The organism is Thauera sp. 28 (assembly GCF_000310145.2).
Lineage (GTDB): Bacteria > Pseudomonadota > Gammaproteobacteria > Burkholderiales > Rhodocyclaceae > Thauera > Thauera mechernichensis.
Genome location: NZ_AMXA01000012.1, coordinates 1 through 55,666, shown reverse-complemented (window position 1 = coordinate 55,666; position 55,666 = coordinate 1). Strand labels below are relative to the sequence as shown.

At 67.2% G+C, this 55,666-nt stretch carries 60 protein-coding genes and 1 tRNA gene (1 of these 61 cut by a window edge); 14 read left to right on the top strand and 47 right to left on the bottom strand.

Annotated features, from left to right (window positions below; genetic code table 11):
* Positions 1-1,207, bottom strand: partial view of a histidinol dehydrogenase gene (gene hisD / locus C662_RS10540; RefSeq protein ID WP_002928535.1) — the 5' portion only. 101 nt of this gene lie to the left of the window's left edge; 1,207 of the gene's 1,308 nt are visible here — the first part of the coding sequence; its start codon is at positions 1,205-1,207; its stop codon lies beyond the left edge, outside the window.
* A gap of 10 nt (positions 1,208-1,217) precedes the next feature.
* Positions 1,218-1,862, bottom strand: a complete 645-nt coding sequence (gene hisG / locus C662_RS10535) for an ATP phosphoribosyltransferase (protein ID WP_002928533.1) — start codon at positions 1,860-1,862, stop codon at positions 1,218-1,220.
* Between the two features lie 164 nt (positions 1,863-2,026).
* Here hisG and rnk point away from each other — a divergent pair, with 164 nt between their 5' ends.
* Complete coding sequence (gene rnk, locus C662_RS10530) at positions 2,027-2,434, top strand: nucleoside diphosphate kinase regulator (protein ID WP_002928531.1); 408 nt, start codon at positions 2,027-2,029, stop codon at positions 2,432-2,434.
* Positions 2,435-2,561: 127 nt separating this feature from the next.
* On the opposite strand, the gene murA is transcribed toward rnk, so the two are convergent.
* From murA to C662_RS10480, 10 genes are read right to left on the bottom strand one after another with little or no spacing between them, the layout of a single operon-like run.
* The gene (gene murA / locus C662_RS10525) at positions 2,562-3,812 is read right to left on the bottom strand and encodes a UDP-N-acetylglucosamine 1-carboxyvinyltransferase (RefSeq protein WP_002928528.1); all 1,251 of its coding nucleotides are present in this window, start codon (positions 3,810-3,812) and stop codon (positions 2,562-2,564) included.
* Positions 3,813-3,819: 7 nt separating this feature from the next.
* A complete protein-coding gene (locus tag C662_RS10520) occupies positions 3,820-4,077 on the bottom strand; it encodes a BolA family protein (protein WP_002928523.1) in 258 nt (85 codons plus the stop codon).
* Positions 4,078-4,089: 12 nt separating this feature from the next.
* Positions 4,090-4,863, bottom strand: a complete 774-nt coding sequence (locus C662_RS10515) for an ABC transporter permease (protein ID WP_198291802.1) — start codon at positions 4,861-4,863, stop codon at positions 4,090-4,092.
* Between the two features lie 37 nt (positions 4,864-4,900).
* Entirely contained in the window at positions 4,901-5,797 is an 897-nt protein-coding gene (locus tag C662_RS10510) for an ABC transporter ATP-binding protein (protein ID WP_002928516.1), read from the bottom strand.
* A complete protein-coding gene (locus C662_RS10505; protein ID WP_002928513.1) occupies positions 5,794-6,069 on the bottom strand; it encodes an STAS domain-containing protein in 276 nt (91 codons plus the stop codon). Before C662_RS10505 ends, C662_RS10510 begins: the two co-directional genes overlap by 4 nt.
* A gap of 14 nt (positions 6,070-6,083) precedes the next feature.
* A complete protein-coding gene (locus C662_RS10500) occupies positions 6,084-6,737 on the bottom strand; it encodes an MlaC/ttg2D family ABC transporter substrate-binding protein (protein WP_002928510.1) in 654 nt (217 codons plus the stop codon).
* A gap of 9 nt (positions 6,738-6,746) precedes the next feature.
* Positions 6,747-7,580: an MlaA family lipoprotein gene (locus C662_RS10495; RefSeq protein WP_002928508.1), complete on the bottom strand. Its 834-nt coding sequence runs from the start codon at positions 7,578-7,580 to the stop codon at positions 6,747-6,749.
* A 27-nt stretch (positions 7,581-7,607) separates the two neighbouring features.
* Positions 7,608-8,075, bottom strand: coding sequence for an outer membrane lipid asymmetry maintenance protein MlaD (gene mlaD / locus C662_RS10490; protein ID WP_002928504.1), 468 nt, complete (start codon positions 8,073-8,075; stop codon positions 7,608-7,610).
* Positions 8,075-8,869 (bottom strand): lipid asymmetry maintenance ABC transporter permease subunit MlaE, encoded by a 795-nt coding sequence (mlaE, locus tag C662_RS10485; RefSeq protein WP_386040592.1) that lies wholly within the window; start codon positions 8,867-8,869, stop codon positions 8,075-8,077. The genes mlaD and mlaE overlap by 1 nt, the downstream gene beginning before the upstream one ends.
* Positions 8,870-8,874: 5 nt before the next feature.
* A complete protein-coding gene (locus C662_RS10480) occupies positions 8,875-9,729 on the bottom strand; it encodes an ABC transporter ATP-binding protein (protein WP_198291892.1) in 855 nt (284 codons plus the stop codon).
* A 197-nt stretch (positions 9,730-9,926) separates the two neighbouring features.
* Here C662_RS10480 and C662_RS10475 point away from each other — a divergent pair, with 197 nt between their 5' ends.
* The 12 genes from C662_RS10475 to C662_RS10420 all read left to right on the top strand — a co-directional run bounded on the left by C662_RS10475 (position 9,927) and on the right by C662_RS10420 (position 22,499).
* The gene (locus tag C662_RS10475; protein WP_002928499.1) at positions 9,927-11,675 is read left to right on the top strand and encodes a type II secretion system protein GspD; all 1,749 of its coding nucleotides are present in this window, start codon (positions 9,927-9,929) and stop codon (positions 11,673-11,675) included.
* Positions 11,672-13,372 (top strand): GspE/PulE family protein, encoded by a 1,701-nt coding sequence (locus C662_RS10470; protein ID WP_002928497.1) that lies wholly within the window; start codon positions 11,672-11,674, stop codon positions 13,370-13,372. Before C662_RS10475 ends, C662_RS10470 begins: the two co-directional genes overlap by 4 nt.
* Complete coding sequence (locus tag C662_RS10465) at positions 13,369-14,565, top strand: type II secretion system F family protein (RefSeq protein ID WP_002928493.1); 1,197 nt, start codon at positions 13,369-13,371, stop codon at positions 14,563-14,565. The genes C662_RS10470 and C662_RS10465 overlap by 4 nt, the downstream gene beginning before the upstream one ends.
* Positions 14,566-14,571: 6 nt before the next feature.
* A complete protein-coding gene (locus C662_RS10460; protein ID WP_002928490.1) occupies positions 14,572-15,948 on the top strand; it encodes a hypothetical protein in 1,377 nt (458 codons plus the stop codon).
* A complete protein-coding gene (locus C662_RS10455) occupies positions 15,945-17,180 on the top strand; it encodes a hypothetical protein (protein ID WP_002928489.1) in 1,236 nt (411 codons plus the stop codon). Before C662_RS10460 ends, C662_RS10455 begins: the two co-directional genes overlap by 4 nt.
* The gene (locus tag C662_RS10450) at positions 17,168-17,893 is read left to right on the top strand and encodes a type II secretion system protein (RefSeq protein ID WP_083485755.1); all 726 of its coding nucleotides are present in this window, start codon (positions 17,168-17,170) and stop codon (positions 17,891-17,893) included. The genes C662_RS10455 and C662_RS10450 overlap by 13 nt, the downstream gene beginning before the upstream one ends.
* 45 nt (positions 17,894-17,938) lie before the next feature.
* The gene (locus C662_RS10445; protein WP_002928487.1) at positions 17,939-18,577 is read left to right on the top strand and encodes a prepilin-type N-terminal cleavage/methylation domain-containing protein; all 639 of its coding nucleotides are present in this window, start codon (positions 17,939-17,941) and stop codon (positions 18,575-18,577) included.
* Positions 18,578-18,686: 109 nt separating this feature from the next.
* Positions 18,687-19,676 carry a KpsF/GutQ family sugar-phosphate isomerase gene (locus C662_RS10440; protein WP_002928486.1) on the top strand — a complete coding sequence of 330 codons (990 nt, stop codon included), beginning with the start codon at positions 18,687-18,689 and terminating at the stop codon, positions 19,674-19,676.
* The gene (gene lptC / locus C662_RS10435) at positions 19,677-20,252 is read left to right on the top strand and encodes an LPS export ABC transporter periplasmic protein LptC (protein WP_002928484.1); all 576 of its coding nucleotides are present in this window, start codon (positions 19,677-19,679) and stop codon (positions 20,250-20,252) included.
* Positions 20,249-20,806 carry a lipopolysaccharide transport periplasmic protein LptA gene (gene lptA, locus C662_RS10430; protein ID WP_002928481.1) on the top strand — a complete coding sequence of 186 codons (558 nt, stop codon included), beginning with the start codon at positions 20,249-20,251 and terminating at the stop codon, positions 20,804-20,806. Before lptC ends, lptA begins: the two co-directional genes overlap by 4 nt.
* Before the next feature lie 53 nt (positions 20,807-20,859).
* The gene (locus C662_RS10425) at positions 20,860-21,636 is read left to right on the top strand and encodes an enoyl-CoA hydratase (protein ID WP_002928478.1); all 777 of its coding nucleotides are present in this window, start codon (positions 20,860-20,862) and stop codon (positions 21,634-21,636) included.
* A gap of 296 nt (positions 21,637-21,932) precedes the next feature.
* Positions 21,933-22,499 carry a phasin family protein gene (locus C662_RS10420; protein ID WP_002928474.1) on the top strand — a complete coding sequence of 189 codons (567 nt, stop codon included), beginning with the start codon at positions 21,933-21,935 and terminating at the stop codon, positions 22,497-22,499.
* A 73-nt stretch (positions 22,500-22,572) separates the two neighbouring features.
* On the opposite strand, the gene C662_RS10415 is transcribed toward C662_RS10420, so the two are convergent.
* From C662_RS10415 to C662_RS20535, 11 genes are all read right to left on the bottom strand, one after another.
* Entirely contained in the window at positions 22,573-22,947 is a 375-nt protein-coding gene (locus tag C662_RS10415) for a 4a-hydroxytetrahydrobiopterin dehydratase (RefSeq protein ID WP_002928471.1), read from the bottom strand.
* Between the two features lie 241 nt (positions 22,948-23,188).
* Positions 23,189-23,962 carry a lysophospholipid acyltransferase family protein gene (locus C662_RS10410; RefSeq protein WP_002928469.1) on the bottom strand — a complete coding sequence of 258 codons (774 nt, stop codon included), beginning with the start codon at positions 23,960-23,962 and terminating at the stop codon, positions 23,189-23,191.
* Positions 23,963-24,025: 63 nt separating this feature from the next.
* On the bottom strand, positions 24,026-24,559 hold the full coding sequence (gmhB, locus tag C662_RS10405) for a D-glycero-beta-D-manno-heptose 1,7-bisphosphate 7-phosphatase (RefSeq protein WP_002928467.1): 534 nt from the start codon (positions 24,557-24,559) through the stop codon (positions 24,026-24,028).
* A gap of 61 nt (positions 24,560-24,620) precedes the next feature.
* Entirely contained in the window at positions 24,621-26,708 is a 2,088-nt protein-coding gene (gene glyS, locus C662_RS10400; RefSeq protein WP_002928465.1) for a glycine--tRNA ligase subunit beta, read from the bottom strand.
* The gene (glyQ, locus tag C662_RS10395) at positions 26,708-27,634 is read right to left on the bottom strand and encodes a glycine--tRNA ligase subunit alpha (protein WP_002928462.1); all 927 of its coding nucleotides are present in this window, start codon (positions 27,632-27,634) and stop codon (positions 26,708-26,710) included. Before glyQ ends, glyS begins: the two co-directional genes overlap by 1 nt.
* Before the next feature lie 309 nt (positions 27,635-27,943).
* Entirely contained in the window at positions 27,944-29,434 is a 1,491-nt protein-coding gene (lnt, locus tag C662_RS10390) for an apolipoprotein N-acyltransferase (protein WP_002928461.1), read from the bottom strand.
* A complete protein-coding gene (locus C662_RS10385; protein ID WP_051018563.1) occupies positions 29,434-30,273 on the bottom strand; it encodes an HlyC/CorC family transporter in 840 nt (279 codons plus the stop codon). Before C662_RS10385 ends, lnt begins: the two co-directional genes overlap by 1 nt.
* A gap of 64 nt (positions 30,274-30,337) precedes the next feature.
* Positions 30,338-31,147, bottom strand: coding sequence for an rRNA maturation RNase YbeY (gene ybeY / locus C662_RS10380; protein WP_002928459.1), 810 nt, complete (start codon positions 31,145-31,147; stop codon positions 30,338-30,340).
* Positions 31,128-32,153 carry a PhoH family protein gene (locus C662_RS10375; protein ID WP_002928457.1) on the bottom strand — a complete coding sequence of 342 codons (1,026 nt, stop codon included), beginning with the start codon at positions 32,151-32,153 and terminating at the stop codon, positions 31,128-31,130. Before C662_RS10375 ends, ybeY begins: the two co-directional genes overlap by 20 nt.
* Complete coding sequence (miaB, locus tag C662_RS10370) at positions 32,154-33,518, bottom strand: tRNA (N6-isopentenyl adenosine(37)-C2)-methylthiotransferase MiaB (protein ID WP_002928454.1); 1,365 nt, start codon at positions 33,516-33,518, stop codon at positions 32,154-32,156.
* A gap of 57 nt (positions 33,519-33,575) precedes the next feature.
* A complete protein-coding gene (locus tag C662_RS20535) occupies positions 33,576-34,097 on the bottom strand; it encodes a hypothetical protein (protein WP_232433256.1) in 522 nt (173 codons plus the stop codon).
* 32 nt (positions 34,098-34,129) lie between these two features.
* Here C662_RS20535 and C662_RS10360 point away from each other — a divergent pair.
* Positions 34,130-34,206: transfer RNA gene (locus C662_RS10360), tRNA-Met, on the top strand.
* A gap of 139 nt (positions 34,207-34,345) precedes the next feature.
* Here the strand turns inward: C662_RS10360 and C662_RS20300 are convergent.
* The 24 genes from C662_RS20300 to C662_RS10245 form a co-directional block, all read right to left on the bottom strand.
* Positions 34,346-34,924: a hypothetical protein gene (locus C662_RS20300; protein ID WP_002928450.1), complete on the bottom strand. Its 579-nt coding sequence runs from the start codon at positions 34,922-34,924 to the stop codon at positions 34,346-34,348.
* 20 nt (positions 34,925-34,944) lie between these two features.
* Positions 34,945-35,361 (bottom strand): hypothetical protein, encoded by a 417-nt coding sequence (locus C662_RS10355; RefSeq protein ID WP_157354522.1) that lies wholly within the window; start codon positions 35,359-35,361, stop codon positions 34,945-34,947.
* 101 nt (positions 35,362-35,462) lie between these two features.
* Entirely contained in the window at positions 35,463-37,451 is a 1,989-nt protein-coding gene (locus C662_RS10350) for a hypothetical protein (RefSeq protein WP_002928448.1), read from the bottom strand.
* 25 nt (positions 37,452-37,476) lie between these two features.
* Positions 37,477-37,863: a hypothetical protein gene (locus C662_RS10345; protein ID WP_002928447.1), complete on the bottom strand. Its 387-nt coding sequence runs from the start codon at positions 37,861-37,863 to the stop codon at positions 37,477-37,479.
* A gap of 1 nt (position 37,864) precedes the next feature.
* Positions 37,865-38,029 carry a hypothetical protein gene (locus tag C662_RS20530; protein WP_232433255.1) on the bottom strand — a complete coding sequence of 55 codons (165 nt, stop codon included), beginning with the start codon at positions 38,027-38,029 and terminating at the stop codon, positions 37,865-37,867.
* 89 nt (positions 38,030-38,118) lie between these two features.
* Complete coding sequence (locus C662_RS10335; protein ID WP_002928445.1) at positions 38,119-41,571, bottom strand: hypothetical protein; 3,453 nt, start codon at positions 41,569-41,571, stop codon at positions 38,119-38,121.
* On the bottom strand, positions 41,571-45,194 hold the full coding sequence (locus C662_RS20650) for a tape measure protein (RefSeq protein ID WP_002928442.1): 3,624 nt from the start codon (positions 45,192-45,194) through the stop codon (positions 41,571-41,573). The genes C662_RS10335 and C662_RS20650 overlap by 1 nt, the downstream gene beginning before the upstream one ends.
* Before the next feature lie 59 nt (positions 45,195-45,253).
* Positions 45,254-45,898 carry a hypothetical protein gene (locus tag C662_RS10325; RefSeq protein WP_002928439.1) on the bottom strand — a complete coding sequence of 215 codons (645 nt, stop codon included), beginning with the start codon at positions 45,896-45,898 and terminating at the stop codon, positions 45,254-45,256.
* A gap of 40 nt (positions 45,899-45,938) precedes the next feature.
* Positions 45,939-46,553, bottom strand: coding sequence for a DUF4376 domain-containing protein (locus tag C662_RS10320; protein WP_002928438.1), 615 nt, complete (start codon positions 46,551-46,553; stop codon positions 45,939-45,941).
* Positions 46,550-46,942 carry a hypothetical protein gene (locus tag C662_RS10315; RefSeq protein WP_002928436.1) on the bottom strand — a complete coding sequence of 131 codons (393 nt, stop codon included), beginning with the start codon at positions 46,940-46,942 and terminating at the stop codon, positions 46,550-46,552. Before C662_RS10315 ends, C662_RS10320 begins: the two co-directional genes overlap by 4 nt.
* Positions 46,943-46,954: 12 nt before the next feature.
* Positions 46,955-47,461 carry a hypothetical protein gene (locus C662_RS10310; protein ID WP_002928434.1) on the bottom strand — a complete coding sequence of 169 codons (507 nt, stop codon included), beginning with the start codon at positions 47,459-47,461 and terminating at the stop codon, positions 46,955-46,957.
* Positions 47,462-47,466: 5 nt separating this feature from the next.
* Positions 47,467-47,943: a hypothetical protein gene (locus tag C662_RS10305; protein ID WP_002928433.1), complete on the bottom strand. Its 477-nt coding sequence runs from the start codon at positions 47,941-47,943 to the stop codon at positions 47,467-47,469.
* 11 nt (positions 47,944-47,954) lie between these two features.
* Complete coding sequence (locus tag C662_RS10300; RefSeq protein ID WP_002928432.1) at positions 47,955-48,287, bottom strand: hypothetical protein; 333 nt, start codon at positions 48,285-48,287, stop codon at positions 47,955-47,957.
* A complete protein-coding gene (locus C662_RS10295) occupies positions 48,284-49,081 on the bottom strand; it encodes a hypothetical protein (RefSeq protein ID WP_002928431.1) in 798 nt (265 codons plus the stop codon). The genes C662_RS10300 and C662_RS10295 overlap by 4 nt, the downstream gene beginning before the upstream one ends.
* A gap of 3 nt (positions 49,082-49,084) precedes the next feature.
* Positions 49,085-49,270, bottom strand: coding sequence for a DUF7210 family protein (locus C662_RS10290; RefSeq protein ID WP_002928429.1), 186 nt, complete (start codon positions 49,268-49,270; stop codon positions 49,085-49,087).
* Positions 49,261-49,746, bottom strand: a complete 486-nt coding sequence (locus C662_RS10285) for a phage tail terminator protein (RefSeq protein WP_002928426.1) — start codon at positions 49,744-49,746, stop codon at positions 49,261-49,263. The genes C662_RS10290 and C662_RS10285 overlap by 10 nt, the downstream gene beginning before the upstream one ends.
* Positions 49,743-50,165 (bottom strand): gp436 family protein, encoded by a 423-nt coding sequence (locus C662_RS10280; RefSeq protein WP_002928425.1) that lies wholly within the window; start codon positions 50,163-50,165, stop codon positions 49,743-49,745. The genes C662_RS10285 and C662_RS10280 overlap by 4 nt, the downstream gene beginning before the upstream one ends.
* 5 nt (positions 50,166-50,170) lie before the next feature.
* Entirely contained in the window at positions 50,171-50,548 is a 378-nt protein-coding gene (locus C662_RS10275; protein WP_157354518.1) for an HI1506-related protein, read from the bottom strand.
* 5 nt (positions 50,549-50,553) lie between these two features.
* Positions 50,554-51,573 (bottom strand): Mu-like prophage major head subunit gpT family protein, encoded by a 1,020-nt coding sequence (locus tag C662_RS10270; RefSeq protein WP_002928422.1) that lies wholly within the window; start codon positions 51,571-51,573, stop codon positions 50,554-50,556.
* A gap of 25 nt (positions 51,574-51,598) precedes the next feature.
* Positions 51,599-52,009, bottom strand: coding sequence for a hypothetical protein (locus C662_RS10265; RefSeq protein WP_002928419.1), 411 nt, complete (start codon positions 52,007-52,009; stop codon positions 51,599-51,601).
* 1 nt (position 52,010) lies between these two features.
* The gene (locus tag C662_RS10260) at positions 52,011-53,048 is read right to left on the bottom strand and encodes a phage protease (protein ID WP_002928418.1); all 1,038 of its coding nucleotides are present in this window, start codon (positions 53,046-53,048) and stop codon (positions 52,011-52,013) included.
* 366 nt (positions 53,049-53,414) lie between these two features.
* Positions 53,415-53,963, bottom strand: coding sequence for a phage virion morphogenesis protein (locus C662_RS10255; RefSeq protein WP_002928416.1), 549 nt, complete (start codon positions 53,961-53,963; stop codon positions 53,415-53,417).
* Positions 53,964-54,067: 104 nt separating this feature from the next.
* Positions 54,068-55,324 (bottom strand): phage head morphogenesis protein, encoded by a 1,257-nt coding sequence (locus C662_RS19770; protein WP_002928413.1) that lies wholly within the window; start codon positions 55,322-55,324, stop codon positions 54,068-54,070.
* Positions 55,324-55,666, bottom strand: a 343-nt coding sequence (locus C662_RS10245) for a hypothetical protein (protein ID WP_037984443.1), incomplete at its 5' end; no start/stop codon positions are given. The genes C662_RS19770 and C662_RS10245, both read right to left, overlap by 1 nt.

Sequence of the window (55,666 nt, the reverse complement as noted above, 5' to 3'; positions counted from 1 at the left end):
GCGAGATATTCACGATGCTGGTGCGCTTCTGGAAGTCGTAGGTGCCGAGCGGCGACGAGAAGCGCGCACTCCGCATGGTCGGCAGCACATGATTGGGGCCGGCGCAGTAGTCACCCAGCGCCTCCACCGCCCAATGGCCGACGAAAATCGCGCCAGCATGACGGATGCGGTCGATCCAGACCTCGGCGTTATCCATCGACAGCTCGAGATGCTCGGGCGCGATCCGGTTGGCGATGGCGCAGGCCTGCTCCAGGCTATCAACGTGAATGAGTGCACCACGATTGGCCAGCGACTTGGCGATCGTATCGCGGCGCGGCATGGTCGGCAGCAGCCGATCGATCGCTTCATGCACCGCGTCAATGAAGGCCACATCGGTGCACAGCAAGATGGACTGCGCAAGCTCATCATGTTCAGCCTGGGCGAAGAGATCCATCGCCACCCAGTCCGCATGCCCCGAGCCATCCGAGATGATCAGCACTTCCGAGGGCCCTGCGACCATGTCGATGCCGACGGTACCGAACACCCGACGCTTGGCCTCGGCCACATAGGCGTTTCCCGGACCGACGATCTTGTCCACCTGCGGGATGGTCTGCGTGCCATAGGCCAACGCCGCCACTGCCTGCGCGCCGCCGATGGTGAAGACACGATCCACGCCGGTAATGGCCGCAGCAGCCAGCACCAGCGGGTTTTTCTCGCCACGCGGCGTGGGCACCACCATGATCAGCTCGCCGACGCCAGCCACCTTGGCCGGGATCGCGTTCATCAGCACCGAGCTCGGGTAGGACGCACGCCCACCCGGCACATAAAGACCAACGCGATCGAGCGGTGTCACCTTCTGTCCCAGGCGAGTGCCATCGGCTTCGGCAAACTCCCAGGATTCGCCCTTCTGGCGCTCGTGGTAGATGCGCACGCGATCGGCGGCGATGGTGAGCGCCTCGCGCTGCGCGGACGCCAGACTGTCCAGGGCCGCATGCAACTCCGTCCGCGGCAACTCCAGCGCCCCCATCGAATGCACATCCAGGCTATCGAAGCGTCGGGTGTACTCCACCACCGCAGCGTCGCCGGTAGCGCGCACCGCGCGCAGGATCTCGGTCACCGCGGCATCGATGCGCTCGTCGGCCTCGGATTCGAAAGCGAGCAGGGCATCGAGCGTGGACAGGAATTCGGGCTCGCGCGCATCGAGGCGGCGGATGGGCGTCTGGCTCATGAAACAGTCCTTACGGTTTGATCGCGCCGGAAAACGCTTCGAGTACCGGCTGCAGCAGATCGCGCTTGAGTTTCAGCGAGGCCTGATTGACGATCAGGCGCGAGCTGATCGGCATGATGTCCTCGACCTCTTCCAGATTGTTGGCACGCAGCGTGCCGCCAGTCGACACCAGATCGACGATGGCATCGGCCAGCCCGACCAGGGGCGCAAGCTCCATCGAACCGTAGAGCTTGATCAGGTCAACATGCATGCCCTTGCCGGCAAAGTGCGCCTTGGCGGCATTGATGTACTTGGTGGCAACGCGGATGCGCCCTCCTGGACGCGTGGCCGCCGCATAGTCGAAGCCCTTTTGTACCGCAACGCACAGGCGGCACCTGGCGATATTGAGATCCAGCGGCTGGTAGAGTCCTGCACCGCCATGCTCGATGAGCACGTCCTTGCCCGCGATACCGAGGTCGGCTGCACCATACTGGACGTAGGTCGGCGTGTCGGTCGCGCGCACGATGACCAGGCGCACGTCGGGCCGGTTGGTACCGATGATGAGCTTGCGCGAAGACTCCGGATTGTCGGTTGGTACGATGCCGGCTGCAGCGAGCAGCGGCAGGGTTTCTTCGAAGATGCGCCCCTTGGACAGGGCGAGCGTGATGCTGGACACGTGAAAAGCCTTGGTCTGGTCGAGTGCGCATTGTAACCCGGCGCCGCATCTGTTAACCTCTGCCTCGACTGGCTGAACCGCAAGTGGCGGTTCGGCCTTTTCTTTTGCTTCGCCTCCATTACAGCCGTATGGCCGGCGAACCCCGCTTGCAGGAAGCCCGTACCATGAAACCGTCGATCATCGTCTCCAGCAACGACCTCGAACGCCTCGAGGGCCTGCTTACCCTCCCCGCCTTCCGCAGCCGCAGCGACCTGGACGGCCTGCGCGCGGAGCTCGAGCGTGCCGACGTGCGCGAACCGCAGGACATGCCGGCCGACGTCATCACCATGAACAGCCGCGCCCGTTTCCGCGAGGAAGGCACGGGCCGTGAGTACGAACTGACGCTCGCCTACCCCAAGGACGCCAACGCCGAGGCACAGCGCGTATCGATCTTCTCGCCCGCTGGCAGCGCACTCCTCGGTCTGTCCGCCGGGCAGTCGATCGACTGGATCACACCCGACGGCAAGGCGCTGCACCTCAAGGTACTCGAGGTTACGTGGCAGCCCGAGGCGAACGGCGAATACGAACTCTGACCGCGCGAACTCTGACCGCGCGAACTCTGACCGCGCGAACTTCGACCGTGCGAGCTTCGACCGCAGCGCCCACAGACCATTGATCCAGGTCCAAGGGCGCGCAAGCAGAGCTGCCTTGGCGCGCGGATCAGCCCAAGCGCCTGACCTTCGCCCCCAGCGCAGCGAGCTTCTCCTCAAGGCGCTCGTAGCCGCGGTCGAGATGGTAGATGCGCTCGATCGTGGTTTCGCCTTCCGCCACCAGGCCGGCCACGACCAACGAGGCCGAGGCACGCAGGTCGGTCGCCATCACCGTCGCCCCCTCGAGCTTCGCCACCCCTTGCACCACCGCGGTATTGCCGTCGATACGGATATCGGCCCCCAGGCGCTGCAACTCGACCGCATGCATGAAGCGGTTCTCGAAGATGGTCTCGCGGATCATCGCCACACCATTGGCCACGCAGTTGATGGCCATGAACTGCGCCTGCATGTCGGTCGGAAAGGCCGGATAGGGTGCAGTACGCAGACTCACCGCGTTGAGCCTTGACGGCGCCGACAGGCGGATCGCGTCACGCTCGGACACAACCTCGCAGCCGGCATCCATGAGCTTGTCGATGACCGCGTCGAGGTAGCACGACGAGGTCCCGGTGAGCCGCACCGAACCGCCGGTGGCCGCGGCCGCGCACAGATAGGTGCCGGTCTCGATACGGTCAGGCATGATGCGATGGGTCGCACCATGCAGGCGCTCGACGCCGCGAATGCGGATGACGTCGCTGCCCGCGCCGGAGATCTGCGCACCCATCGCCACCAGGCAGTTGGCCAGATCGAGAACCTCGGGTTCGCGCGCGGCATTCTCGATGACGGTGACGCCATCGGCGAGCACGGCCGCCATCATGAGGTTCTCCGTCCCGGTCACCGTCACCATGTCGGTGAACAGACGCGCACCCTTGAGGCGCGGCACGGTCGCATGCACATAGCCATGCTCGACCCGAACCTCGGCACCCATCGCCTGCAGGCCCTTGATATGCTGGTCAACCGGACGGGCGCCGATCGCACACCCCCCCGGCAGCGACACCCGCGCCTCGCCGCAGCGTGCCACCAGGGGCCCCAGCACGAGGATGGATGCGCGCATGGTCTTGACCATGTCATAAGGCGCAACCGGGTTGTCGAGCCCCGAGGCGTCGAGCGTGACGGTGTCACCCGCGCGCTCGACCTTCACCCCCATCTGCGCAAGCAGTGCGAGCAAGGTGCCGATATCCTTGAGCTGCGGCACATTGGTATAGGTCACCGGCTCCGCAGTCAGCAGCGCGGTACACAGGATGGGCAGCGCGGCGTTCTTGGCGCCGGAAACAGCGATCTCGCCCGACAGGCGGGCGCCGCCTTCGATCAACAGCTTGTCCATGAAGCGATCACATCCCCAGTTCGCCGCGACCCTCTTCCCACTGCGCGGGCGTGAAGGTCTGCAGTTGCAGGGCGTGGATCTCGTTGCCCATCAATCGGCCCAGGGTTGCATAGACGGCCTGGTGCTGGCGCACCTTGGGCTTGCCCTCGAAGGCGGCGCTCACCACGATGCCGCGGAAATGCACGCCATCCTCACCCTCGATGACGACCAACTCGCAGGGCAACCCCTGCTCGATCAGGCGCTTGACTTCGCTTGCTTCAAACATGTCTTGAATCCTTTACGAACGCAGCTTGTACCCCCTGGCCAGCATCGCCAGGGTTAGCGCCGCGAGTACGACGAAACAGGTGCTCACCACGCCGAGCGAAAGCCAGGGCGAAGTGTCCGATTGACCGAAAAACCCATAGCGGAACCCGTCGATCATGAAGAAGAACGGGTTGAAATGCGACACGTCCTGCCAGAACTGCGGCAGCGAATGAATGGAGTAGAACACGCCCGACAGCATCGTCAGCGGCATGATCAGGAAGTTCTGGAATGCGGCGAGCTGGTCGAACTTGTCGGCCCAGATGCCAGCGATCACGCCGAACGATCCGAGGATCGCGCCACCCAGCACGGCAAAGCCGAGCACCCACAAAGGGTGAGCCATCGGCAGTTCGACGAAGGGCGTTGCCACCAGCAAGACCCCGGCGCCGACCATCAGCCCGCGCAGGATGGAGGCGATCACGTAAGCGGCAAAGAACTCGCGATAGGACAGCGGCGGCAGCAGTACGAAGATGATGTTGCCGGTGATCTTGCTCTGGATCAGCGACGACGAGCTGTTGGCGAAGGCGTTCTGCAGCACCGACATCATCACCAGCCCGGGCACCAGGAAGCTGGTGTAGGCGACGTCGCCATACACGGTCACATGGCGGTCGAGCACATGCGAGAAGATGAGCAGGAACAGCAGCGCATTGAGCACCGGTGCGGCCACGGTCTGGAAGCTGACTTTCCAGAAGCGCAGCGTTTCCTTGTACAGCAGGGTGCGGAAACCGGTAAGCGGCGACTCGGCCACCATCGGCTCGATGCGCGCACGCACGGCGCGAGGCTCGACATCAGGCACGATTCATTACCTCAACGAAGACGCGCTCGAGATCAGGCTCGCCGAGCTGCAGCTCGCGCACGCCGGCGCCCTCCTCGCGCAGGCGTGCAAGCAGCCCCTCGACCTCGGCGTAGGCGTCGAACTCGAATACGATCCAACCCTCTGCGTCCGTTCGCCCCCCGGCAGCAAGTGCCGCACCGGGCTGATCGACCCGCACACGCAGGCTATGCGTGGCAAAACGCCGCAACAGATTTCCGGTGGTATCGAGTGCCACCACCTTGCCCGCCTTGAGCATCGCAATGCGCCCGCACAGGGTCTCTGCCTCTTCGAGGTAGTGCGTGGTGAGGACAATGGTGTGGCCGTCGCGGTTGAGCTTGCGGATGAACTGCCACAACCCCTGGCGCAGCTCGACGTCGACGCCCGCGGTCGGTTCATCGAGCACGATCACCGGCGGCCGGTGCACCAGGGCCTGCGCCACCAGCACACGTCGCTTCATGCCGCCTGACAGCGCGCGCATGTTGGCCTGCGCCTTATGGCTGAGGTCCAGACTGGCGAGGATTTCGTCGATCCAGTCGTCGTTGTTGCGGATGCCGAAATAGCCCGACTGCATGCGCAGCAGCTCACGCACCGAAAAGAATGGATCGAAAACCAGTTCCTGCGGCACCACACCCAGGTTGCGGCGAGCATTGCGGTAATCGGCCACCACATCGTGCCCCATGATCTCCAGGCTACCCGCATCGGGGCGCACCAGGCCGGACAGCGCAGAGATCAGCGTCGTCTTCCCGGCACCGTTGGGCCCGAGCAGGCCGAAAAACTCGCCCTGCCCGATCTCGAGGTCAACGCCACCCAAGGCCTGAAGCGTGCCGTAGCGCTTGGCAACGCCGCTGATGCGAATCGCAGGCAGGCTCAAGCGCTACCCTCTACAGGCAGCAATGCATCGATGTCGTACAACCGTGACAGACTGGCCAGCCCGGCAGGCAGACCACGAACCGAGAGCGCATACCCCTCCGCCCGCGCGCAGCGCATCCACTCGAGCAGCAAGGCGAGCGCTGACGAATCGGCCGCGGTGACGGCAGAGAAATCGACGACGAGGTCGCCCGCCGCCGCCAGCCGCCGCCCCTCCTCGAGCTGCGCGGGCGCCGACTGCATGGTCAGCTCACCAACGGGTGCGAACACGCGCACCGCCGCCTCTCCACTCACGAGGCAGCTCCCGCGCCCGCGGGCGCCAGGCCCTGCTCGGTGGCGAGCGCGTTGTTGCGAGATTCGAGCGCGCGGATCAGGCCGTCGATGCCACCGCTGCGGACCTCCTGGCTGAAGCTGCTGCGGTAATTGGTCACCAGGCTGACGCCGGCGACGACGACGTCGAACACCTTCCAGCCCTGCTCGCCCTTCTCGAGCATGTAATCGATACCGATCGGCTGCGCACCCGGACGCACGACCTCGGTGCGAATCTGCACGCGGGTATCGGCCGCTGCAAAGCGCGACGGCGGGAACACCACACGCTCGTCACGGTACTGGGTGAAGGCATTGGCATAGGTACGCACGAGCAGGGTACGGAAGCCCTCGATCAGGCGCGCCTGCTGCTCGGGCGAAGCGTCACGCCAATCGCGCCCCACGGCGAGCATGGTCATGCGACGGAAGTCGAAGTGCGGCAGCACGAGCGCCTCGGCCAGTTCGACCACGCGTCGGATGTCACCCGAGCGCAACGCGACATCGGTGCGCACGATCTCGAGGACTTCGTTGGTGACGTCGCGGATGAGCACATCGGGGGCCTTGGGCTCCGCCGCCGCGGCCACGCCCGGCAGCAATCCAGCGAAGAGGAAACAGACGAGGGTGATGAACTTGTTCATGTGCTTGCTTTATCGGATATCGGTTGAGGACAAGGCCGGCGCATCGAGCTCGGCGAACTCGAGGCGCTCGACCGCGGCCGCTGCGGCGGTGTCGACCTCATCACCAAGCGGCACCGCCGACTGCTCATCGAAATCTTCGTACACCCGCTCCACCTGTCCATCACTGACTTTGTAACGGCGTTGCTGGAGATAGAAGTCGCGCACGAAGGCATAGCGGTCGACCGCCTTTTCATCCAGGGTGCGCTCGGTGCCGAGCAGGGTGGAGCGCTGATGCACGATCTGCGTGGCGCGCACCGTGTTGCGCGTCGGCACGTGATCCATGCGCAGCGGCATGTTGCCCATCATGTCAGCCGGCATGGCCACAGTGTCACGCACGGTGCGCGGCCCGAAGAAGGGCAGCACGACGTAAGCGCCCTCGCCCACCCCCCAGCGGCCAAGCGTCTGGCCCAAATCCTCATCGTGCTTGGCGAGGCCGGCCTCGCTGGCGATATCGAGCAGACCGAACAGCCCCCAGGTAGAGTTGAAGGCGAACCGCATGAAGTCACTCATCGCCTCTGCCACCTTGCCCTGCAACAGGTTGTTGAGCCCGATCCAGGGGTCGGCGAGGTTACCCAGCACGTTGCCGACGCCGGTGCGCACTGGACGCGGCAAGACCGCTTGATAGACCTCGGCCGCGGGCTTGACCACCACCTTGTCGACCTGCTCGTTGAAGGCGAACATCGCGCGGTTGTAACCCTCGAGCGGATCGTCGGGATTGGCGGTGGTCGCACAGCCAGTCGTCAGCACGATGGACGCGGCAAGCACGGCAAGGCCACGCTGGCCGGGAACGGGTCTGGTACGCATTGTTGTTTTCTCCCGAACGATGTTTGCTTACTGCGCCGGCGCATCGGCCGCGCGGTCGAAGAGGAACTGACCGATGAGCTTCTCGAGCACGACGGCCGACTGGGTGATCAGGACGCGATCGCCGTCCTTGAGCATGTCGATGTCGGCCCCAGCCTCCAGGCCCACATACTGCTCGCCAAGCAGGCCGGAGGTCAGGATCGAGGCCGTGGTGTCGGCAGGAAAAGGGTAGCGCGCATCGAGTTCGAGCACCACGACGGCGCGATAGATCTCGGTATCGAAGCGGATACTTGCAACCCGCCCGACGAGCACGCCCGAACTCTTGACCGGCGCGCGCACCTTGAGCCCGCCGATGTTGTCGAAGGGCGCCTCTACGCGATAGGCCGTGGAGGCATCGAAACCGGAAAAATTCGCCACCCGCATCGCCAGAAAGATCAGCGCTGCAAAGCCCAGCGCCACGAAAATGCCGACCCACAAGTCGAGCGTCGTACGGCTCATCATAGCCCCCGGAACATGAAGGAAGTGAGGACAAAGTCCAGCGCCAGGATGGCGAGCGCGGAGGTCACCACGGTACGGGTGATCGCCCGCGAGACGCCCTCGGCCGTGGGCTGGCAGTCGTACCCCTCGAACACCGCGATCAAAGACACCACCGCGCCGAACACGAAGGACTTGATCACACCATTGACCACGTCATAGCGAAACTCGACGGTCGCCTGCATCTGCGACCAGAAGGCGCCGTCGTCGACGCCGATCACCACGACGGTGATCAACCAGCCGCCGAAGATGCCCATTGCCGAGAACAGGGCCGCGAGCAGCGGCATCGACAGCACGCCGCCCCAGAACCGTGGCGCCACCACACGGGCGATCGGGTCTACCGCCATCATGTCCATCGCCTTGAGCTGCTCGGTGGTCTTCATCAGGCCGATCTCGGCGGCGATTGCCGAACCTGCCCGGCTCGCGAACAGCAGGCCGGCGATGACCGGCCCCAGCTCGCGCAACAGCGACAGCGCCACCATCACCCCGACCGCATCGGCCGAGCCGAAGCGCTGCAGGATGTCGTAGCCCTGCAGCCCCAGCACCAGGCCAACGAAAAATCCCGACACCGCGATGATCAGCAGCGACAGTACGCCGCTGAAGTAGAGCTCGCGGATCGTGAGATGGAGTCGCCGGATCGACTGTCCGGAGGCGAGCAACACGGCGAGCAGGAAGCGGGCCGCAAAACCGAGCCGCCAGATACCGCCGATGGTGAGCGCGCCGATGTGGCGCAGGCCGCTGGCCAGCGCAGCGAACATGCCGTTCATACGCCCCTCCCGCCGAGCAGGCTGTCGATCGGTGGCGCCGGGTAATGGAAAGGCACCGGACCGTCGGCCTCGGCATTGACGAACTGGTGCACGAAGGGGTCGCTGGAAGCACGAATCTCATCCGGCGTTCCGCGCGCGACGATGCGGCCGTCGGAGACGAAGTAGATGTAGTCCACGATCTCGAGCGACTCATGCACGTCGTGGGTAACCATCACGGAGCTTGCTCCGAGCGCGTCATTGAGCCGCCGTATCAGCTGGCCGATGATGCCCAGCGAGATCGGGTCGAGGCCGGCGAAGGGCTCGTCATACAGAATCAGCATCGGATCGAGCGCCACCGCCCGCGCCAGCGCCACGCGACGTGCCATGCCGCCCGAAAGCTCGCCCGGGCTGAGTGTCGCCGCGCCGCGCAGCCCAACGGCCTGCAGCTTCATCATCACCAGGTCGCGGATCATGCCTGCGGGCAGGCTGGTGTGCTCGCGCATCGGAAAAGCGACGTTGTCGAACACGCTCATGTCGGTGAACAACGCACCGAACTGGAACAGCATGCCCATGCGCCGGCGCAGCGCATAAAGCTCCGCACCCGAGAGGCTCGCCATGTTGCGCCCTTCGACCTCGACCGCACCCGACGAAGCGCGCAGCTGCCCGCCGATCAGTCGCAGCAGCGTGGTCTTGCCACAACCGCTGCCCCCCATGATGGCCACCACCTGGCCGCGGTGCACGCTCAGATCGATGCCGCGCAGGACCTGACGCTCGCCATAGGCGAAACGCACGTCGCGCAGCGAAACCAGCGGGGCGGAGGGCTCGGGGGGAAGGGACACGAGAGGTAGACGGGACTGAAAAAAGCTTCGCATTGTATCAGAGCGGTCCGCGACTGAGCGGCGATGGTGCTGCAACGCAACACCATCGCCTGGCCCCGCACCGAGAGCGTGACCAGACAAAGAGCGCTTCTGCCGCAGGCACTTGCAACAGACCACCCAAGGCTGCAGGCGTTCCCGAATTATCCCAATATCGTATTCCAATTGGCACCGAATGCATTTAGCATTACGACATGACCCGATGCACCTTCGCCCCTGCTCGTCTCGCTGGCATGGCCATGGTCTCCGCGCTGATCGCCGGATGCACCCCACTCGCCCCCGCCCGGCTGCCACCGGGGCACCTCCACGCCACGGGTACGGCTGCGCTCGCCACCTCCCCTGCAGCAACGCAGACCGCCGAAGAAACAGCGCCAACGCATGAGCCGACGCCCGCCACGGGCTGGACGGGCACCTCCACCCCCGGCATCGACGCGGCAGCACCCGAGCCTGTCGAAACCTACTCCCTGTCGGTCAACGACCTGCCCGTACACCAACTGCTGTTCGCGATCGGCCGTGACGCCGGGCTCGAACTCGACCTCCACCCGGGCATCGAGGGCCGGGTCACCATCCATGCGGCCGGCCAGCCACTCGGTCTGCTGCTCGAACGCATCGCGGCACAGGCAGAGATCCGCTACGAATTGCGCGGTCGCCATCTCTCGGTCCGTCCCGACACCCCATTCATCCGCAGCTACGCCCTCGACTACGTAAACCTCAGCCGCGAGATGCGCGGCTCGGTCGCCACCAGCACGCAGATCGCCACCACGGGCGCCCACCAGCAGGGCGCTGCCAACACCGCCGGGAACACCTCGGTGACCCAGATCGAGACCCGCGCCAGCAACGACTTCTGGAACTCGCTCGAGATCAGCCTGGGCGCAATCCTCGAGGAGGCTGGCGGCACGCCCCGTCCTTGCCGCACCAACAGCGCCGGTCCGTGCAGCGCCGACGTCATGGTCAACCGCGAGAGCGGCGTCGTCACCGCACGTGCAAGTGCACGCCAGCACGCACACCTGAAGGCCTTCCTGGACCAGGTCCAGCAAGCAGCGCGCCGACAGGTCATGATCGAAGCCACCATCGTCGAGGTCACGCTTGCGGACGGCTACCGCCAAGGCATCGACTGGACGCGTATCGGCGTGCCGGGCTGGAACGTGCGCCCGCGCGGCACGGGCGATGCCGCAAGCGGACTGCCCACGCTCAGCTACTTGTCATCGAGTGCAGACGTGCAGATCGAGCTGCTCGAGACCTTCGGCACGGTGAAGGTCCTTTCCAGCCCGCGCCTTTCTGTGCTCAACAACCAGACGGCCATGCTCAAGGTGGTCGAGGAAGTGGTGTATTTCCTGGTCGACAGCACGACCACCGAGTATGACGACCGCCAACAATCGCGCATCACCGCAACCACCACCCCGCAGTCGGTCTCGGTCGGCATGGTGATGTCGGTCACGCCACAGATCAGTGCCAACGGCGAGATCACCCTCAACGTGCGCCCCACCATCTCCGGCATCTCGGGCTTCAAGGACGACCCCAACCCCTCGCTGCGCAGCATTCCAAATCGCGTGCCGCAGATCCGCACGCGCGAGATCGAGTCCATGCTGCGCCTGCGCAGCGGCGAAACCGCCGTGCTCGGCGGCCTCATGGAAGACCGCGTCGACCTCGATACCGGCCGTATCCCCTTGCTCGGCGACCTACCCGTGGTCGGCGAACTATTCACTCGCCGCGCCAACGCAGTGCGCCGCACCGAGTTGCTCATCTTCCTGCGTCCGCTGTTGATCTCCGAACCCGGAATTCACGGCGACTACGCCGGTTACGCCACACACCTCCCCGCCGACGACTTCTTCACCCGCGCCCCCTCGCCCGGTCAGCGCAACTTTCCCACCATGCCGCTGCGCCCCACAGTGCTGCCGGCTGCTTCCCCAGCCGCCACGGCGATGCCAATCACCACGCCATGAACGCACCCCAATCCATTGGCCAGACCCTGCTCGCCGCCGGCCTCATCGGCGAGGATCAGCTGCGCATCGCCCTGCGCGAACAGCCCGCGCGCCGCCAGCCGCTCGGTCGGGTGCTCGTAGACATGGGCTTCGTCAGCGAGGCAGCCCTGCGTGAGACCCTCGCCACACGCAGCGGGCTGCCCTTCGTGGATCTCTCGGTTGCACTCGCCGACCCCGACGCCGTCGCTCGCGTACCGCAGGCACTTGCCCGCCGCCACCGCCTGCTTCCACTGCAATACGATGCCGCTCGCCACCGCCTGATCGTCGCCATGGCCGATGCGCATGACATCGTCGCCCTCGACCGCCTGCGTGGCGAGCTGGGCCCCGACGTGCACATCGAACTCCGGCTGGCCGGCGACACCGAGCTGGGCCGCGCAATCGACCACCACTACGGTGAAGCAGGCTCGATCGAGGATCTTGTGCGGGCGCTCGAATCGCGCACACCGTCCGAGGTGCGCGACGGACAGCTGGTCGTGCGCCTCGTCGATGCGCTCCTCGCCGACGCTGCCGCGCGCGGCGCATCCGACCTCCACTTCGAGCCCGAACCCGCATTTCTGCGCATCCGCCACCGCATCGACGGCACACTGCGCCAGGTACGGGCAATCCACAAGGCATGCTGGCCGGAGCTCGCCGTGCGCCTGAAGGTCATGGCCGGCCTGGACATCGCCGAATCGCGCAGCCCCCAGGACGGCCGCATCAGCGTCGCCGTCGGCGGCCGCGCCATCGACTTCCGCGTCGCCACCCAGCCGACCTTGCATGGCGAGAACATCGTGCTGCGCATTCTCGACCGCGACAAGGGCATCGTCCCCCTTCCCGCGCTCGGCCTGGACAAGGACCAGGCGGCCACGCTCGCGCGCATCCTCGGCCGCCCCGACGGACTCACCCTCGTTGTCGGGCCAACCGGGAGCGGCAAGACCACTACGCTCTACTCCATCCTCAACCACCTCAACACCGAGGCGGTCAACATCATGACCCTGGAGGATCCGGTCGAGTATCCGCTCGCCATGATCCGCCAGACGCAGATCGGCGATGCCGCCCGCCTGGGCTTTGCCGACGGCGTGCGCGCCCTGCTGCGTCAGGACCCCGACGTGATCCTGGTCGGCGAGATCCGCGACGCCGACACCGCCGCAATGGCCCTGCGCGCGGCACTCACCGGCCACCAGGTGTTTGCCACCCTGCATGCGAACTCGGTATTCGGCGCCCTGCCGCGCTTGCTGGACATCGGACTCAACGCCGAACTGCTCGCAGGCAACCTCGCCGGCATCCTCTCCCAGCGCCTGGTGCGCTGCCTGTGCCCCCACTGCCGCACAGCCCATGTCGCGGACGGGGCCGAGCGCGCACTGCTCGGCCTCGCCACCGACACCGCCACCCCCGCTCTGTACCGCGCCGCAGGCTGCCCGGCCTGCGACTTCCGCGGCTATCGCGGGCGGCGCGCCATCTTCGAGATCCTGCATCTCACGCCCGAGCTCGACGAGCTCATTGCGCGCAAAGCCAGCCCCGGCATGCTCCAGGCCGCGGCGCGCGAGGCAGGGCATCGCAGCCTGCTCGAAGACGGTCTGCGCCGCGTGGCCGACGGCACCACCTCCCTTCACGAACTGGCGCGCGTGGTCGATCTGGGCCAGGCAGGCAAGGCGGCCGCGCGCGGGGCGTGCGCATGACCCTCTTCAGATACCGTGCGCTCACCCTCTCCGGCACGCGTCAACGCGGCCGCATGGAAGCCACGGACCTGCGCGACCTCGAGCAGCGCCTGCACGCAAGCGGGCTCCAACTCATCAACGGCGAGCCCTGCCGCATGATGCTGCCACGGCGGCGCCTGCCGCGGCGCGAGCTGATCCCCTTCTGCTACCAGCTCGAACAGCTACTTGGTGCCGGTGTCCCCCCGTTCGAGAGCCTCGCCGTGCTGCGCGATTCACACCCCGACAGCCGGGTCAAGAATATGGTTTCGGGGCTGCTCGACGACATCGAGAACGGCTGCCCCCTGTCGCAAGCGGCGGCCCGCCAGCCGGGCGCGTTCTCGGCCGTCGCCGTCAGCCTGCTGCGCGCGGGCGAAGAAGCCGGGCGCCTGCCCGAGGCCGTGCGCGACATCGGCAGCGCCCTGGCGCGCGACGAGGCGCTCGCCGCGCACGCACGCCGGATCGCGATCTACCCGGCGATCGTCGCCAGCGTGCTGCTGCTGGCCGTGGTCGTCGCCCTCACCCAGGTCGTACCCGAACTGGAGAAGCTGCTGCGCAGCAGTGGGCAAGTACTGCCGCTGCAGACACGGCTGCTCGTCGGCCTGTCACAGGCGGTGCGCGACTGGGGCGGCTACGCGCTGCTGGCGCTATGTGCCGGCATGGGTGCGTCATGGCAGGTGCTGGCCCTCTCGGCAAGGCTGCGCACCCACGCCGACGCACTCATCCTGCGCCTGCCCGTAGTCGGCGACATCCTGCGCAAACTCGCGCTTGCACGCTTTGCCGGCCTCTTCGCAACCCTCTACACCGCCGGGATCAACGTCATTGACGCACTGCGCGCGAGTGAGGGCGCCACCGGCAACCTGGCCCTGCGCGAAGGCCTGCGCAGCGCGCGGGACGCCATCGAGCGCGGCCGCCCCATCTCGACCGCCTTCGAGGCCGCAGGCATCTTCCCGCCTCTGGTCACCCGCATGCTGGCCCTCGGCGAACAGACAGGCAGCCTCGACAACGCCCTCCACAAGCTCGGCGAGCTTTACCAGCGCGACGTCAGCGAGGGCACGGCTCGCCTGCAGGCGGTGGCCGAACCCGCACTCACCCTGTTGATGGGTGGCCTGCTGCTCTGGATCGCCAGCGCAGTGCTGGGGCCGATCTACGACATCATCACCCGCCTGCCGGTCTGATCCGCGATGCGCACACCACTGCTGCTCCGCATCGATGAACTCGGCCTCGACGCATGGCAAGTGCATGAAAACGAAGTCATCCGGGTCGCCGTCTTCGACAGCACTGCACAGCCCGCATTCCGAGCCTGGCTGGAAGAGCGCCCCACCCGCGCCCCATGCAGGCTTCTGGTCGACCTGGCCGATGAGGCCTACGAGAGCGAGGACATCCCGCGCGTTCGCGGAGCCGATCGACGCGCACTGATCACGCGCAGGCTGGCCGCCTGGTTCCCAGACCCCGCCTACGCACGTGCCATCAGGCTCGACGACACGAGCGGCCAGACAACGCCCGGTCGCGAACGCATGCTGTTCTCCGGCCTCAACCAACCCGCAACGCTGCAGGCCTGGATAGACCCCCTGCGCGCAACCGGCCGTCGCGTCGAACGCATCGTACCCGCGGCGGAGTTGCTGGCCCATCTCCACGCCCGGGCCGTCGGTACGCGAGCACAGGTGATGGTGCTCGGCCGCACGCGCGCCGGCCTGCGCATCAGCCTCCTCATGCACGGCCAGGCGCTGTTCTCGCGCATCGTAGGCCATTCGGCAGCGTGGCAGGACGAACTCGCACGCACACGCAACTACCTGCGCGCCCAGCATCGTGTGGCCAGCAAAGACGCACTCGACGCACTCGTCATCGGCACCCCCGAGCAGTTCCACACCACGGCCGCCGTCACCGAAGATGACCCGTCAATCACCTTCATTCCATCCGAGCGCCTCGGCCCCAACCGGATGCGCGACGACACGGATGCACCGACCACAGCCGACGAACTCGCGCCGCTACTGCTGCACGCCCTGCGCCGGGCACCCGCCCGCCTGGGCTGGGCCGCAGCGTCGGCGCCACGCCGCCCAGGCGGGCTCCTGCTCGGTGGCGGGCTGCTCGCAGCCTGCCTGGCGTTGGGCGCCGGATACTGGCTGCACGCCCAGGCTGCAGCGCGTGCCGGTGCCGAGCACAGCGCACGCCCGTCCCCCCTCGAAGCTGTGCCCGCGCAGCCGACACACGACGCCGCGTCTGCGCCTCCCGACGACCTCGCCCCACCACCCGAGCCGGTCGCAACCGCCGCGCCGCAGCCCCCCCTGCCAGCCGCGCCCACGCCAGCCCCCGCCGCACGCGTGCAAGTGCCCGAGCCGAAACGCATCGACGGCGTTCTCAGGCGCCCCGACGGCCGTCACACCATATGGCTCGACGGCAAACCCATCGAGCCTGCGCAGGCCGGCCTGAGGATGGTGCCGGGCAACGAACCCGCGCTTGCTCCCAGCGGCCTCAGCGCCCCCCGGCTGCGCGTCGGCGACCTCTGGCCTGCCCCCGCCACGACCGCACACGACACCTCCGACGAGGACGCACGACAATGAGCGCACATCCATCACCACCTCGAGCGCACGGTGGGCAGGCCCTGCTCGCAGCACTCGTGCTCTTGCTGGTACTGGGAGCGGGCGCCCTGCTCGGCGCTGGTGAGTTGCGCACGCGTGCCACCATGCTCACCCACGCCCGCAGCGTCATCGCTCTCGCCCAGGCGCGCGCAGCGCTCATCGGCTACGCCGTCAGCTATGACGAGAGCCACCCGGGCGAGGGCTACGGATTCCTGCCCTGCCCGGACAGCGGCAACACCGGCTCGACACCGATCGGCGCCTGCGGCGCCCGCGGTCAGGGCGCGATCGGCCGCCTGCCCTGGCGGACGCTCGGCCTCCCGGACCTGCGCGACGGCTGGGGGGAATGCCTGTGGTACGCCGTCGCCGGCAGCGTCAAGCACAACCCCAAGGCGCTCATGCTGAACTGGGACAGTCCGGGCCAGTTCGTCGTGCACGGCGCGGACGGCCACCGGATCGCCGCCGCCGGACCGGACGGGCGCGCCGTCGCGATCGTCTTCGCCCCAGGGCCCGCAATGGCCGGCCAAGTGCGCGCACCTGCGAGCGGTCGCACCTGCCCCGGCGGCGACTCGGCCGTCGCCGATCTCGCGCACTACCTCGATGGCGACTATCCGGCCACGGTGGATGGCACACTCGACGTGTTCTCGGGGGGTAATCTGCCGGGCGCCGACCTGATCGCCTGGATCGGCATCGACGACATCTTCGACGCCCTGCGCCGACGCGCCGACCACGCGGCACGGATCGACGCGCTCATCTCGGACATCGCCTCCGCGCTCGATGCTCGCCTCGCCGAACCTGACTTCACTCACCGCCATTTCGACACGGAGGTCGGCGCACTGCGCTCCGGCGTCCTGCCCAACGCCGCCGACCTGGGACTGCCCGCGGCCGAGCGGGCGCGCATCGACCATTGGCGCGACCAGATCCGCGTCGCCATCTGCACCGACAGCGACGCCTGCATCGAGATCACCTCCTCAGACACTGCCACCACCCGGCACTGCCGCGCGGCGCTGCTGTTCGCCGGCGAACGCATCCGTCACGGCGCTGGCCGCCAACTGCGCGCAACCGCCGCCCAGCGCGCCGATCCCGCACAGTACTTCGAGGGCACGAACGCGCTCCACCTCAAGGCCGGCGTTCCTCGCTTCGAGGGCGCCGAGCGCTTCGCGGCCCACGAGCGCGGACAACCGGCAGTGCAAGACATCGTCCGCTGCCTGTCATGACACAGACGCCCCCGCTCCGCGCTATCGAGAGGCCGAAGCGAGCCCTTGCGCGACACCCCCGAGGCCGCGGCTTCACCCTCGTGGAGTTGGCCATGGTCCTCGTCATCCTCGCCGTACTCGGTGCAGGCCTGCTGGTGCCACTGGGCAGCCGGATGGACGCCCGCGACCGCCAGGCCAGCCTCGAACGCCTCGGCGACATCCAGCACGCCCTCATCGGCTTCGCACTCATCCACGGCCGTCTGCCCTGCCCGAGTACCACCACCGACCCCGCCAGTCCGCTCTATGGCATCGAGGACCCGGCGCCGTGCAGCTTCGCAAGCGAAGGCCGCCTGCCCTGGCGCAGCCTGGCCGTGCCCGCCACCGACGCGTGGGGCTCACTACGCACTGCGGTGGGCGACGACTGGGGCGGGCACTGGCACTACCGCGTCGACCCGCGCTTCGCCGAGGCCCCGATCACCGCCGCCACCCTGCCATCGGCCAACCTTCAGATCCGCGGCCACGACGGCAGCCGCATCACGACCTCCGATTCGCAGGCCGTCGCCATCGTCTACTCCACCGGCCCCAACCGGCGAGCCGACGGCCTCAACGCCAGCTACACCGTAACCGCCCCTCTTTACCAGGCAGGCCCGCCCACACCCGACTACGACGACCTGCTCGCCTGGCTCGGCCGGCCGTTGCTGATTGCCCGCCTGGCACAGGGCGGACGACTGTAGGGCAAGGATATCCGTGTTTTTCATCCACCATCGAAGGAGACCACCATGAACACCAAACAGGACGGATTCACCCTCGTCGAGATCGCCATCGTGCTGCTCGTCGTCAGCCTGCTGCTCGGCGGCGTCATGAAGGGGCAGGAACTGATCGACAGTGCCAAGGTGAAGAACCTCGGCCAGGATTTCCGCAGCATCCCCGCGATGGTCCATGCCTACCAGGACAAGTACCGCGCCCTGCCCGGCGACGACCGTAATGCACGCATGCATCTGTGCCCAAGCAGCAGCGAGTGCACAGCCCTCGGCAACGGCAACGGCGTCATCGATGGCAACTGGGACGACAGCAGCGGCAGCGAGAGCGTGCGCTTCTGGCAGCACTTGCGCCTCGCCAACGTCGCCAGCGGCAGCACCGACCCAGACGATGCCGGCTTCCTGCCGCGCAATGCGGTCGGCGGCAGGGTCGGCGTCCAGCGCGGCGGCACCGTGCTGGGCATCCCCGGCGCGATGGTCGTGTGCTCGGACGCAATCGTCGGCAAGCTGGTGCGCCAACTCGACATCGCGCTCGACGATGGCAACCCGGCAACTGGATCAATGCGCGCCGGCACGGCTGGCGAAGGCGCACTGGTGCCGATCTCGGCAACCAATCCGCTCGACGACAGCGCCAGCCACACCGTCTGCGCCAGTCTCTGAGCACGGGTAGCGCTTGATATACAATCGGGGGCTCGCACACGGTGCTGCGCGCAGCGATACATTCCATGCGCGTCGCACCCCGCCCCCGCCAGTCTCAAGCATGGACCGCATGGACTCAACTCCAGAAACGGGTGACAGCCGCGCCGTCGCCCTCGCCCGCCGGGTATTGCGCATCGAGGCCGATGCAGTCGCCGCCCTTGCCGACCGCATCGGCGCAGACTTCGAGCGTGCCGTCGACATCATCCGCCAGCGCCACGGGCGCGTGATCGTCACCGGTATCGGCAAGTCCGGGCACATCGCACGCAAGCTCGCGGCTACGCTCGCGAGCACCGGCACGCCCGCCTACTTCGTGCATGCCGCCGAAGCTGCACACGGCGACCTCGGCATGATCACCCCCGAAGACGTCGTCATCGCCCTGTCGAACTCGGGGACGAGCGAGGAGGTGCTCACCATCGTGCCGCTGGTCAAGCGCCAGGGCGCACGCCTGATCTCGATGACGGGACGACCGGAGTCGCCGCTCGCGGTACAGGCCGACGTCCACCTCGACGCCGCCGTCGCCGAGGAAGCCTGCCCGCTCAACCTCGCCCCCACCGCCAGCACGACCGCCGCACTCGCACTTGGCGATGCACTCGCAGTTGCCCTGCTCGACGCGCGCGGTTTCGCCGCGGAGGACTTTGCACGCTCGCACCCGGGCGGTGCACTCGGTCGTCGCCTGCTCACCCACGTCGCCGACGTGATGCGCCCCGCCGACGCCGTACCGCGCGTGCGCCCCGACGCCCTGCTCAGCAGCGCCCTGCTGGCGATGACAGCCGGTGGCATGGGCATGACCGCCATCGTTGACAGCGACGATCGGCCGCAGGGCATCTTCACTGATGGCGACCTGCGCCGCGCGCTCGAGAAAGGCTGCGACGTGCGCAGCGCGCACGTGACCGCGGTGATGAGCCACAATCCGCGCAACATCGGCCCCCAGGCCCTGGCGGCCGAAGCCGCCGAGGTCATGGAGCGCCTGCGCATCAGCCAGCTGCTGGTGGTCGACGGCGACAACCGTCTCGTCGGCGCGCTCACGACTCACGACCTGATGCGCGCCAAGGTGATCTGAGTGATCGACACCTGGCGCCTCTACCCGGTTCTCGCCCTCGCCGCACTGGCAGGCGCCTCGCTCTGGCTCGAGCGCATCACCCGCATCGAAGAGCCGGTTGCCGCGGTCGAGCATGGCGGTCCGGACTTCGTCGCCGAACACACCCGCCTGGTGGGGTTCGGTGAAGACGGCCGGCAGCGCTACGAACTGCTCGCCGAGCGCCTCGAGCACTTCCCTGGCAGCGACATCACCCGACTCCACGAACCGCGCCTGCACATGCAGGACGCACAACGCGACACCCACATCAGCGCCACGCGCGGCGACGTCTCCCCAGGGGGCGAGCGCGTCGATCTCGAAGGCAAGGTGCAGGTCCGCCGTCCTGGCTCCGCGGACGCCCTGCCACTCGCACTCGACTCCGAAACGCTGACGGTGTGGCCCGACGCCCACCGCGCCCAGACCGACTCCCCGGTGGTCCTGATGCGCGGCGACAGCCGGGCCACCGCCCAGGGCATGCGCGCCGACAACCTGTTCGGCACGCTCGAACTGACCGGCGAGGTCCGCACCCACATGCCTCGCCGCCAAGGACCCTCCTCATGAAGCACACTCATCGCATATCCCTCACCCGTTGCCTGGCCACCCTGGGGGTGGCAGCGCTCGCCGCATTTTCCGCCCCTGCCATCGCCGAGAAGGCCGACCGCGAGCAGCCGGTCAATATCGAGGCCGACCGCCTGACGGTGGACGACCGCAACAAGGTGCACGTGTTCGAGGGCAACGTGATCCTGTCGCAGGGCTCACTGACGATCCGTGGCGACAAGCTGGTCGTGACCCAGGACGCCGCGGGCTTCCAGAACGGCGTCGCCACCGCCACCGGCAACCGCCTGGCCACCTTCCGTCAGCGCCGCGAAGGCACTACGGATCAGTACGTCGAAGGCGAAGCCGAGCGCATCGAATACGACAGCCGCAGCGAGAAAGCGCGCCTGTTCAACCGCGCCCGCGTCACCAGCGGCGGCGATCAGGTCAGCGGCCACTACATCGAATACGACGCCATCACCGAGAACTACCTGGTCACCAACGCCCCCGGCAGCCAGCCGGGCGCACCATCCAGCCGGGTGCGTGCCGTGATCCAGCCCAAGTCGGACGGCCAACAGTAAGCGCACTCGACCTTCTTCCACCGACACGCAGCACCCCGACAACAGGAGAACCCATGAGCTTTGAACTGATCATCGCCGAGAAGCGCGGCCGCGTCGGCCTCATCACCCTGAATCGCCCCAAGGCACTCAACGCCCTCAACGATCAGGTCGTCGACGAGATCACCGCCGCGCTGAACGACTTCGAGTCCGACGAAGGCATCGGCGCCATCGTCATCACCGGCTCCGAAAAGGCGTTCGCCGCTGGTGCCGACATCGGCGCGATGGCTACCTTCTCCTACATGGACGCCTACAAGAGCGAATACATCACCCGCAACTGGGAACGCGTGAAGACCTGCCGCAAGCCGGTCATCGCTGCAGTGGCGGGCTTCGCCCTGGGCGGCGGCTGCGAGCTGGCGATGATGTGCGACATCATCATTGCCGCCGACAGCGCGAAGTTCGGCCAACCCGAAGTCAAGCTCGGCATCCTGCCGGGTGCAGGCGGCACGCAACGCCTGCCGCGCGCGGTCGGCAAGGCCAAGGCCATGGACCTGTGCCTGTCCGCCCGCTTCATGGATGCCACCGAAGCCGAGCGCGCCGGTCTGGTGTCGCGCGTGGTGCCGGCCGACAGACTCCTCGACGAGGCCCTGGCCGCCGCCGAGACCATCGCCAGCTTCTCGCTGCCGGTGGTGATGATGATCAAGGAATCGGTCAACCGCGCCTTCGAAAGCAGCCTCAACGAAGGCCTGCTGTTCGAGCGCCGCGTCTTCCACGCCGCTTTCGCCCTCAACGACCAGAAGGAAGGCATGGCCGCCTTTGTCGAAAAGCGCAAGGCCAACTTCACCCACGACTGATCGCTCACCCCCCTCCTGCACTGCGGCAAGGCCATACCACGCCGCAGTGCCTTGGTCATCGGCCCGCAACAAGGGTGTTGCACACTGCATGTGGATCGCTCGGCAGACCAAGCGTTTGCTGGGCCGGACAGCGGCGCACATGATTGGATAAAGCAATCGAATAGCGATTGTGCGATGCACAAATTTTCGCTTGACAGCTTAAGGCGCCTCCGTATAATTCGAACCATGCTGCAACGCAACATGTGGCATGAAACCACGATGTGCATGCAATCCGGGCTTGATTACAGGAGATTCAAATGAGCAACTTCACCACCCCCGAGCAGTTCGCCGCCGCCAACAAGGCCAACATCGAGACCCTGCTGACCCTGGCCAACACCGCCTTCGCCAGCGCCGAGCGCCTCGCTGCCCTGAACCTGAACACCGCCCGCTCGATCCTCGAGGACGGCGTTGCCAACACCAAGACCCTGCTCGCCGCCAAGGACGTCCAGGAACTGGTGAGCCTGCAGGCTTCGCTGGCCCAGCCGATCGTCGAGAAGGCCGTCGCCTACGCTCGCAGCGTCTATGAGATCGCCTCGCAGAGCCAGGAAGAAATGTCCAAGGTCTTCGAAGGCCAGGTCGCCGAGCTGAACAAGGGCGTCGCTACCGCCCTCGACAAGGCTGCCAAGTCGGCTCCCGCCGGTTCGGACGTCGCCGTCGCCGCCGTCAAGTCGGCCATCGCCGCCGCCAACAGCGCCTACGACAGCATGAGCAAGGCTGCCAAGCAAGTCGCCGAGATCGCCGAAGCCAACGTGGCTGCCGCGACCAACGCCACCGTCAAGGCCGTCAGCACCACCGCCAAGACCACCTCCAAGAAGGCTGCCTAAGCTTCCTCGGTAAAGGTCTGACGAAGCGGCCCCTCATCGAGGGGCCGTTTTGCGTTTACCGCCCGCCGATGCATCAGTCGTATTTGATGTAGCGGAAGCGCTGGTCATCATTGGGAGTGCCTTCAAGCACACCCCCCTCGCGGCCGGGTTGCCACTGGATCAGCGCCTCGATCCTGCTGGCGAGCGCGAAGTCGCGCTCGGTCACCCCTTTCGCGGAATGGGTGCATAGTTTCACGATCACGAAGGCATAGGACACAGCAAGGTCCGGGTGGTGCCAGGCCGCTTCGGCAAGGTGGCCGACGGCATTGACGACCATCAGCGTGCCCTTCCAGCCTTCCGTGCGGTACTTGCGCCGGATCCAGCCATTTTCGTAATACCAATGCGGCAGTTCGCGCGCCAGGCGCTGGCGAATCTCATCCTCGCCCAGCGCGGGCAGTGTGTCGCTCATATCGACCTCCTGCGGGTTCGGGCTTTCAATGTAGCCCGCGGTGCAGCGCACGTCCAAGGCGTAGACGAGAGGCCGTCGAAGCCCCCCGTGACGACGAAAAGCTCGCGGCTGGCGCCGCTCCCACCGGTGGAGAGACCCGCGGCGGCGGGCTTTGCTGTAGGAGCGGCGCGAGCCGCGAGCTTTTCGGGCACGCCACAAAAGACTATCGCCTTCAAACCCTCGCGGCTGACGTGTAACCAGATCAGGCTTCAGGCGCGCCCGTGCCACCGTCCTGGTCATGCACAGCCGACGCCTCGCCGGCATAGTGATGAGGGAAAAGCCTCTGCATCTCGCTCTCGACCCAGGCCTCGGCGCGCGCGTTGATCTGCTCTGCCTTCACGCCCTTGACGTCGATCACCGGACCAATGCTGACGATGATCTCACCAGGGCGCTTGACGAAGGCATTGCGCCGCCAGAACTCGCCCGCATTGTGCGCCACCGGGACCACAGGCACGCCCGCACGCTTGGCGAGGATGGCGCCGCCCGGCTTGTAGCGTTTCACCGTCCCCGGGGCAACACGCGTACCCTCGGGGAAGACGACAACCCATAGGCCCTCCTTCAGGCGCTCGCGGCCCTGCTCGACAACCTGGGCGAGCGCATCCTTGCCCGCATTGCGATCGATCGCAATGCCCGGAATGCTTGCCAAACCCCAGCCAAAGAATGGCACGCGCAACAGTTCGCGCTTGAGCACAAAGCACAGCGGCGGAAAGATCTGCTGCAGCGCGATCGTTTCCCATGCGGACTGATGCTTGGACAGCACCACGGCCGGGCCGGCAGGCATGTTCTCGGCACCGATCACCCTGTAGCGGATACCGAGAACATGGCGGATCACCCACATCATCACCGGCACCCAGGACGTGATCAGGCGATGGCGGGTCATCGGGGGTAGCCAGAAGATCAGCGTGGCAAAGATCGCATAGGGCACGGTGATCAGTGTGAGCAGTATTGCGAACAGGAATGAGCGGATGAGATGCACGGTGTGGTCCAGGCGTCATTGGGCGCAGATCGCACCGCCCTGACGGTGCGCCTGCCATGAGTTTCAGGCCGTGAGCGTAGCGGCCACGGCGTCGAGATCGGGGAAGATCCGGGTCGAGGGCGGCAGTTCGGGACTGTCCTTGGTGTGCAGCCCCTTGCCCGTCAACACGAGGAAGGGCTGGCAACCTGCGGCCACCCCCGCCTGCAGGTCGCGCAGGCTGTCGCCCACGCAGGGTACGTCCTGCAGCGCGACATTGAAGCGCTCGGCAATCTGCAGGAACAGGCCGGGCTTGGGCTTGCGGCAGTCGCAGGTGGAGTCCGCCGCATGCGGACAGAAAAAAACCGCATCCAGGCGACCGCCGACCTGCGCCAGGCTGCGCACCATGCGGTCATTGATGGCATTTAGCGTATCCATGCCGAACAGGCCGCGCCCCACGCCGGACTGGTTGGACGCCACCACCACGCGCCAGCCCCACTGATTGAGGCGCGCGATCGCCTCGAGCGAGCCGGGGATCGGCTTCCATTCCTCGGGCGACTTGATGAACTGCTCGGAGTCGACGTTGATGACGCCGTCGCGGTCGAGAATGATGAGCTTCATCTGCAGACTCCCTGGGATGCATACATACCCGCGACGGCGCGCGCCGCGGGTCTCGTGACGCTCAGGCCGACAGGCGCGAGATATCAGCGACCTGGTTCATCAGGCCAGCCAGTTGCGCCAACAGCGCAAGGCGGTTGGCACGGGTCAGCGGCTCTTCTGCCATCACCATGACGTCCTCGAAGAACTGGTCGACCGCCGCACGCAGGCCGGCGAGCGCACACAGCGCTGCAGTGTAGTCCTCGTTGGCGACATGTGAGCGCACCAGCGGCGCGACCTCGACCACCTGACGGAAGAGCGCCTTCTCGGCCTCCTCCTGCAGCAGTGCGAGATCGGGCTCGCCCGGCGCACCCTCGGCCTTCTTCAGGATGTTGACGATGCGCTTGTTGGCGGCCGCCAGAGCCTCGGCCTCGGGCAGCGCGCGGAAAGCCTCCACCGCGGCGAGCTTGGCGGGCACCAGATCGATGCGTACCGGCTTGAGCGCGAGCACGGCGTCGACCACCGCGCCGTCGCGCCCTGTCTCTCGCAGCAGGTTCTTCAGGCGCTCGAACATGAAGTCCTGCAACTGCGCGACGAAACCCTCGGCGGTCAGCAGGCCGGGCTTGAAGCCGGCGGCAGCGGTGTCGATGAGCTTGGGCAGCTCGAGCGGCAGCGGCGCTTCGATGAGGATGCGCAGCACGCCGAGGGCTGCGCGGCGCAGCGCAAACGGGTCCTTGTCTCCCGTCGGCACCATGCCTATGCCGAAGAAGCCGACCAGGGCGTCGAGCTTGTCGGCCAGTGCCACCGCAGCGGCGACATTGCCCGCGGGCAACTCATCGCCGGCAAAGCGCGGCTGGTAATGGGCCTGGATGGCATCGGCCACCACCTGCCCCTCGCCGTCGGCGAGCGCGTAGTAGCGGCCCATGATGCCCTGCAGCTCGGGGAATTCGCCCACCATGTCGGTGACGAGGTCGGCCTTGGCCAGGCGTGCGGCGCGCTTGGCCGCGGCGACGTCGCCGTGCAGTTGGGCGACGATCGCGCCGGCCAGGGCTTCGAGGCGCTCGACACGCTCGAGCTGACTGCCGAGCTTGTTGTGATACACCACCGGCGCCAGGCGCGGCAGGCGAGCCTCGAGCTTCTGTTTCTTGTCCTGCTCGAAGAAGAAGCGCGCGTCCGACAGCCGCGGGCGCACCACACGGGCGTTGCCGGCGACGATGTTGCTCGGGTCGGCCACCTGCATATTGGAGACGATCAGGAAACGGTTGAGCAGTTTGCCGGCGCCGTCGAAGAGCGGGAAATACTTCTGGTTGGCGCGCATCGTCAGGATCAGGCACTCCTGCGGCACGGCAAGGAACTCGGCCTCGAACTCGCCCACATACACCGTCGGATGCTCGACCAGCGCCGCGACCTCGTCGAGCAGGTCGGCATATTCGTTGAGCAGCGCGCCCTGCTTAGCGGCCTCGGCGAGAAGCTGGCGCTCGATGTTGGCGCGGCGCTCGGCGAAGTTGGGAATGACCTTGCCCTCGGCGAGCAGCGTGGGCTCGTAAGCATCCGCAGTCGCGATGTCGATGTCGCCGCGACTCATGAAGCGGTGGCCACGCGTGGTGCGCCCCGAGTCCAGGTCGAGCACGCGGCCCGGCACCACATCGGCGCCGTGCAGGAAGGTGAGCTTATGCACCGGGCGCACGAAGGTCGCGTCGCCGTCGCCCCAGCGCATGACCTTGGGAATCGGCAGCGCCTTGATCGCGTCCTGCACGATCGCCGACAGGACGTCGGCGAGCTTGGCGCCCGGCACCATGGCGGTGTGGAACAGCGCCTCGGCCTTGCCGTCCATGCGGCGCTCGAAGCCGGCGACGGCCCCCACCGGGATGCCCTTGGCTTCCATCTTCTTGAGCAGCGCCGGCGTCGGCTTGCCCTCGGCGTCGAGTGCCACGGACACGGGCATCAGCTTCTCGGTGACCTCCTTGGCAGCGGCCTCTGAGCTCACCTTCGCAACCGTCACCGCCAGCCGGCGCGGGCTGGCGAAGGTGCGGAAGGCGGCGTCGGCAGGCGCCAGCCCCTTGGCCTTGAGGCCATCGGCGATCCTGGTGGCGAAAGTCTCGCCCAGGCGCGGCAGGGCCTTGGGCGGCAGTTCTTCGGTGAGCAGTTCAACGAGCAGGGTCGCGCTGGTCATCACGCGGCCTCCTTGGTGGTATTCAGCATCGGGAAGCCGAGGGCTTCGCGGGATTCGAAATAGGCCTGGGCGACGGCGCGCGACAGGTTGCGGATGCGGCCGATGTAGGCGGCGCGTTCGGTGACCGAGATGGCGCCGCGGGCGTCGAGCAGGTTGAAGGTGTGCGCGGCCTTCAGCACCATCTCGTAAGCCGGCAGCGCGAGGCCGACTTCCATCACGCGCCTGGCCTCGGATTCGTAGTTGTTGAACAGCGAGAACAGGAAGTCGACGTTGCTGTGCTCGAAGTTGAAGGTCGACTGCTCGACCTCGTTCTGGTGATAGACGTCGCCGTAGGTCACCTTGCGCCCGTCCGGCGCGATCGACCACACCAGGTCATAGACGTTTTCAACGCCCTGCAGGTACATCGCCAGGCGCTCGATGCCGTAGGTGATCTCGCCCAGCACCGGCTTGCAATCGAGGCCGCCGACCTGCTGGAAATAGGTGAACTGGGTGACTTCCATACCATCCAGCCACACTTCCCAGCCCAGGCCCCAGGCGCCGAGGGTGGGGTTCTCCCAGTCGTCCTCGACGAAGCGGATGTCGTGCACCATCGGGTCGATGCCGAGCGCGCGCAGGCTGTCGAGGTAGAGTTCCTGGATGTTCAGCGGCGAGGGCTTCAACACCACCTGAAACTGATAGTAGTGCTGCAGGCGGTTGGGGTTCTCGCCATAGCGGCCATCCTTGGGGCGGCGCGAGGGCTGAACGTAGGCGGCGTTCCAGGGCTCTGGGCCGATGGCGCGCAGGAAGGTGGCGGTATGGCTGGTGCCGGCGCCCACCTCGAGGTCGTAGGGCTGCAGCAGCACGCAGCCGCGCTCGCCCCAGAAGTGCTGGAGCGTGAGGATGACTTGCTGGAAGGTCGGTTTCACGAGTCGGGATTCGGTGGTCATGGTCTCGGGCAGCCTCCGGGCTGCGCAGCGCACGCAAAGACCGTGATTTTACCGGGCTTCGGCAAGTGCGGGGGCTTCGGCTCGGCGCAATCGCGCCGAAGCCCTCACCCGCTCGACCCGGCGCGAGCGCGATCGCCTTCAACCCCTCGCGGCTGGCGCCGCGCCTACGGGGGAATCGAGCGCACGACGCCCTGCTGTAGGAGCGGCGCGAGCCGCGAGCTTTTCGTCACAGCCGACCACGCCCGTCACCTTCAAAACCCTCGCGGCTGGCGCCGCGCCTACCGAGGGTCGCGGCGGGCGGCTGTGCGCTCAAACCCTCCGGCGGGAAAGAGGGAGCGCGGCAATGACGAGGAGCGCGACAATCAGGGCAAGGCCATCGCCCCAGCGGGCGTAGGGGGTCATACCGTTGAAGCCCTGAACCTGCACGCGCAGCACGCCACGCTCGAACTCGGGCAGCACGCCGGCGACCCGGCCGTCGGGCTGGACCAATGCGGTCATGCCGGTGTTGGTCGCGCGCAGCATCGGCCGCCCGGTCTCGAGCGCGCGCACGCGCGCGATCTGCAGGTGCTGCGGCTGGGCAAGCGAATCGCCGTACCAGGCCAGATTGGAGAGGTTCAGCATCAGTGTGGCCTGTGGCAGGGCGCGGATCAGCTCCGCGCCGAACAGGTCCTCGTAGCAAATATTGATCGCCACCCGCTGCCCATCGATCAGCATGGGCGGCTGATCGGACGCGCCACGAGTCTGGTCCGCCATGGGGATGTCGACCAGGCGGTAGAACCAGCCGAACAAGGGCGGCGAGTACTCACCGAACGGCACCAGGTGCTGCTTGGCGTAGTGCTGCTCCGGCGCGCGCCCCAGGCTCATCGCGGCGTTGTAGATCCGTCCCGCCTCGTCACGCCGGAATACGCCGAGCACAAGGTCTCCACCGGCCTCGCGTGCAAGCTGTGCGAGCACCTCCAGGTAGCCCGCAGGCAGGCGTTCGAGCAAGGTGGGCAAGGTGGTCTCAGGCAACACCGTGATCGCGGGAGGCGCCGGTCGGCCAAACTGCTCGCGTACGAGATCAAGGTTGACCTGCAGCACATCAGCGAAATGATCGGGATCCCACTTCAGGCTTTGGGCAAAGTTGGTCTGCACCAGCGCGACCTCGAGCGGCTCGCCAACGGGCTGTGTCCAAGGCCGCCCCTGCAGGCCAGCCCCGGCGGCGAGCACCACGACCGCGGCCAACACGGCCGGCCAGGCACGCACAGCGCTGGCCGCGCTGGCGACAAGCGCCGCCAGGAAGGCAACGAGCCCGCCCACACCGTACACGCCGACCACCGCCAGCCAGCCGCCGAGCGGACTGGGCGGCGTCTGCGAATAGCCGATGGCCAGCCACGGGAAGCCGGTGAATACGACGCCGCGCAACCATTCCGCAAGCAGCCACAAGGCGCCGAACAACACGGCCTGGACCAGCCCGTGCGCCAAGCCCAGCCGCCGACGCAGGGCGACGAAGACGCCACCTGCCAGTGCGGGATAAAGCGCGAGGTAGGCACAGAACAGCGCAATGGCGAGCGCAGCGAGCGGGATCGGCATGCCGCCATAGCGCTCGAGCGCGACATACAGCCACGACACGCCACCGATGAATGCACCGAAACCCCAGGCAAAGCCGAGCGCGAAGCCCTGGCGCCAGCACCCGGCACGCCCGAGCAGCCAGGCCAGCACGGCCAGGCTCGCGAAGGCAAGCGGGAACAGCCCGAAGGGCGCAAACGCGAATACCGACGCGCCGCCCGCGAGCAACGCGGCAAGCAGGGCGACACGCATCACTCGGCGGCGGGCTCGGGCTGCGGCAGATGCTCGACGACCAGGGTGTAGACCCGCCGGCTGTCGGCGCGCAGTACCTGGATCTTCAGACCCTCGAGCTCCACGGCTTCACCGCGCTTGGGCAGACGCCCGAAGTGGCGTATGACGAGACCGCCAACGGTGTCGTACTCCTCGTCGCTGAAGTGGGTTGCGAACGCTTCGTTGAAGTCCTCGATCTCGGTCGTGGCCTTCACACGGTAGCGACCGCTGTGATCGAGGCGGATGCTGTCGCCGACCTCGTCGAAGTCGTACTCGTCCTCGATATCGCCGACGATCTGTTCGAGCACATCCTCGATAGTGACCAGCCCGGCCACGCCGCCGTACTCGTCGACCACGATCGCCATGTGGTTGCGCGACACGCGGAACTCGCGCAACAGCACGTTGAGGCGCTTGGACTCGGGCACGAACACGGCCGGACGCAACATGTCGCGCAGGTCGAATTCGCGCCCGGCAAAGTAGCGCAGCAGGTCCTTGGCAAGCAGAATGCCGGCGACATCATCCTTGCCATCACCAATGGCGGGGAAGCGCGAATGCGCGGTGTCGATGGCGAAATTGACGATCGCGTCGATCGGATCGTCCAGGTGCACGCAGTCCATCTGCGCGCGCGGAATCATCACGTCACGCACCTGCATGTCGGACATCTGCAGGGCGCCTTCGATGATGGAAAGGGCATCGGCGTCGATCAGGTTGCGATCGAAGGCCGCGTGCAATTGCGCGAGGAGTTCTTCGCGATCTTCCGGCTCGCGCGAGAGAAAGGCCGAAAGTCGCTCAAGTAACGACGGTTTAGGGGAACTGTCCATTTTTTGGGTCGGGGTCTCCACTCAAGCCCAGGGGTCGTGCAAGTCAGCCTCGCGCACACCGCGCTCAGGCATAGGGGTCTGCATAGCCCAGCCCGCGCAGGACGTCGGTTTCGAGCCGCTCCATCACCGCTGCCTCAGCCTCATTCTCGTGGTCATGGCCCTGCAGGTGGAGCATGCCATGCACGACCAAGTGCGCGAAGTGAGCTTCGGGCGTCTTGCCCTGCAGCGCTGCCTCGCGCATCACCACCGGTACGCACAGCACGAGATCGCCCGCGAGCACGGCGCTGTTGTCCTGCGCCGGCAGCGACAGATCCTCACCGTCAGCATAGGCGAAGGTGAGCACATTGGTAGCGTAGTCCCTGCCGCGGTAGGCACGGTTGAGCTCGCGCCCCTCCTCTTCGCCGACCAGGCGCACGGTGACCTCGGCATCCCGCTGCAGCGCGGCCTGCGCCCAGCGCCGGATGTGGTTCTTCTTGGGGGCGTTGGCCTTGTCCTCGCCCTCCACCGCCTTCTGCACGGACAGCCGGAGCGCCGGCGGGCGGGCGTGCTCGGGCAACCCGGGCACATCGACGAAGCTCATGTCATGATGCACGTCGACACGCAAGGTGAGCAGATTGCAGGCGCCGGGCTGCAGCGACAGCATCGGCACCGCGGCCGCGTCGTCGGCATCGGCCTCGATCTCGAGATCGCCCCAGGCGCGCTCTGGGAAAGCGAGCACCAGCTTGCGGCCATCGCCAAAGTCGATCTCGAGCCGCTCCGCCTTCAAGCGCGTGACCTTGCCTTCGGCGTCGATGGCGACAAGCTTCGGCTTGCCTGCTGTCGCCGCGATCCCCTTGTCCTGCCCTGCGTCCTGCTTACTCCCCGTCTTCGGCATCCTGTGATTCCTTGTCCTGCTGTTGTTGGGCGCGTGCCGCCACCCTGGCCTGCTCGATACGCGCACTTTCGCGGTCGTAAGCATCCACGATGCGTGCGACAAGCGGATGACGCACCACGTCTTCCTTGGCGAACTCGGTGAATGCGATGCCGCGCACGTCCGCCAGCACCTTGCGCGCCTCCTTGAGGCCGCTGCGCTGGCCGCGCGCCAGGTCGACCTGGGTGAGGTCGCCGGTCACCACCGCCTTGGCACCGAAGCCGATGCGGGTAAGGAACATCTTCATCTGCTCGGGCGTGGTGTTCTGCGCCTCATCGAGGATGATGAAGGCGTTGTTGAGCGTGCGCCCGCGCATGAAGGCGAGCGGCGCGATCTCGATCAGGCTGCGCTCGAAGAGCTTGCCGACGCGGTCGAATCCCATCAGGTCGTAGAGCGCGTCGTAGAGCGGGCGCAGGTAGGGGTCGACCTTCTGCGCCAGATCGCCGGGCAGGAAACCCAGGCGCTCGCCGGCTTCGACCGCCGGGCGGGTGAGGATGATGCGCTCGACCAGGTCGCGCTCGAAGGCGTCCACCGCGCTCGCCACCGCAAGATAGGTCTTGCCGGTACCGGCCGGGCCGATGCCGAAGGTGATGTCGAACTCCTGGATGTTCTTCAGGTATTCCACCTGGCGCGGGGTGCGGCCGTGCAGTTCGGTGCGCCGCGTCATCAGCACGGGGGCGGGCTGCAGCGGATCGGCGCCGGCGCCACGGCTGCCGATCTCGATCAGGCCGAGCTGCACATCGTCGAGCGACAGGTCCTTGTCGGCGCGCTCGTAGAAGTGCTTGAGCGCCATCTCGCCGCGCAGCACCTGGCTGGGGTGGCCGTTGAGGGTGAAGTGCTCGCCGCGCCGGCTGACTGTGATGTCAAAGGCGTTCTCGATCTGGCGCAGGTTCTCGTCCAGCACGCCGCACAAGCGGGCCAGCCGGGGGTTGTCCACCGGCTCGAAGAAGACTTCCAGGGTTTTCGCCATTCAGGATTCCCGAACGATGATCTCGCCGCGCAGGCTATGCGGCAGCGCAGCGGTGATGCGCACATCGATGAACTGGCCGATCAGGCGGTCACGATTGGGCGAATCGGAAGGGAAGTTGACCACGCGGTTATTGTCGCTGCGGCCCATCATCTCGACCTCGGCGTTCTTCTTCGCCGCACCCTCGACCAGGATGCGCTGCACCGTGCCGACCATGGCCTCGCTGTTGGCCTGGTACTGCTCGTCGATGCGCTTCTGCAGGCGGGCCAGCCAGGCGAGCTTGGACTCCTGCGGCACGGGGTCTTCGAGGTCGGCCGCAGGCGTGCCGGGGCGGGCGCTGTAGACAAAGCTGAAGGAGCCGTCGAAGCCGATATCGTCGATCAGCTTCATGGTCTTGTCGAAGTCCTCTTCGGTTTCGCCCGGAAAGCCGACGATGAAGTCCGAGGTCAGCGACAGGTCCGGCCGTGCCGCGCGCAGCTTGCGCACGACGGACTTGAACTCGATCACCGAGTAGCCACGCTTCATTGCCGCCAGCACGCGGTCCGAGCCCGACTGCACCGGCAGATGAAGCTGCGACACCAGCTTGGGGATCTTCGCATAGCAGTCGATCAGGCGCTGCGTCATCTCGCGCGGATGCGAGGTGGTATAGCGGATACGCTCGATGCCGGGGATCTCGGCCACGCATTCGAGCAGGAAGGCGAAATCTCCAACGTCGGCACCGTCCTCGCCATCCTCGCGCGTCAGCACGCCGCGCCAGGCGTTGACGTTCTGGCCGAGCAGGGTCACCTCCTTGACGCCCTGAGCGGCCAGGCCAGCGATCTCGGCCAGCACATCCTCGAGCGGGCGCGACACCTCGTCACCTCGGGTGTAGGGCACGACGCAGAAGGTGCAGTACTTGGAACAGCCTTCCATGATCGACACGAAGGCGCTCGCGCCCTCGACACGTGCCGGCGGCATGGCGTCGAACTTCTCGATCTCGGGGAAGGAGATATCCACCTGCGAGCGCCCGGTCTGCTTGCGCGCCTCGATGAGCTTGGGCAGACGGTGCAGGGTCTGCGGCCCGAACACCACGTCCACATAAGGCGCACGCTTGACGATGGCCTCGCCTTCCTGGCTGGCCACGCAGCCGCCCACGCCGATGATCAGCCCCGGCTTCTGCTGCTTGAGCAAGCGCACGCGGCCGAGGTCGTGGAACACCCGCTCCTGCGCCTTCTCGCGCACCGAACAGGTGTTGAAGAGGATCACGTCGGCCTCTTCCGGGTTATCGGTCTTGACCAGTTCTTCGTGGGCGCCGAGCACGTCCGCCATCTTGTCGGAGTCGTACTCGTTCATCTGGCACCCGAAGGTGCGGATGTAGAGCTTTTTCATGATGAGAGGGAAATCACTGCGGGGCGGGATGCGAGCGGCGCGAACATCGCGGGCCGCTCAGCGTGTGGGCGCGGACGCCGCGACCTCTTGCGGGGTGAGGACCCACACCCGGTGCACCTGGCCGTTGTTGTCGAGCAGCATCCGCACGATGTATTCACCACCGATGTGCGAGGGGAGCACGATTCGGTTGTGAATGTCGCGGATCTGCGCACCGGGACTCAGCAGCAGCACCGCCTCAACGTCCTTGCCATTGACCTTGCCCTTCACCTGGACCTTACCAGGCTGGGCGAACGCCATCTTCACCAGGAACGCAGCCTCGGGAATGTTGCGCGGTAGCGCCGCAGACACCAGGCCGGGCAATACACCGAGCACCAGGAACAGCAGGGCAGGAAGAGATAACGGGCGCAAGGACAGACCGGAACGAGCCGGAACCGAAAAGGACAGGCGTCGAATGATCCCCGATCCCCCCTGCCCTGTCAATGCAAAAGCCTTATAAATCAAGACTTCGATGAGACCCTGACGCCACCGCCCCGACAACACCCCCGGACACGCCAAGCCATCAAACCTGTTGACGCCCACTCACCTGAACCGCTATATTCGCGAGCTCGGTTGGTGATGTAGCTCAGACGGTTAGAGCGACGGATTCATAACCCGTAGGTCGGCAGTTCGATTCTGCCCATCACCACCAAAAAATTCAGGGGCTTGCAGCGATGCAAGCCCCTTTGCTTTTCTGCCGGGTCTTGTCGAAACCGGCTGGTGCGAGTGTAACGGCGCGCTCGTTTTGGCACGGATTTGGACTGCTTTTGTCGTAGCCCCGGCAGGCAGTTCTAGCGCCTGAAAGCGTCTGGTCTAGGTGGTGCTGATATGGTTGCTTGACTGCCGTGTCGCCGCCACCATCGCCCAATACGAGGCATGCTGACGGGCATGCCATGATTGGTTAGCTTGAGGGTCAAGTGCCACTCCGGGGCGATGTGAATGGACGTGATCAGCGTTAGCAGAGGTTCCACCAACCGCCTCCGCATGACGATGACGCCATGAACGTGACACGGGCTGTCGAGGTGGCCCGCTGGATCATAAGGATGCAAGAGCGGCGCTGAGATTGCATTGCCGCGCGGGTCGATTTGCTGCTCGCCAGCGAACGCGAATGGGGCTGTCGGCAGATCGTCCAACAGCGATGCCAGTGCGCCGAACACCGTGGGGTCATAGCGATCGTCGGGGTCCGCGAACGTGACGAACTCGGCTGACCCGGCACGAAATCCTGCTGCACGAGCAGCCCCGATGTTACCTGGCACCCCTGGCAACCAATGCTGATTGACCGCGGCTTGATCGAGGTCGGCCTGCATCAACCTCAACCACTGCGGATTGCTATCGTGCAGCGTCAGAACATGACAATCGATACGGTGCATGCCGGTATACGGGGCGGGGGTTACTCACGCTGCCCAAGTTCGAGCACCAACTCGCCGATGCGGCGGTTACCGCACCATGCGACCGCGGTCAGCGTCGCCAGCCATGACACTTCGTAGCGTCGATAGCCCGGCAGGATCTCGACCAACAGGAGCGTGCCCAGGGTTCGCGTTACGTGCCCTTCCCACCACACGTCGCTGTCCCCGGCGGTGCTGGGGGTCGGCGGGATGCTCCATTCCCACTCCCAGCGCACACCGCACGCCTCGCCCAGAGGCATGCCGATCAATCTGCGGGTGCCGACCCAGTCGGCCAGGTCCATCCCCGCGAAGACCGCCACCGGCACGCCTGAGCTGCCGCCCGGGGACGAGACGCCTCTGCCGATGAACGGGTGACTCACGCCGCCATAGGCATCCACGAACCCAAGCCCGGTCCATGCCAAGGCGTCTGCATCACAGGCGCCGCCAATAGCGGGCGCGGGCGGTTCGGGGGAACGTTGTAGCCGGATACCGACAGCCAGGTCCGGCGTGCGCTGAATGACGCTCATACGGTGACATCCATTTGGAAGGGCGCGTAACCATCCATATAGACGGACAATGTGTGTGCCCCGCGGCTGGTGGTGAATTGCACGCGGCCAAAGCGATCGGTATTTCGCATGGCTTGGCCGTCCAGCACCACGGCCGCGCCGGCCAGAGGCATACCTGAATCGTCCGTTACGGTGAAGGTCGCCACGCCGTCCCGGTAAACCACTGCGCTGGGGGCTGCGCGATCAGCCTCGACCATCAGCCCGCGTTGAGCCAGGACGACGCGCGGAGCGCCACCGGCGGGCAACCACGCGGTCAGGTCGAGCATATCGCGAGTGCGGTCTCGTGCAGCGGCGGTAATGAGCGCGGAGCCCCCAGGGATGCGGGGGTGCGCCAGAAAAACGGTATCTCCGGCATCGATCGGTGCATCTGCACCGGCAACGGAGATCTCGATCTGCCACTGCGGGCGGGCCATGTCGGCGAGCCTGGCTGATCCGATCTCGAGCGCGTCGCGGGCAGTGCGCACCGCAGGCATTGCGATATCCACGACCATACGGCCGTACCGCTCAATAGCCTCGGGCGCCTCCACCGTCAGCGTTTCACGTGCGGCGCCGGCCGCCCAGTCGTAGGCGTAGGATATGCGCGCGACGGACGCCAACTCAGCCGCGGCACGGGCGCTGACTCGCTCGGCCGCACTTGCGTCCAGGGTCGCCACGGGATTGCGTGGGCGGCGCGCCCACGCGTCCACACGGGGCGCCGACCACACTGCACCGATCGGCTCGATGACTGCTCCGATTGCATCTCGAAGCGGGACGGGCGCCCCAAACACCATACCCAGAGCCAGGGCCGGGTACGCCTCCCGCAAGCCCTGAAACGCATCTGCCGCAACGACCCAGCCACATTGGCGCAACAGGTCTGCAACGATATCAGCGGGGTGCTCGATCGCCTGGCCTGTCACCGGGTGGCGACGACCCACCACCCGCACCGCGATCGCCCCGCCATCGGCAGGGGGGCGCGTCAATCGCAGCAGCGCCACAGCCTGCCCAGTCGCATCGACCTGCTGCACCAACTGCCAGCCGTCAATCTGCACGCCTGCGACGGTCACACGCTCCACTGCTGTCACCGGGTGATCGGCCACCAGCCAGAGCAGCCCCGCCGAGTCCAAGGGCACGGGCGATATCCAGACTCGGCCATAAACCCACGGGAGCTCACGATTGGTGCGGTAGTGGGGCAGATCGCTGCCTTTGCGCAACGGTAGGGGGTCAGCCAGCAATCGGCCCGGCGCGGGAGCGTAGGCCGGCACAGGCGCAAGGCGAACTCGGCGAACCTGGAGCGTAGGCTGACCAAGGGGCGACGGGACGGCAATGTCTGCGACTGCCGGCTGAGCAGCCACTCCCCCTGGGCGGCCGAGTGCGGAGCGAGCCGATACTCTCGCATCGATCCACGTCATCGCCTGCGCTCTCGGAACCGACAGCGGCGACGTCGCGCGCATCGTTGCCCACGGCCACACCTGAGCATAAGCTCCCGGTACGGCCAAGGGGGCTCGTACGGCGACGGCGACCTCGCTGCCCGCTGGCGGTAGCACTGGGAATCCACTGATCGGCGCAATCCAGGCAGCATCGCTCCCTACACCGCCGGCAGCCTCCTTTGTATAGCTGAAGACCAGCCGAAACTGCCCTGGAGGCAACGTGCCCGCAGAGATCGAGTATTCCGCCCAGCCCTCGTTGCCCGAGATGCCTTCAAACCCCTGCAGATACCGCTCGCCGCTTTCTCTATCCAGATGCACGAGCAGCTTGTCGTAGTTGAGCCTGCTATCGACGCGCCAGGCCCAGGTGATCGTCCCGGCGGTGTTGTCGAACAGACCGGACGCCAGCGATGACGATTCATTCTGCGCGATCGGCGCGGAACGCAGGCTCGGGCGCCCATCGTACGGAACAGCCGTATCCTCGGCCCAGGGCGCAGTGTCGCCGTAGCCGTTATCCCATACGAAGTTACCCCAGCCCGACACGATTACGTCTCGCTTGTCCGCCGGCTCAACCGACCTGCGCGCTCACCATCGACACCGTCCCACCGGCGACGATGTTGGCCGAGCTGATCACCAGGTATCCGGGCAGCGGCGTAGCGCCCTCAACCACCGGGAGCAAAAGCAGCGGCGTTGAGTCTCCCGCCTCCATGACCGCGTATGCCGCAGCACCGCCCGCTGGTGCACTGCTCTCGGGCGCACCCGGCGTCAGCGTCAGTGCCCCCGCTGCGTCGAGCGAGCCGCACGGATGGCTCAGCGCCAGAGTTGCAAGCAAGGTGTCGTCCACGTCGTACACCTTGAAGCGGCCAGGCAGGCCACCCTGGTCAATCCGGTCGCGCAGCGCCGTCTGCGCTGGAATTAGCGCAGCGGGTAGCCATTGGTACGCATCGACGTTCATGTCAAATCTCCAGAATCAAAACAGCAACCTCGGCCAGCGCAACGGACTGCACCCGACCCGAAAAAACCGTCGTGCCGCCGCTCACCAAGGTTACCCTCGCGCGCAGCGGCGGCACGCTCAGCAGCGCAGCCGCCTCACCGCGCGCGTTATCGATGCTCACGCTCATCGTGGGCACCTCACCGCCCAGCGTTGACCGCTGGGCACCGGCCTCGAGCACCTCGAGCACCAATGGCGGAATTGCATGGATGTACAGGATCACGACAGCACAGCGCGGAAGGGCAAATCTACGGACACCACTGCCTGCGCCACACCGCTGGCCTGCCACTCGCTCAACTCACTCAACGCCAGCTCATCGGCATCCAGAATGGCCAGGGCCGCACGGCCTGGGTCGCGCACATCGGGCACCAGACATACCGGCTCGAGGCCGTTGCGTGCCACGTAGTCGACCAGGTCAACAAGCTCATCGGCGTTGGCGCCCAGCAGCGCTGCGCCGCGGTCGATGTCCCACTGCCACCGCCCGCCGGTGCCACGACCGCGGTACAGTGCCGCTGGGTTCAGGCCCTGGCCGCGCGCCAGACCATACTGACGCTGCATTGTCAGCGCCGAGGCCCCCACGCTGGGACGCCAGCCGCGGCCGACGAACAGCCAGCCAATCGCCGCACCCGCGCCTGCATGGGTAACCCGCACCTTCAGGTAGCGCACCCGCGTGCCGTTCGGCAGCATCGCCAGCAGTGGCCCCTCGCGCGCATCGAGAAACACCTCCCAGCTCGGATCATCGGGGTCCCAGACATCCACTCGCGCGCCGGCAGGCAGCGTGTGCAGCCCCAGCATGACGCACTCCACGTCATGCAACGCGCCCAGGTCCAGGTCCAGCGTCACCGTATCGCCCAACCACGCGAAGCCACGCCCCACTCGCGGTTGACGCAGCCGCGACACCCCGTGTGTCGCCAGCGCCCGAAACTGCCAGGAGTCGCCGGCCGCAAAGCTAGGGGCCGCCCCGGGGGCCGCATCGAGCAGCAGGCCGTCGCCCAGATCGAGCGCAGGCCCGAAGATGTCGGCCTCGACCCATGTGCCCCCGTCTCGCCGCCAGCGCAGGCGCCCGCCCTCGAGCTCCACCCGAATCGTGTCACCCACCTCCCACGGCAGCGCGCCATCTGCCAGGCGCACGGTCAGCGCCCCTGCCGAATGCGGCGCGCCGTCGCCTGGCGATCTCAGCCAATCGGGCAACACGCCCAGCACCGCACTGCGCACCGACCAGCGCTGGGTATCATCGCCGGCGTCACCACCACCGAACGCAGCTGCCGCTGCCGCAACAACGGGGATCACGATGCGGTCACCGGCCTGCAGTGACTGCCCGGTCCCGCGGATTCTGATTGTGATCTCATCGCCCTCACGCAAGCGGTGTTCGCACTGCGTTACCACGCCCACGCCCCACTCGCGCGTCGACACCGGGACGCCATCGCGCACGACAGCCGAGACGTACGGGGTGTTGTTGAAGATCGGCAGATACTCGCCGGACTCATCGACCCACCAAAAATCGTGGCCGGGGTCGCGCCAGCAACCGTCCCCGGCTACCGTGTTGTTGCTGGCGTCAGATTTTGGGACGATGCCCGCCGCAGTCAGGACGTGATCCATCTGCGCCGAGTAACGGCGCACGAGCTGTTCGGGCGAATCCACCTTCAGGTTATGCTGAGGCCCATCGTCAGTGCTGCCTGTCAGGCCCGCCGGCGGCGCCCCCAGGTCCGTGTACCACAGCCTCACCCGCAACTGACCACCGCGCGAAGCCGATAGCGGCACAGCACGCTCCAGCATGTGCGACGCCGACGTCGCCCACCCCGCATCCGCGAAGGGCTCAAAGGTTCTGGATTCCCACTCCGTAGGCACGACACCGGTCGTCGTCTCGTAGTAGTAGCCGAACGGCAGCACCAGGCCGGCGGTTGGCTGTTCCCACGGGTACCCCACGCTCACGGCCGGTGAGAACTCCACCTGGCTCAGCTCTAGCCTGTAGTAGCGCTGGTTGGCCGCGTTGTAGTACACGCTGCCCTTCGCACCACCCTGGATAGTCGTCGCCGCAGCGACGATCGCGCGCCAGGCCGTGAGTTCGGTCGAGTCGCCAGCCCCCTCCGGTGCAGGCAGGTAGCCCGCTACGCCATGCAACGTCGCCAGCTCGGACTGCATCGTCACACGGTACGCGTCCCACAGATCGCGGGCACCCGTATCGCCATGCACTTCTGCCAAGGTCCGCGCAAACAGCGCCACCACCTGGTCGGCCATATCCAGGTCCTGCACCACGGCAACGGCATCAGGCCCCGTCGACGTATTGGCTGCTGCAAACGCAGCGCGCCACTGGTACAGCCCCTGCAGCCGACTCTGATACTCCGGCTCCAGCATCATCCCACCTCCATCAGGCTCCAAGCCCAGGCACAGCGCCGGCAAGCGCAGCGCCGGCAAGTTGTCGCAGCGGCAATTCGACTTCGGTCGCCGCGTCCACTTAAAAGTCACCGTCTTGTCGACGGCGCTCACCCCCAGCATCACGGGCTTGAAGCAAACCGCGGGCAGCGCCTCGCCGTCGCTGCGAGGCGCAAAGCGGGCGCGCGCATCGATTCGCGCCCCCAGACTGGCCGACGCCAGCGCCTGAACTGTGAACGACACGGGCCCATGGGCGTAGAGCGTCCCGGTCGCCGCCTGCGGCAACACCCCGCTCACCGACCCCGACACCCGCCACCGCCCAGGCGCCGCAGCACCCAGATACTCCAGCACCAGGTTCTCTGTCGGGGCGGACGGCGACACGCCATGCACCACCACCTGTCCCCCAGACGGCGGCAGGTGGTGCGCATCGGTGCGCAGCGGCATCTCCGTTACCGCCATCCCGCCCGGCGCCGTATCGCGCGCAACCACCCCGCGCACCTCCGCCAGCGTACTGCGCGTATCGACCGCCACCAGGAAGTCATACACCGTCACAACCCCGGCAAACACCTCGCTCTGCACGCCGTCGCTCAGCGTCAGCGTGTAGTCGCCGCTTACCGCAAGCACCCTCGTGTTTGCTGGAATGTCATATGGCGGAACCGGATCCAGACGGAACACAAAGCGCCCCTGATCCCACACCTTCCACGCCCGGTGCACGACCGGAAACCCCTCGAACTGCACCCGCAACGCCCCAGGCGGAATCCCCGCATCCACCGCTGCCGGTTGCGCCCAGTCCCACTGCGCCCCCTCAAGCTGCGGCGTGCCCGCGCTGATCGGCTCCAGCGTCGCGTACGACGTCGGCGTCGCCACCACGTTTCGCGTCACCGTCACAGACAGCGCGTTACCCACCAGGCCCGGTGTACGCGCGGCCAGCGTCACGCCGTAGAACTCCAGCTGCGCCGGCACCGGCGGCGTGCCCTTATCGACCAACGCGAACGTCACCGTATCGGGCACCGCCGTCACATCCACCGACTCCACCGTCAGCGCGCCACTACCCACCCCGCGCACCACCGGCATAGACGCCACCAGCTCGCCACCGGTACCGCTCAGCACCTCGACGTCGATCACGCCATCCTCTGCCCCCAGGTACGGGCCGGACAGCGCCATGCGCCCGCCGCCCCGGCGCGCCTGCGCCTCCAACCGGATGTCGTCACTCGCGCGCTGCGCCGAGGCCGTAATCGTCGCCTCCCGCGCCAGGTTGTCGCGGTTGCACAAAATGCGGCTGGCCGAACTTGACTGCATCACGCCCCCCTGCGCGCCAGCTCGCCCAGCACCGGCCGGATCTTCCGCGTCAGCGCATCGAGCGTGACCGGATCATTCACATCCAGCACCCCCGCAATGTGCACATGCACATCACCCGCCGCTGCAGTAGGCGTGCCCGAGGGGGCGCCTGTCTGCGCCACGCGCGCTGCAGACACCTGGCGCTGCTCCGCCTCATGGATCCGGCCCAGCAGGCGCAGCTCCTCATGCAGTGCCGCCACGCGCGCCCGCGCTTGCTCGGCCGCTGCACCGTCGCCGCGCAGCTGTGCCCGCTCGATCTCGATCTCCAGCAGTGCCAGCTGCGCCGCGCGCTCCTCCTTGTCGCGTGCATAGCGAGCCTGCGCAACCTGCTCCTGAGTGCCTTCCAGCTCCAGCAAGCGCAACCGCAGATCCGCGACCCCGCGCTGAGCCCCGCCATCGAGCGCACGCTGGCGCGCATCGAGCGCGTCCATCTGCGCCACATAGCCCGCAAAGGCCGCGCGCAGCTCATCGACCGACTTCGTTGCATCGAACACCGCCTGGCGCGCCTCATCGGCATAGCGGCTCGCAGCCATGCGAGCATCGAGCCACGAACCCGCAACGGCCCCCAGCGACGAGTTGTGCGTACGCGCAGCCTGCACCAGCGAAACCGACACCCCCTCGGCCGCCTCGGCCACCCCCTTCATAGCCGTTGCAGACCCCTCGGCCTGCTCGCGCAGCTTCGCAGTCGCCTCGGCCGCCTCCTTCATGCTGCGCACCACCGTCTTGCCCGCCTCATCGGCCTCGATACGCAGCCCATGCTGTGCCGCCTGCACCTGCAACGCCGCCGTGGCAACGCCGCCATTGGCCGCAATGGCCGCCTCTGCATACACCCGGAATGCCTCGGCCTGCTCTCGCACGCTGCCGCCCATGTCGCGCACGGCCTCGTAGGACTCGCGCGCCGCGTCGGCCGCGCGCCGCAACTCAGTGTCCGACACCACGCCCAGCCGCTTCATTGCCTCGGCTGCGCTGTTGATACCGGGCGTCAGTGCATCCGACTTTGACTTGATCTGGTCCAGTGCTGCGGCGACCTGCGCGCCCGACAGCGTCCCCGCGCGGCCCCACGCCTCCACCTTGGCACGCAGCACCTCCAGCGCCTGCGCGCTATCGGCCCGCACCACCGCCTGATCCAGCGCCGCGGCAATCGCCTCGCCCGCCTGCTGCGCCGACGTCCCAGCAGCGGTCAGCGCCGCCACAATGTTCTCTACGCTATCGATGGCATCCTTCGCGGCCGGGCTGATACGCCCCATCGCCTGCGCCGCATTCACCCCCAGGCGCGCAAACGACGCATTGAGCACCTGGTCATTGATGCGCGCCAGGTTCGCGCTTTCGGCCGCCAAGCGCGCCAGCGCCTGGCCATGCTCGTCGGCCGACACCTCCCCCTGCGCAAACGCAACGGCCACCGCCTGCGCATCGGCCTGCACCCGCCCCAGCGCCACCTCGGCCTGCAAGGCCAGTTCGCGTAGCCCCTTGGCTGAAAGCTGTGAAAGCCGGTCGCCCAGCGCCTGCTCAATCTGAGCCCCCGTCGCCAGCGCCGAATCCTGCACCAGCTGCAGGTCTGCCAGGATCGCGCGGACCCCATCGGCGCTGCCAAAGTCCGCCTTCGTCAGCGCCTCGCCCAGCGCTTTGCCAACACCCGCAGCATCGCCCGCAACATCGCGCAGCGTCCGCTGCAGCGCTGTAAGCTCGAAGCGCGCAGCCGCTGCATCGGTTGCAACGGTACGCCCCCAGTTGGCGCGTTCGGCGACATCGGCCAAGCGCGCATCCACCGCACCCAGCGCCACGCCGAGTGCCGCGGCCTGCTCACCCCCCGCCCTGAACGCCTCGACCAGGCCATCGCGCAGTGCGGCCAGCTGCTCACCCGACAAGGTCTTGATACGGGCCGACAATGCCTGCTCGACCTGTTCGCCAGAGGCGTCGGCCGCACGGCCAACCTCCTCGAGCTGCTCGATAAACGCGCCAACGCCATCAGCATCCGAGAAATCAGCCTCTTCCACCACGCGCGTGACCGCCTCGGCGGCCTGCTCGGCCGCGCTCTTGGCGAACAAGAGCTTCGACGCCAGCTCGATCACCACCGACACCGCCAGCGTCAGCCCCGTGAAGCGTAGCGCTCCCAACACCCTGGCCAGCCCGCCCACACCACGCGAGGCAGCGGCAGCCGCAGCGCCCTGCCGCTCGGTTGCTGCCGCACTCGCCCCTACCGCGCCAGCGGCACCGGCCGCCGCCCGCCCGTGGGCAGCAGTCGCGGCCGCAGCGCTCGCCACCTGGGGCGCTGCCGTTGCGGCTGCTGCCCCCTGGCCCGCGGTCGCCGCCGCCGTCGCCTGCACCGCCTTGCCTGCCGCCAAGGCCGCAGCCGCGTAGCCTTGAACCGCCAGTACCGCGCGCGCAGCGAACACCGCCACCAGCACGTTGCCCGCCTTCATGGCGGTGCTCACCAGCGCATCCAGGTTGTCGGTCACTGCATTGATAAGCCCAACCACGCGTTGCGTTGCGCCGCTCGCGCGGTTCGCCTCGCCGATATACGCGCCCCACACCGTCGACAGCCGCGTCAGCGCATCAGCCACCGTCGTCGGCATGCTGTCTGCCACCGCCTTGTTCGCCTCAACGGTCTGGCGCAGGCCCTCGTTCAGCTCCTGCACAGCGAGTTTGCCGGTCACGCCCAGCGCGCGGATCTCAGCGGCACTGCGGCCTGTTGCCTTCGCGATCGCATCCACCACGGTGGGCATCGCCGCCATGATCGTTGCCCAAGCATCCGCATCCACCTTGCCGCGCTGGATGCTCTTGCTGTACGCATCCACTGCCGCCGCAGCCTTATCGGCGCTCGCAGCGTTATTCACCAGCAAGTAACTGAACGAATCGGTAATGTCGAGCGACTGCTCGGTCTCGTAACCCATGCTGCGCAGCGCATCCGCCGTGCGGATGTACAACTCCTGCGCCTCAGCCAGAGGCCGGTATGTTGCGCTCGCGGTCGCCAGCAGGCGGGCCTGAACCAGGTCGTACTCTTCGGAGGAACGCGTGGCCATCTCGATGCGGCTGGCCATCTGCCCATAGGCATCGGCCACCGCAATCGCATCACGCGCATAGCCCTGCAGCTTGCCCACTGCAAACACCCCGGCCACCGCCTTGGCCACACCGCTCAGCCGGGTCTGCAAGTCGGCCGCCGCGTTACCGAGTGCGCCGAGCTCGCTCTGAGTATCGCGCGCCTCGCCCCCCATGCGCCCCACGGCCGCCGCGCCCACGTCGGCGCCAGCCTGCAGGGCGCGCAGCTCGCGCGCTGCCTGGGCAAACTGCGGCGCCATCGCGCCACCTTCGACCGCGAGGCGCTCGAGTTCATCGGCAAAGCGATCCAACCCTACGCGGTCGATATCGGCCGCCAGCGCATCGAGCTCGATCTTGTCCAGCGCGGCCTGAGCCGCCTCGCTCTCATGTGCCACGCGCTGCTGCGCCTCGGCCAGCGCATCGAGCCCCGGCGCCGACGTGCGCGCAGCCTCCGACACGGCCTCTACCGCATCGGCCGCGTCAGTCAGCGGCCGGCGGTCATCGACCTCGATACCAACATGTAGGGAAGTGCGCAGCTTGTTTGCCATACCCGCCATGCTGCGCCTGGCGGGGCGGGGGGATCAGGGTGCGATGCCGCACCCGAGGCTCAGAAGGAGCCTAGCAGCAAGGGCACGCGCAGACGCGCGGAGGGGGGGACAGGCGGACCGGAGGGGGCCGGGTCGCCGTGAGTTCCGACACCGATGAAGTCGCAAAACTCTTGTAAACCAGCCGCGAATGAAAACATGCCGACAAAGCCTGTGATACTGGACTGCCCCCCTACCGAAAGTGGCCAGCTGACAGGCTCGACTTGAGTATCACGATTCCACATGCGCCCACGCACGGTCCCATCGCTCAGGAACTGGAGCCGCCCATGCTTGTAGACGGTCGCAGGTGCCGAGCTAAATGGATTCGCTGCGGCGGCGAATTTTGCTAGCTGCGAGTTCGCTCCGGAGCTTTGCCACCGCACCAAGTGGTACTTAACGAATGTTTCGGTAGTCAGACCTAGCACGAAACCGTTGGCCCCATTCGAAACACCAACGCCGACGCCAAAGCCGTTCGCGACGGTTCCAGTATGCTGCTTCAACGAGAAAAACAGCTCCAAGCCGTTCGATGACGAAACCTCTGGAAACTCATTTGGCCTGAGAAATGACCGTGCTGCACTCATCAGGTACGTGAACCAGGCTTGGCCGTCGGTTGCGTCAGAGCTTGGCTGCTGTGCAGACCAGAACGGTGCGGTCAGCATCTGCGTCATGCTCGCTCCAGGTGCAAAATCGGTCCAATACTGCGCCACCTTAGCTCTCCGGCCATGCCGCGAGCGAGATTACCTCGTCGACGGTTCCAGCCGCTTCGATCTGCTCACGAATCGTCTGCGACTGCAAATGAATCGAGCTATACCACTGCGTGGCGGCCACGCCGAATGAGATCATTTGCTGTGGCGTCAGCATGTGCGTCACGTTCTCATCGACGGTCCACGGCATAAGGGGGTCGCTCACGCCGGCCGCAGCCAGCGCCAGAGCGACAGTGGTCGATGCCGATAAATCGCGTACTGTGCGGTCGCTCATCACATTGTGGTGTATCGACCCATCCGGGTAAGCATAGGGCATAGCGGCCTGCTGTCGGCGTGCGCGCTCGTCCTTCACGCGCGCCCAGGCCAGCACCTTGACCTCGTCCAACGGGCGCTCAAACACAGCCCAACGCACTGTGACCGGTATCGTCGTGGTGTCGACGGTGCGTGCGCCAAGCAGTTGCCACCACTGCAGTGGTGCATCATGCACTACGCAACGTGCGACCCCCATGCCTGCTAGCGCCGCGTCATCGAGATGCTCAGGACTCGACACATGAGGCAGCAGCACCTTCAGCCTAGGAGTGAGCTCGCCATCGGCAAGCCGGATATACCAGTCCATCATGTCTCCACCGCTGCGCCGTCAGCCACGAACACTGTCTCCGCACCCGTTCGCACGGCGCGCAGAAGAACAACGTAGAGGCCAGCGGCCGCCATGTCTGGCGCCTCCCCGCCAACCCATTGCATCGCGACCGGCCATATAATCGCAACCCCGGCCGTCTTTTCCAGCAGCAGCGTGGTGAAGCTGGTCGCGCCCGCGTAGGGCAGCGCCTGCAGTACGATGGTGCAGTTCGCGCTCACCGAGCCCGACTGCACGGCACCCGCACTGAGGTCTATCGATTGCGTTACGCCGAAAGCGCCTAATGCCACTACCGGCCCGAGATCAAGCCCTCCGCCCGGTTGAAGCTGCACCGGCGCCCCGTTGATCAACACCAGCGGCCTATGCAAAGCCATGATGGCGGCGCCTTACAAGACGTAGTGCTGTCCGCACTCAACGTTGATAGCGCTTGCGCTGGTCGCGACGCCGATACGCTGCACAACCTGGCCCGCGCCAACGGGCGCCACTGACGCCGCGGCGCCGGCCGCGGCCGCGCTCATGTACACCGGGCCTGGCACCTGACCGCTGACTTGGTTGTTGGTGCCCTCGAAGTACACCGTGGCGAGGTTGCCGGATGCCACAGCGGCCAGCACGAATCCGTGAGCTTCCTTCCCGGCAGCGCTGCCGTCGCACTTGCGTACCCGCGCCGCGCCAGCGTCGCTCCACACGTTCACGAAATCACCTGCAACCAGGTTCTCGCTGGCCTGGATGATCGCCACGTCGGCTCCAATGCCGGTGGGCATCATCGTCTCATCGAGCTTGCCCTGTGCGTTGAGTGCGACGAGCTTTCCCGCATCGCCCACACCTGCCGATGCTGTCGAACCCTCCACCTGAGTGGGGACCCCTGCGATCAGTTTCAGATACTTGTCTGCCATTCTGGCTACTCCTGGTCAAATGCCGGCCCGATGCCGACCTGGATTCGATTCGCGGACAGCGCCACCGCGACCTGGCGCACGAACCCCGTTACCGGGGGAAGATGCGAGACTTGGCCCGCAGCCCCGAGAAACACTGGCGCACCGGGCGTCAACCCTCCTGCTGGCCAGGCTAAGGCGCCAAACTGGCGCACCGTCACCGGCCCGCCCGACGTTGCCGCATGCTCGGAGACCCCCAGCGCCACCAAAGCCGACCCGTCACCGCTATCGGCATAGATCGCATGCCCGTCGCCGTCCTGTGCGATTACCCGGTGCCCGCTTAGCGCCACGGCTGCGGTCAATTGCAACAGCTCGCTGCCAGCGGCCCCCGGCGGGCCCGGCTCGCCGCGCAGCACGGGCGCAAGGTCCAGCCGCAGGCAACCTTCAGCGCCAGCGCGCACCGCCAACTGGAGGCCGGCCCCGGCCGGCGCGAGCGTCAGCGTCAACGCTCGCCGGCTCATGGCTGAGCCGGCCGAGTAACGGGCGCAACCAACTGGACCTGGTCTGCGCTTGAGATCAACACCTCACCGGACGGCGACTCCAGGCGCACATCAATGCCATAGCGCCCGGGCCGCCAATCTCCCTGTGCATCGGGCGCCGCGCGCACAGCCAGCACGCCCGCCCCGGCATCGAGCCACACGCACTCGAGATCGATTTCGCCGGCCGGCCCGCGCATCTGACTGCGCGCGCTCCAGCCCGCCATATCTTGAGCTTGGCCGTTCAGCGTCAGCTGGCCGACCAGGTCCAGGGTGGCGCCAATCTTGTGCTCGTATGCGCTCACGGCAATCAAGCGTTATCGAACAGCGTCACACGAGCGAAGCCGCCATAGTCGTCGTCGCTCTCGAGCTCGGACACGAACAGCGCCTGCCCCGACAAGGTCAGCGTGGCCTCTTCCTCAGCGATCCAACCGAAGTCGCCGTCCAGCGCCAGCGAGGTACGCGGGATGATCAGGCGTGCGCGCTGCCCGTCCTGGTTCACCCCGTTGAAGATCAGCCCGCGTTCAACGTTCGTCTTACTGAAGGCCCGGATGTTCACCGACTCGCCGTACGCGTAATCCACCGCCAGGGGCTCGACATGGCCAGCCGGGTGGGCCAGCAGGCGCAGGCGCGCGTGTGCCGCATCCTCCACCGCGTAGTGGGTGCCTTCCACATACGTGGCCGGTGTCGGATCGGCCCCATCACTGATCACGATGCTGCTCGCCTTGGGGTAGCGCAGGTTGAAGTAGTCGCCCGCGGCCAGTTGGGGCAACACCTCGCCCGTCACCGTGCCCGGCGCTTTCACCAGCGCCTCGCCGAACAGCGCCGCCGCCAGGCTGCGGCCGCTGAACTGGAACATCGACAGCGACACGGCCATCTGCTTGCCGGTCTCGAACTGCTTGAGCGTCATGCGTTGGCCGCTGCACGTCTCGCGCAGGTCTCGCGTCTCGCGTGTCACGTTTGTCGTCAGCGAGCTGTTGCCGCAGCCCACACGATAGACATCCACCAGGTAGGCCTGGTCGGGGCGGCCGCGCACCAGGTCGAACGTGCCAATCTGCACCGGGCCTTGGCCGGTCCAGATCATCGGGGTTCCGGGCGTCATCGCCATGGCTTACTCCTTCTTGCCGGCCTTGGCCGGCTCAGTGTGGGGGATGGGGGCCGGCTCGGGGCTGGTCGGCTCGGCCGTGCCGACCGCTACCAGCCATTCGGCCTGGGCAGGGCGCAGCGTCTTGAGCTCCGCGCCGGCCGGGTACTCACGGCCGGCATGGGTATGGGGGCGCAACAGTTTCACGTGCATTGCGTAGTCCTCCGGAATCGGGACGTAAAGGCCAGCGGCACATAGGTGCAGCCGTCCAGGGTTGCCGGGCGTAGCCCGGGGGTCACACTCTTCAAGGGGCCGTAGCCGCAGCCCGGCGCCCAGCCGTCCAGCGCATCGAGCACCGCGTCGCACAACGGGCTGGCGTCTGCCCGCGGCGCCGCGCCGGCGCGGATGTCGCGCACATTGCGCACGGCGGGCACCACGATCCAGGTCTGTTCGATCAGCGCCCAGCCTGCCGGCAGCTGCGCGCCGGCCTGTACCACCTGGTGCCCGCCGTAGGCAACGCGCACGCTCGGCTTGGGCAGACTCGCCTCGGTGGCCCCGGCAATGTCAGCCGTGCTCAGCACCGGCACCTGCAGGGAGCTGCGCACCGTCGCCTCGAGGCGTGCCACGATCAGCGGCTCCAGCCCCAGGAAGGTCGGGCGCTGCGGCGTATCGCACGGCGTGCCGCTCATCGCAGCCCCCCATCCGTGCGCCGGCGGAACACCGCGTTGCCGCTGCGCTCCACCATCTGCACCACCTGCGGCACGGTCGGCGTACCCGGGCGCTCGCCCAGGCTCACCGTGCCCTCGGCGATGTGGCGCAGCATGCGCGCCACATCCTCGTAGCGCCGGCGCACCTCCTCCGGCGCGGCGTCGTCGTACAGCCGGTAACGCGCCACATCGCACGCCGCCCGCGCCAGTAACGCCGGCACTGGCGCCAAGGGCAGCGGGTAGCGCGTACCGACGTAGCCGTCGATCTCCGCACTCGCGTCGGCCAGCGCCCGCTCGACACGGTCGGCGTCGATCACCTCGAGCGCAACGCCCTGTGCAATCTGGCCGAGCTCGCGCTCGCCAAAGCGGTCGATCATGTCCTGCAGCGTGGCGTAGGGCATGGCGATTACTCGATCTCGGGCAGCGGTCGGCACACCGACTCCACCACCAGCTCGGGGTCCGCCATCAGGCGCATCAGCTCGGCGTGGTCGAACTCATCGACACTCACCTCCACGCCCGCTGCCGGCCACGCCCGCCCGCAGCGCCGAAACCCGTCCTGCAGTGCGCGCACCCGCAGGTGCGTCACCACGGGCTCGGCCGCCTCCAGCGTCGCCTGATAGAGCTCGCCCGCATCTTCGCCCGGCTGCACAACGGCCTCCGCAGCGCGCGCCAGCGCCTCACGGGCGGGCTCGTCGGCCGCGCCATCGGGGCCTGTGGTGCCGGGGCGACCGCCCCCGGCTGCGGGGGGCTTCGCTTGCCCCTTGCCTTTCGGACTGGCCGTCATCGCCATCACTCCAGCCACGGGCTCACGATCAACTGCGCCGAGCCGCGCCAGATGTTGCTCGCACCGGCCACATTGCGCTCAGCCTCGAGCAGCTCGCGCGCCGCGGCCTCGTTGCTGGCCCCCACCACCAGGTGGGTGCCGCGCACGCCCAGCGGGCTGCCATCGGGGCGGAACTGCCCAGCCAAGCGCTGGCGGGCCGCATCGTAGGTGTCGGCGTCGAGGGCCTGGCGGCTGCCGTAGGCCAGCTGATGGAAGCCAAAGCCCGCGTTGTAACGCGCATCGGCGCCATACACGAACTCGTCCATGTCGAACACGCGCGGGTCATCCGGGCGCGTGCGACTCACGAACTGCGGCTTCCGGCGCTCCTGGAAGATCAGCGGCTTCATGTACGCTCGCGACAGGTCCATCAAGAACCACGGTGCCCCCGTGCCGCCACCGGTGTTGCTCCAACTCGTCTCCACGCCGGCGCGGCTGTGGCTCAGGTGGTCGGTGTCGAAGAAATACTGGCCATCGAAGCCCTTGGTATTGAAGCCCTGCGCCAGCAGCCCCCACACCAGGTCATCCGGGTGGCGCGCCACGATCTCGCCCTGGATTGCGAACAAGTTCGTGTACATCCCCAGCTTGTCGTCTTCGACGTTGTCGCGCTTGACCGCAATCGTGTGCTCCCACTTGCGGTTCTTGAGCTGCGCAACGGTGGCCTCCAGGTTGTTGTACTGGCGCTGACCAATCCACTCGCGCACGCCCGGCAAGTCCTTCAGCCAGCCGTAGTTCTCGGCGTCCGACGTACTCGGCACCACCATCGCCACCTGCTGGTAGGTCGATGCCACCCCCTCGAATCCGCGACGGAAAGCCGCATTGAAGCCCTGGGCGAGCGCGGTCAGCGTGGCGTTGCTCACGATCAGGCCACCGAACCCCAGCAACGCAACCCCTTCGCTCGGACTCGGCGACAAGCCGCAGGCAAAGCCCACGCCAATCGCGGCCAGCGCAAAGGCCCACACATAGGCCAGCTTGATACTCGATTTCATAGCGGTAACTCCGGTAGGTGAAGCGTTACAGGCCCAGGCCGATCTGCACCCACACCCCATCGGGCTCGACGGCGACAACGATGCCGGCGCGCGAACGGGTGTTGGTGGCGCTCGTCCGGGCCACGGTCTGGTCATCGACCACATAGCAGTCGGCCCCCACGTCGGCCTGCGCCACCAGGTCGGCCGCTGCGCTGTTGGCAAACTTGAAGATGCCGCAGCGCACCTCGACGAGCGCATCGCCTGCGGCCACCGCCGTCGCGCTGTGCTCGGCGCGGCCCACGGCCACCAGCCCAGTCGCCACGCGCCCTGGGGCGGCATGGCCGGCATCGAGCACCACCAGACCGCCCTGATGGATCGTTGTCGCCGCCTTCACCGGGAAGGCGATCACGTCGCCCACGCGTTGCACGGTATTGCGGGGGGAAATCAGTGCGGCCATGTCAGGCTCCCAGCTTGGCTTTGTTGAACTCGTCGGCAGACAGGCCGAGCGCCTTGCACACCGCCAGCTGCGCATCGGAGGCCGCGTCCTGGCGCGCCCCAGGCTCGCGGCCCTGGCTCTGCATGCCCTTGAGTGCCGCCAGCGGCGCGGCGCTATCGATCAGCCCCTTGAGCGCGGCCAGATCGACCTGCCCCAGGTCCTCGGCGTAGGCGCGCTGCGCCTCCAGCAGGCGGCCGTCGGCGATGGCAGCCTCGACGAGCCCCTTGACCTCGGACTGCCCGGAGAGCGCCGCCAGGCGCAGTCGCTCGTCGCGCTCGGCCTGGAAGGTTGCGATGGGGACGTACTTGGCCGGGTCGGGCGTGCCGCCGCCCGCCTTCAGCGCGGCCACTTCGGCCGTGGCGCCGTCCACCTGTGTCTTGAGTGCGGCAAGCTCGGCTTGCGCGCCGTCGGCCTTGGTTTTCAGCGCGGCCACGCCGGCCAGCGCGTCGGCCTCGCTCGTCGCCTCGGGCAAGCCGAGGGCGACGAGCAGCTTCTTGAGCAGCTCCATCTGGGAATCCTCCTGGTGTGGGTGTGCGGAGGCAGCGGCCCCTCCGCTGGCATGAACGCGATAACGCGCCGAGAGCGCCGCATAGAGCGGCTCGTCGATCCCGGGGAAATTCGTCAGGGCGATGTGCAGCAGATCCAGCGGCGTGCCGTCGGTGTCATACGGGAACACCGGGGAGAGATAGCGGTACCGGTCCGCCTCGATCATCTCGGGCACGTCGCCCACCCAGGTCACCGCGCCGTACAGGCCCGGCTCATCACCCTCGCCGCGCCACTCGAGCGAGCGCGGATCGACCCAGCCCGCCGCCGGCACAGGCTTGCCGTTACTCTCGGCCAGCAGCGCCTGGTGTTCGAAGTCGACGAGGATGTCCGCCGACCGGCTGCGGTTGATCGCGATGATGCTGGCGGCCGCCTCGGGCGTCAGCCGCCAGGGGCCCGACCCCTTGAATGCGCCACGCGGCGCGCTGAACTCGCCCGCCGGCATGACGCGAACCATGCGCTGCCCTGGCCGCACGCGCAGGGCGCATGCAGCAATGGCGGGCGAGGCAACAGGGCGGGGCGGGCAGGCGTGTGACATGCCGCCCATGATGGGCGGCTGCGGGCATCAGATCAGGGTGCGGGGCTGCACCAGCGCGCGCCAGGGGCGGGTGGCAACGGCAGGGTGCCACGCGGGAAGAGGCGGGAAGAGGCGGGAAGGGGCGGGAAGGGGCGCGAAGAGGCGGGCGCAACTGCGGGCGCGCGCGACACATCGCCGCAAACCCCGTTACCACCCCGTTACCCGCCCCGATCGCCTCCGCGCCCATACCAACACCCCACCGCACCCCATCGGCGGCGCTACGGGGCTGTAAACGCGCCGGCCGGGTCAGCCCCCAAGCAACCCAGCCAAGTGGTCGTCCAGGATGTCCAGCACGGCGGCCTCATCATCGGCAGACAGCCCGAGGAAGGGGCGGGCAGGGATGTCGCCCCAGGGGATTGGCGCCCCGCGCGACGTGCGGCCAAACGCCCCTTGCCGGGCGCCGAACTGGTGGGTGCCCGCATACACGAGGTTGCTGCCGATCTCGACGCCGCCCTCGATGAGCTGGTACAGGATCTGATCGCCCATCATGCCGCTGGCCACCAGCGGCCGCTTGGCCATCACCCGCGCGCTGCCGTGTGCGTTGAGCCGGCCGTCGCTGCGGCTGTCCGCGCGCCCCAGCATGCCCAGGTAGGTTGCCTGCGCGTTGGGCGCCCAGCGGCTGCCGTCGGGCGCGGTGCTGGTGGCGAAGCGCCGCTTGGTGGATTCGGCCAGATCCTCGCCGATCTCGCGCAAGGCTGGACGCAAGCCTGCCGGGCCCAGGCCATCGGCCAGGCGGCGCAGGCGCTCGACCACGTCGGCGCCGGTGTATTCGATGGTGATCTTGTCGCTGGCCATGATCAGGCTCCGGTCTATACTGTGCGCATGAGGCGGTTGTTTCCAATGGGAATGGTTAGAGGCAGTCCGCTGCACCTATGATCCGGTTCGAATCCGGCGCCGCCTCATTCCCCCTTTGGCAGCTTCAGGTATTGCGAGCCATCCCGCAGGTTTGCGGCATCCACAATCCCCCCCGTTCGCACGAAGTTCGAAGTCACCCGCGTGCGCTTGTCGCCTACGCGCAGCTTGTCGCGGTAGTTGACGCGCACCAGCACTTTGCCCTGCCCACCGTCTGCATCAAAGGCGTAGACCAGCGCCGGGTCCGCGGTGTCCCAGTAGGGCGTGGCCGTCTCCAGCAGGCGCGGCAGGTCGCGCCAGGTCTGCACGGGCAGCGCGGCTGCGCGCGCCGCCTTGGTGTCGCGCAGCGCGTGCAGCAGCTCTTCGTCGCGCAGCCACACCTCGGCCGCCTCCAGCCCATGCCCCAGCCTGGCCAGCGCCGCGACTGTTGCTGGCGCAACCACCGTTACCAGCGCCGCGCGGCCACCGGCGCGCAGGCTGCCGGCCACGCGGTCGACCAGGTCGGCCAGCGCCAGCCGCTGCTCCACCTGCACAGCCGGGCGCAGGTGCTGCCACATCTGTGCGCCAATCGGCGCGTCCAGGTTCAGCAGCTTCTGCTCCACCAGGTCCAGCAGCGGGGTTGCCGCATTGGCGCCCGGGGCATAGCCCCACCCGCGGTCGATGCCGGCGGGCGCACCCGTGGCCTCGCTGATCGCATCCCAGCCTGCCGGCGGCTCGGTGGCGTCGCCCTCGGCCGGCGCGCGCACCGCCACCACGCGGCATCGGCACCCCCAGCCATTGGGCGGAAAGTGCGTTGCCCAGAACGGGTGGTCGTGCCTCAACGTGAGCCGCATATCCCCCCATCGCTTGTGCAGCGGCCGTGGGCGCAGCACGGTGTCCGAATGCACGTAGCGCCAGTACGGCCGGCGCGCCAGCAGCTCGGGGTCGGTCAGCTGGGCGTAGCGCCCGGCCGCGTAGCTGGTGCGCAGGTTGGTCTCGTAGATGGTGCGCGTGCGCCACGCCTCGCCCCGCGCGCTGCCCTCGCCCGTCCACCCGGTCCAGCCCTGCCGCTGCACGATCGCGCGGAAGTCGCGGCGGAACTCGGCCAGGGTCGTGCCCTGGCTGACCGCCTTGTCCACCGCCCCGCGCAAGTCCTCCAGCAGGTCGGCCTTGGCCGCGCCTGCGACGACAAACGCGCGGTCATGCGCCGCCTGCCAGAGGTCGTCCCAGCGCTCGGTGGGCACGTTCAGCTTGCGCCGGAAGAACGCAATCTGCTCTGCAAACGGCAGGTGGATCACCCCTTCGAGGGCGCTCGAGCGTGGCATCAGCGCGCCCCATCCGCGTCGGGGTCGAGCTCATCTGCGTTCACATCGTCCATGCCCACGAGCTGGGCCAGCGCATAGCCCTGCGCCATGAGCTCGACGAGCTGTTCGGTGGGCAGGTCGCCATAGAGTGCCAGCAGGCGCTGCTGGATCTCGACAGGCCCCAGGCCCGGGTTGTCTGCCAGCAACTGCTCTGCGCTGGCCACCCAGGCGTCTACCTGCGCCTGCGCCGCGGCCGCCAGCCGTGGCGCAACCTGGTCCGCGGGGTCGGTGTCGGCCACCGCACCCCCTTTTGCACTGAGCGCGGCCACAGCCGCCGCCCGCCAGCGCGCACCCGCCCGCAGC

What these genes read in the sequence shown, in the direction of transcription:
- rnk (WP_002928531.1), top strand. Translation starts at nt 2,027, where the DNA reads ATGAAACCGTCGATCATCGTCTCCAGCAACGACCTCGAACGCCTCGAG.
- C662_RS10470 (WP_002928497.1), top strand. Translation starts at nt 11,672, where the DNA reads ATGAACGCACCCCAATCCATTGGCCAGACCCTGCTCGCCGCCGGCCTC.
- glyQ (WP_002928462.1), bottom strand. Translation starts at nt 27,634, where the DNA reads ATGACCACCGAATCCCGACTCGTGAAACCGACCTTCCAGCAAGTCATC.
- C662_RS10285 (WP_002928426.1), bottom strand. Translation starts at nt 49,746, where the DNA reads ATGAGCGGCACGCCGTGCGATACGCCGCAGCGCCCGACCTTCCTGGGG.
- C662_RS10290 (WP_002928429.1), bottom strand. Translation starts at nt 49,270, where the DNA reads ATGCACGTGAAACTGTTGCGCCCCCATACCCATGCCGGCCGTGAGTAC.
- C662_RS10335 (WP_002928445.1), bottom strand. Translation starts at nt 41,571, where the DNA reads ATGCAGTCAAGTTCGGCCAGCCGCATTTTGTGCAACCGCGACAACCTG.
- gmhB (WP_002928467.1), bottom strand. Translation starts at nt 24,559, where the DNA reads ATGAAGCTCATCATTCTCGACCGCGACGGCGTCATCAACGTCGACTCC.
- C662_RS10420 (WP_002928474.1), top strand. Translation starts at nt 21,933, where the DNA reads ATGAGCAACTTCACCACCCCCGAGCAGTTCGCCGCCGCCAACAAGGCC.
- C662_RS10275 (WP_157354518.1), bottom strand. Translation starts at nt 50,548, where the DNA reads ATGACGGCCAGTCCGAAAGGCAAGGGGCAAGCGAAGCCCCCCGCAGCC.
- miaB (WP_002928454.1), bottom strand. Translation starts at nt 33,518, where the DNA reads ATGAAAAAGCTCTACATCCGCACCTTCGGGTGCCAGATGAACGAGTAC.
- ybeY (WP_002928459.1), bottom strand. Translation starts at nt 31,147, where the DNA reads ATGCCGAAGACGGGGAGTAAGCAGGACGCAGGGCAGGACAAGGGGATC.
- C662_RS10385 (WP_051018563.1), bottom strand. Translation starts at nt 30,273, where the DNA reads ATGGACAGTTCCCCTAAACCGTCGTTACTTGAGCGACTTTCGGCCTTT.
- C662_RS10515 (WP_198291802.1), bottom strand. Translation starts at nt 4,863, where the DNA reads ATGGTGGCCGAGTCGCCGCTTACCGGTTTCCGCACCCTGCTGTACAAG.
- C662_RS10270 (WP_002928422.1), bottom strand. Translation starts at nt 51,573, where the DNA reads ATGAAATCGAGTATCAAGCTGGCCTATGTGTGGGCCTTTGCGCTGGCC.
- C662_RS10520 (WP_002928523.1), bottom strand. Translation starts at nt 4,077, where the DNA reads ATGTTTGAAGCAAGCGAAGTCAAGCGCCTGATCGAGCAGGGGTTGCCC.
- C662_RS19770 (WP_002928413.1), bottom strand. Translation starts at nt 55,324, where the DNA reads ATGCCACGCTCGAGCGCCCTCGAAGGGGTGATCCACCTGCCGTTTGCA.
- C662_RS20650 (WP_002928442.1), bottom strand. Translation starts at nt 45,194, where the DNA reads ATGGCAAACAAGCTGCGCACTTCCCTACATGTTGGTATCGAGGTCGAT.
- C662_RS10310 (WP_002928434.1), bottom strand. Translation starts at nt 47,461, where the DNA reads ATGGCAGACAAGTATCTGAAACTGATCGCAGGGGTCCCCACTCAGGTG.
- C662_RS10345 (WP_002928447.1), bottom strand. Translation starts at nt 37,863, where the DNA reads ATGAACGTCGATGCGTACCAATGGCTACCCGCTGCGCTAATTCCAGCG.
- C662_RS10415 (WP_002928471.1), bottom strand. Translation starts at nt 22,947, where the DNA reads ATGAGCGACACACTGCCCGCGCTGGGCGAGGATGAGATTCGCCAGCGC.
- C662_RS10255 (WP_002928416.1), bottom strand. Translation starts at nt 53,963, where the DNA reads ATGGCCAGCGACAAGATCACCATCGAATACACCGGCGCCGACGTGGTC.
- C662_RS10475 (WP_002928499.1), top strand. Translation starts at nt 9,927, where the DNA reads ATGACCCGATGCACCTTCGCCCCTGCTCGTCTCGCTGGCATGGCCATG.
- C662_RS10280 (WP_002928425.1), bottom strand. Translation starts at nt 50,165, where the DNA reads ATGCCCTACGCCACGCTGCAGGACATGATCGACCGCTTTGGCGAGCGC.
- C662_RS10260 (WP_002928418.1), bottom strand. Translation starts at nt 53,048, where the DNA reads ATGGTTCGCGTCATGCCGGCGGGCGAGTTCAGCGCGCCGCGTGGCGCA.
- C662_RS10295 (WP_002928431.1), bottom strand. Translation starts at nt 49,081, where the DNA reads ATGGCGATGACGCCCGGAACCCCGATGATCTGGACCGGCCAAGGCCCG.
- C662_RS10315 (WP_002928436.1), bottom strand. Translation starts at nt 46,942, where the DNA reads ATGGCTTTGCATAGGCCGCTGGTGTTGATCAACGGGGCGCCGGTGCAG.
- C662_RS10265 (WP_002928419.1), bottom strand. Translation starts at nt 52,009, where the DNA reads ATGGCCGCACTGATTTCCCCCCGCAATACCGTGCAACGCGTGGGCGAC.
- murA (WP_002928528.1), bottom strand. Translation starts at nt 3,812, where the DNA reads ATGGACAAGCTGTTGATCGAAGGCGGCGCCCGCCTGTCGGGCGAGATC.
- mlaE (WP_386040592.1), bottom strand. Translation starts at nt 8,869, where the DNA reads ATGTTCGCTGCGCTGGCCAGCGGCCTGCGCCACATCGGCGCGCTCACC.
- C662_RS10325 (WP_002928439.1), bottom strand. Translation starts at nt 45,898, where the DNA reads ATGACGCAGATGCTGACCGCACCGTTCTGGTCTGCACAGCAGCCAAGC.
- C662_RS20300 (WP_002928450.1), bottom strand. Translation starts at nt 34,924, where the DNA reads ATGCACCGTATCGATTGTCATGTTCTGACGCTGCACGATAGCAATCCG.
- C662_RS10425 (WP_002928478.1), top strand. Translation starts at nt 20,860, where the DNA reads ATGAGCTTTGAACTGATCATCGCCGAGAAGCGCGGCCGCGTCGGCCTC.
- C662_RS10455 (WP_002928489.1), top strand. Translation starts at nt 15,945, where the DNA reads ATGAGCGCACATCCATCACCACCTCGAGCGCACGGTGGGCAGGCCCTG.
- C662_RS10445 (WP_002928487.1), top strand. Translation starts at nt 17,939, where the DNA reads ATGAACACCAAACAGGACGGATTCACCCTCGTCGAGATCGCCATCGTG.
- C662_RS10465 (WP_002928493.1), top strand. Translation starts at nt 13,369, where the DNA reads ATGACCCTCTTCAGATACCGTGCGCTCACCCTCTCCGGCACGCGTCAA.
- C662_RS10460 (WP_002928490.1), top strand. Translation starts at nt 14,572, where the DNA reads ATGCGCACACCACTGCTGCTCCGCATCGATGAACTCGGCCTCGACGCA.
- mlaD (WP_002928504.1), bottom strand. Translation starts at nt 8,075, where the DNA reads ATGAGCCGTACGACGCTCGACTTGTGGGTCGGCATTTTCGTGGCGCTG.
- C662_RS10320 (WP_002928438.1), bottom strand. Translation starts at nt 46,553, where the DNA reads ATGATGGACTGGTATATCCGGCTTGCCGATGGCGAGCTCACTCCTAGG.
- C662_RS10440 (WP_002928486.1), top strand. Translation starts at nt 18,687, where the DNA reads ATGGACTCAACTCCAGAAACGGGTGACAGCCGCGCCGTCGCCCTCGCC.
- C662_RS10495 (WP_002928508.1), bottom strand. Translation starts at nt 7,580, where the DNA reads ATGCGTACCAGACCCGTTCCCGGCCAGCGTGGCCTTGCCGTGCTTGCC.
- C662_RS10480 (WP_198291892.1), bottom strand. Translation starts at nt 9,729, where the DNA reads ATGCGAAGCTTTTTTCAGTCCCGTCTACCTCTCGTGTCCCTTCCCCCC.
- C662_RS10375 (WP_002928457.1), bottom strand. Translation starts at nt 32,153, where the DNA reads ATGGCGAAAACCCTGGAAGTCTTCTTCGAGCCGGTGGACAACCCCCGG.
- glyS (WP_002928465.1), bottom strand. Translation starts at nt 26,708, where the DNA reads ATGACCAGCGCGACCCTGCTCGTTGAACTGCTCACCGAAGAACTGCCG.
- lptA (WP_002928481.1), top strand. Translation starts at nt 20,249, where the DNA reads ATGAAGCACACTCATCGCATATCCCTCACCCGTTGCCTGGCCACCCTG.
- C662_RS10500 (WP_002928510.1), bottom strand. Translation starts at nt 6,737, where the DNA reads ATGAACAAGTTCATCACCCTCGTCTGTTTCCTCTTCGCTGGATTGCTG.
- lnt (WP_002928461.1), bottom strand. Translation starts at nt 29,434, where the DNA reads ATGCGTGTCGCCCTGCTTGCCGCGTTGCTCGCGGGCGGCGCGTCGGTA.
- C662_RS20530 (WP_232433255.1), bottom strand. Translation starts at nt 38,029, where the DNA reads ATGAGCGTGAGCATCGATAACGCGCGCGGTGAGGCGGCTGCGCTGCTG.